We start from the raw sequence: 57,671 nt of genomic DNA on the forward strand, positions 1-57,671 counted from the left end.
GAGCAGCATCTGCTCGCCGATCTGCCCGCTCACTCCGCGGAAGTGATCTGCCTCGACAGCGAAGGAGAGGCGCTGGCGACCGAACCGTCGGCAGCCCCGCAGACGGCGGTCACAGAGAACAACTTAGCTTATGTGATTTACACGTCAGGCTCGACTGGCAATCCGAAGGGCGTCCTCGTCGAGCACAAGACGTTCGTCCCATACGTCTACTCCATCCTCGATGGGTTGAACCTCCGCGCGGACGATCGGGTGTTGCAGTTCGCCCCGATCACATTTGACGCGACGGTGGAAGAGCTGTACCCGGCCTGGATAGTCGGAGCGACTGTCGTGCTGCGCCCCAATCGACTGTTCGCACCCAATCGCGAATTTTCTCGCTATGTGGAAGCACAAGCGTTGACCGTCTTGAGTCTGCCAACCGCCTACTGGCACGAATGGGCGTTCGAGCTGCACCAGTCGGGAACGCGCGTTCCGCCACATCTGCGCATGGTGCTGTTGAACGCGGAAGAGCCCGCGATGGAGCGGTTCCAGATGTGGTGGCAGATCGGCGGCGATCAGGTCGAGACGATCAACACCTACGGTCCTACGGAGACGACTGTCACCGCTTCGCTGTTCACGCCGACTCCAGCAGATCGCAATCGAACACGAATCCCGATCGGGCGCCCGATGGCAGGTGTCCGCATGTATGTGCTCGATCATCATCTACAACCTGTCCCAAGCGGTGTGATCGGGGAGTTGTACATCGGAGGCATCGGCCCTTCTCGGGGCTATCTCAACCTGCCGGAGCTGACTGCCGAATCGTTCGTTCCTGACCATCAGTCCAATCTGCCTGATGCCCGCATGTACAAGACGGGCGATTTGGTGCGCACGCTCCCCGATGGCAATATCGAATATTGCGGCCGTTCCGATCATCAGGTCAAAATCCGCGGCTTCCGCATCGAGTTGGGCGAGATCGAAAGCGTTTTGATCCAGCATCCAAACGTCAAGGAGACGGTCGTGCTCGCCCATGAGCTCCATGCGACAGAGAAACGGCTTGTCGCCTATGTGGTCCCCGTGCAGGCCAGCCAAGCTCAAGAAGCGAGCTGGCGTGAATATCTAGCAGAAAAATTGCCTGCTCACATGGTTCCAGCCGCTTTCGTTTCGATTGCGTCGTTCCCGCTGACCCCAAATGGAAAGGTGGACAAGAAAGCGCTGCCCGTTCCCGTCTTCAGCCGGGAGCGCACCGTCGATTATGTTGCACCGCGCACCCACGATGAAACGCTGCTCGTCGCGATCTATGAACAGGTGCTTCAGACGGCAGGGATCGGCGTAGAGGACAACTTTTTTGAATGGGGCGGACATTCGCTGTTAGCGACACAAGTGATCTCCCGAGTGCGCGACGCGTTCGAAAAAGAGTTGACGCTCGCAGATTTCTTTGCGGCACCTACGATCGCCGAATTGGCAGACGCACTGCGGACGAACGCAGCGCTTTCAGATCGCACGATCAGTTTGGAGCGGGCGGTCGGATTGCGTCAAGCTCCGATGTCCTCCGCGCAGCAGCGGCTGTGGTTCCTCGATCAGATGGAGCCTGGCAGCGCAGTATACAACATCCCGACCGCTATCAAGCTGACGGGGGAACTGGATGCGTCCGTTCTGGAGCGAGCGCTGCAGGAGATCGTGATCCGTCATGAAGCGCTCCGCACAACGTTCGCCGAAGCGGAAGGACAGCCGATCCAGATCGTCCACGACAGCCTGCGAGCCGATTGGCAGGTTGTCGACCTGACCGAATTGCCAGAAGAGGAGCGCGAATCGAAAGCGTTTGAACAGATGAACCGCGATGCTGAGCAACCGTTCGATCTCACGGTCGGGCCGCTGCTGCGCACGCAGCTGATTCGCTTGAGCGAGACCGAGCATCTGCTCTTGCTCAACATTCATCACATCGTATCGGACGGTTGGTCGCTTGGCCTGTTGACCTCCGAACTGAGCGCGCTGTATGCAGCGCTGATAGCCGGCGATCTGTCGCCACTCGCCGAACTTCCTGTGCAGTATGGCGACTATGCCCGTTGGCAGCAGCGCAATCTCCAAGCGGAGCAGGTCGAGCAACAGCTTCTCTATTGGAAGAAACAGATCGGCTCCGATCTGCCAGTCCTGCAGCTTCCTGCCGACAAGCCGCGACCAGCTCGCCCGACAGATCGAGGAAACCTGCAAAAAAGGCGGGTGCCTGCCGATCTGTTGCGGACGCTTGAACAGCTGAGCCTGCGCGAAGGGGCTACGCTCTACATGACGATGCTGTCCGCATTCAAAGCGTTGCTCTATCGCTATACGGGGCAGGAAAACATCTCGGTCGGCACCCCGATCGCGGGGCGTACACGCCGCGAAGTGGAAGATCTGATCGGCTTTTTCGTCAACACGCTGGTGATGCGCACCGATCTGCAGGGGATGATGACCTTCCGCGACCTGTTGCACGATGTTCGCTCCGTTTCGCTCGGCGCGTTCGCGCATCAGGACATTCCGTTTGAAAAAGTGGTCGAGGAGATCGCCCCGGTGCGCGATGGCAGCCAAACGCCGCTGTTCCAGACGATGTTCGTGTTTGAAAACACATCGCTCGTTCAGAGGGATGTGGCCAACCTGACCTGGCAACCGTTCGACATCCACAACGGCACAGCCAAGTTTGACTTGACGATGGAGTTTGTCGAAGAGGCGGACGGGTTACACGTTTCGTTCGAGTACAAGACCGATCTGTTCAGCGATGCGATGATCGAGCGAATGCTGGAACATTTCCTCAACTTGTTGCAGAGCATTGCGCAGGATGCCACACAGCCGATCGCCCAACTGCAAATGCTCGGGGCGGAGGAACAGGAACTGTTGCTGCACGCTTGGAACGACACGGTCACTCCATATCCGAAACGGTCGAGCATCGCGGAGCTGTTTGCGGAGCAGGTGCGCACCAACCCTGACGCGATCGCCCTGGTCGAAGAAGATCTGTGCCTGACTTATCACCAGCTGAACGTGGAAGCGAACCGGCTTGCCAACCGGATGATTCGCGCAGGCGTCGCCCCGCAAGATCTGGTCGGACTGTTGCTTGAGCGCTCTGTTGAAGCGGTCGTCACCATGCTGGCCATTCTGAAAGCGGGAGCCGTCTATGTGCCGCTCGACCCCACCTATCCGCAAGAGCGTCTCAGCAATATGTTGGAAGATGCGGAAGTCAAACTGCTGATCACCAAGCAGAAGTGGCTCTCGCGCTTGCCAGCAGAGTTCGGCCAAGTGCTGTGCCTCGATCTGGAGCGCGAATCGATCTGCGGTGAGAGCGAACAGAACCCAGCCTGTGCCACCACGCCCGATTCGCTCGCCTACGTCATCTTCACCTCTGGCTCGACCGGCCGTCCGAAGGGCGTCTGCGTGCCACAGCGAGGTGTGGTGCGCCTGGTCAAAAATACGAACTACATTCAGTTCGACCGCGAAGATGTGTTCATCCAGTTCGCGCCGATCTCTTTTGACGCGGCCACTTTTGAAATCTGGGGAAGCTTGCTCAACGGTGCAAAGTTGGTGCTGTACAGCGAGCCAGACCTGTCGTTTCACGCGCTGGGGCGCATGATTCGCGAACATCGCGTGTCCACGCTCTGGCTGACGGCCGGACTGTTCCTTCAGATGGTCGAAGAGCATCTGGAAGACATGACCTCGGTGCGCTACCTGCTGGCAGGAGGGGATGTGCTCTCCGTTCCACACGTCAGGAAAGCGCTGCTCGCTCTGCCAAACTGCACGCTGATCAACGGGTACGGACCGACGGAGAACACCACGTTCACCTGTTGCAATCCGATGACCGACGTGGAGCAAATCGGTGCTACCGTCTCGATCGGTCGTCCGATCTCCAACACGCAGGTCTACGTGCTCGACACCGATCTGAACCCAGTGCCGCTCGGCGTGCCTGGCGAGTTGCACATCGGCGGTGACGGGCTGGCGACGAGCTATCTGAAGCGTCCGGATCTGACCGCTGAGAAATTTATCGCACACCCATACGGCGAGTCTGATGAAAAGTTATACAAGACGGGCGACCTCGTGCGCTGGTTGCCAGATGGCAACATCGAGTTCCTCGGCCGCATCGACGGACAGATCAAAATTCGCGGATTCCGCATCGAGCTCGGCGAGATCGAGAGCGTGATCGGCGCACATGAGTCGGTAGAATCCAATGTGGTGATCGCACGCGAGCTGCCGTCTGGGGACAAGCGCCTCTATGCCTATGTGGTGTATAAGCCGGGAGCTGCTGTCCTAAGCAACGGCGAGTGGCGCAAACACTTGGCCGACCTGCTGCCCGATTATATGATGCCCGCCGCATTCTTGACGCTCGACTCGATGCCGATCACGCAGAACGGCAAAGTTGACAAACGCGCACTCCCAGAGCCGGACAACGATGCGTTGTTCGAACAGAACACATATGTCGCACCGCGCATGCCGCTCGAAGCGCAGATCGCGGCGACGTGGGCAGAAGTGCTGTCGGCAGAGCGCGTGGGGATTCACGACAATTTCTTTGCGCTCGGGGGGCACTCGCTGCTGGCGATGCAGGTGATGTCCCGCCTGCGCGACATCCTCGGCAAAGACCTTCCGCTGAGACTGCTGTTCGAAGCGACGACCGTCGCAACGTTTGTCGAGCGGTTGCAAGAAGAGCAGGGGAGCGCTGTCCTGACAGCGAGCATCGCGCGCACCGAGCGGGGCGGTCGACCGCAAGCATCTTTCGCCCAACAGCGCCTGTGGTTTTTGGCGCAGTGGGAACCGAACAGCGCGCTGTACAACATCCCGTTCGCTTGGCGCATCAAAGGTGCGCTCGATGCGGATCTGCTCGAACGAGCTTTGGATGAGATCGTCAAGCGTCATGAAACGCTGCGCACCACGTTTGCTGAAGAGGACGGTCAGCCTGTGCTGATCATCGATGAAACGTCCAACTGGCAGCTCGTCCGCATCGACCTGCGTGCCCATCCGGCTACAGAAGCTGAGCAGGAAGCGATGCGGATCGCCAAAGCGGACGCCTGTCAGCCGTTCAGCTTGACAGACGGCCCCTTGTGGCGGACGACATTGATCAGCCTGGCGGACGATGATCATTTGTTCATCGTCAACCAACATCACATCATCTCAGATGGTTGGTCGCTCGGCGTGTTCACACGCGAGCTGGCAACGCTGTATCGCTCCTTTGCAGCGGGGCAGCCCGAAGCTCTGGAAGAATTGCCCGTCCAATATGCGGACTACGCGATCTGGCAAGCTCAAACTCTGCAAGGTGACAGGCTCGAACATCAGCTATCCTATTGGCGCGAACAGCTCAGCGGTGAGCGTCCGCTGTTGCAGTTGCCGACCGATCGCCCGCGCCAGCCCCAGCAGACTTTTGCTGGCAGCGTTGAGACCGCCTTGCTGTCGCCAGAGATCAGTGCGAAGATCCGCCAAGTTGGGCAGAGCGCAGGCGCGACGCTCTACATGACGCTGTTGACTGCGTTCCAAACTTTGCTCTACCGCTACACGGGACAGGAGGACATCTGGATCGGCACGCCCGTCTCCGGCCGCAATCACCAAGAGATCGAAGGGCTGATCGGCTTCTTCGTCAACACGCTGGTGATTCGCGCCGACCTGTCGGGAGAACTGTCGTTCGGCGACCTGTTGCGCCAGACCAAGCAAAACACGCTCGATGCGCAAGCCCATCAGGATCTGCCGTTTGAGAAGCTGGTCGAACAGTTGGAGACGGAGCGCGACCTTAGCCATTCAGCGCTGTTCCAAGTCATGTTCTCTGTTGAGCCGTCCGACATCCAAACGGTCGAGCTGGACGGGCAGAGCTGGCAAGCGCTCGAACTTGAGAATGACACTGCCAAGTTCGAACTGTCTTTCACAATGCGAGAAGAAGCGGATCGACTGTTCCTCGCCGTAGAATACAATCGCGATCTGTTTGAGCAAGCGACGATCGTGCGGATGATCGAGCACTTCCAATCGCTGCTGCAAGAGATCGCCGCGCGTCCAGGCGACAAGCTGTCCGAACTGTCCCTCTTGCCAGCCAAAGAGCGTGAGCAAGTGCTGAGCGGCTGGAACGACACGGCGACCGAGTACCCGCAGCTGAGCATTCCACAGCTGTTTGAAGCGCAGGCGATGCAAACGCCAACGTCGGTGGCCTTGCAAGATCGACAGGGGGAGATGACTTACCGCGACTTGAATGAGCGTGCCAACCAACTGGCACATGTGCTGCGCAGACAAGGCGTGGGGCCAGATGTGCTGGTCGGCCTTTGCATGGAGCGCTCCTTCGAGATGGTGATCGGGTTGCTCGGGATCTTGAAAGCGGGAGGGGCATATGTGCCGCTCGATCCGAACTACCCGGCAGAGCGCCTCGCCTTCATGTTGGAGGACGCGCAAGTTTCTCTGCTGCTCACCCAAGAGCATCTGCGTCAAACCCTGCCCGCGCATGGGGCGGAGGTGATCTGCCTCGATAGCGAGTGGAGCGCGAAGATCGCAGGGGAGAGCTGTGACAACCTGCCGTGCCGAAACGAGCTGGAAGATCTCGCCTATGTCAACTACACGTCAGGCTCAACCGGACAGCCAAAAGGCGTCTGCGTGCCGCATCGCGGAGTGGTGCGCCTGGTCAAAAACACCAACTACATTCAGTTCGACCGAGAAGATGTGTTCTTGCAGTTCGCGCCGATCTCGTTCGATGCGGCAACCCTCGAAATCTGGGGCAGCTTGCTCAACGGCGCGAAGTTGGTGCTGTACAGCGAGCCAAGCCTGTCGCTCCCCGCACTGGGGCGCACGATTCGCGAACATCGCGTGACCACGCTCTGGCTGACAGCCGGTCTGTTCCATCAGATGGTGGAGGAGCATTTGGACGACCTGAGCTCTGTGCGCTACCTGTTGGCAGGGGGAGATGTGCTCTCCGTTCCACATGTCAAAAAAGCGCTGCAAGCTTTGCCGAACAGCACGCTGATCAACGGATACGGCCCGACGGAGAACACCACGTTTACCTGCTGCTATCAGATGACCGATCCGGAACAGGTCGGCGCTAGCGTTTCCATCGGCCGTCCGATCGCCAACACGCAAGTCTATGTGCTCGACGCGCAGCTAAGCCCAGTTCCGATCGGGGTTCCGGGCGAACTGCACATCGCGGGCGACGGTCTGGCGCGCGGCTACTTGAACCGACCGGAGCTGGACGAAGAGAAATTTATCGCCAATCCGTTTGGGAAGCCAGAGGAGCGGCTCTATAAGACGGGCGACCTCGTGCGCTGGCTCGCAGACGGCAATATCGAGTTCCTCGGCCGCATCGACGGCCAGGTGAAGATTCGCGGCTTCCGCATCGAGCTTGGTGAGATCGAAGCGGTGATCGGAGAGCATCTGTCGGTGCGCGAAAACGTGGTGATCGCGCACGCTGACGATCACGGTCAAAAGCGACTGATCGCCTACATTGTCCCAAGCGAAGCGGGAGAGTTTGACCGTGCGGCTTTGCGCAGCTACCTCAAGGAGAGAATGCCCGAGTATATGGTTCCGGCTGCGATCATCTCGCTGCCAGAACTTCCGCTCAACCCGAACGGGAAAGTGGACAAGCGCGCGCTTCCCGCCCCGAACCTGGCAGAAAGCTTCGCAGATCAGGCGTACTCCGCGCCGCGCAACTGGACGGAAGAGCTGATCGCCGGCATCTGGTCGCAGGTGCTTCAGGTGGAGCAGGTCGGCATTCACGACAATTTCTTTGAGCTGGGTGGCCACTCGCTGTTGGCGACACAGGTGATGTCCCGCCTGCGCAGCGCCCTCCAGACGGAGATGACCTTGCGACAGCTGTTTGAAGCGCCGACCATCGCCGAGTTCGCCAAGCGGGTGGAGGCGAGCTCGCGCCTGATCAACGACCGCGCACCGATTCAACGCGTCGCCCGCGAGCAAGACCTGCCGCTGTCCTTTGCCCAACAGCGCCTGTGGATCATCGACCAGCTGGAGCCGGGTCAGACCACCTACAACGTTCCGATCGCCTTGCAGATTGAGCGAGCGGTGGACATTTCGGTCTTGCAGCGATGCGTCGAGGAGATCCTCAACCGTCATGAAGCGCTGCGCACCACGTTTGCCGTCCGCGCGGGTGAACCTGTGCAGCAGATTCGACCACTGGAAGATTTCGAGCTTCCGATCGTCGATCTGCAAGCGGTGCCCATCGAGCAGCGCCAGCCACAGGCGGAGCGGTTGATCCAGGCGGAAGCGCGCCAACCGTTCGATTTGCAGACAGGGCCGCTGTGCCGCACCCTGCTGATCCTGATGTCTGCAGACGAGTCGATTCTCGTCTGGAACATGCACCACATTGTGGCGGACGGCTGGTCGCTCGGCGTGCTGATGAACGAGCTGTCGGCGCTCTATGCAGCGTTCACACAAGACCTTCCGTCCCCGCTCGCCGAACTGCCGGTGCAGTATGCCGACTATGCGGTTTGGCAACGAGCGTGGTTGGATGGAGAGATGCAAAATCAGCTGGACTACTGGCAACAACAGCTCGCCGGACACCAACCGTTCTTGCAGCTGCCGACCGATCGCCCGCGTCCCGCTCTGCTGACAGAGCACGGCGCCGATCACACGCTGCATCTGCCTGCCGATCTGTCGCACCGTTTGCAACAGATCAGCCGAAACGAAGGCACGACCTTGTTCATGACCTTGTTTGCCGCCTTTAACGTGCTGCTGCACCGCTACAGCGGACAGGATGACATGCTGGTCGGCACCCCGATCGCCGGGCGCAATCACAGCGAGGTGGAAGGGCTGATCGGCTTCTTCGTCAACACGCTGGTGCTGCGCACGCAGATGCAAGAGCAGATGACGTTCCGCGACCTGTTGCAACAGGTTCGGAATACGACGCTGGAAGCGTACGCGCACCAAGATCTGCCGTTTGAAAAGCTGGTCGAGGAGATCAACCCAGATCGCGACCAAAGCCGCACGCCGCTGTTCCAAGTGCTGTTCTCGCTGGAGACTGCCAGCCAGCAAGGTTCGCAGTCCATCCTGCCGATGCGCGCCATTCAGGTGGACAACGACACGTCGAAGTTCGATCTGACGCTCGTGATGAGCGAGGAAGCGGAAGGGTTGACCGCCTCCTTCAACTACAACGTCGACCTGTTCGACGAGGCGACGATCGTGCGGATGACGGAGCACTTCCAATCGCTGCTGCGCGAGATCGTCGCACGTCCGGGCGACAAGCTGTCCGAGCTGTCTTTCTTGCTGGCCGAAGAGCGCGAGCAAGTGCTGAGCGGCTGGAATGACACCGTGACCGAGTACCCGCAGCTGAGCATTCCACAGCTGTTCGAAGCGCAGGCGATGCAAACGCCAGAGTCGGTAGCCTTGCAAGATCAACAGGGGGAGATGACCTACCGCGACTTGAATGAGCGTGCCAACCAACTGGCGCATGTGCTGCGCAGACAAGGCGTGGGGCCAGATGTGCTGGTCGGCCTTTGCATGGAGCGCTCCTTCGAGATGGTGATCGGGTTGCTCGGGATCTTGAAAGCGGGAGGCGCTTATGTGCCGCTCGATCCGAACTACCCGGCAGAGCGCCTCGCCTTCATGTTGGAGGACGCGCAAGTTTCTCTGCTGCTCACCCAAGAGCATCTGCGTCAAACCCTGCCCGCGCATGGGGCGGAGGTGATCTGCCTCGATAGCGAGTGGAGCGCGAAGATCGCAGGGGAGAGCTGTGACAACCTGCCGTGCCGAAACGAGCTGGAAGATCTCGCTTATGTCAACTACACGTCAGGCTCAACCGGACAGCCAAAAGGTGTCTGCGTGCCGCATCGCGGAGTGGTGCGACTGGTCAAAAACACCAACTATATTCAGTTCGACCGCGAAGATGTGTTCTTGCAGTTCGCGCCGATCTCGTTTGACGCAGCAACGTTTGAGATCTGGGGCAGCTTGCTCAACGGTGCCAAGCTGGTCATCTTCCCACCGAACTTGCCAACGCTAGCAGAGTTAGGTCGCACCTTGACCGACTATCAGGTCACCTCGATCTTCTTGACGACCGCGCTGTTCAATCAGATGGTGGAGCATCAGCTCGATGACCTCCAATCGGTGCGGCAGCTGCTGACGGGCGGGGAAGTGATGTCCGTCCCGCATGTCAAGCTCGCACTGGAACGGTTGCCGAACTGCAGACTGTCCAATGTGTACGGGCCGACCGAAAGCACGACATTCACCAGCTTTTATCCGATGCCGACCGCTGAGTATGCCAAGAGCCCCGTACCGATCGGCCGTCCGATCGCCAACACGCAGGTCTATGTGCTCGACGCACAGCTCAATCTTGCGCCGATCGGGGTTCCGGGCGAACTGCACATCGGCGGCGACGGTCTGGCGCGCGGCTACTTGAACCGACCGGAGCTGGACGAAGAGAAATTTATCGCCAATCTGTTTGGGAAGCCGGAGGAGCGGCTCTATAAGACGGGCGACCTCGTGCGCTGGCTCGCAGACGGCAATATCGAGTTCCTCGGCCGCATCGACGGTCAGGTGAAGATTCGCGGCTTCCGCATCGAGCTTGGTGAGATCGAGGCGGTGATCGGAGAACATCTGTCGGTGCGCGAGAACGTGGTGATCGCGCACGCTGACGATCGCGGTCAAAAGCGACTGATCGCCTACATTGTCCCAAGCGAAGCGGGAGAGTTTGACCGTGCGGCTTTGCGCAGCTACCTCAAGGAGAGAATGCCCGAGTATATGGTTCCGGCTGTGATCATCTCGCTGCCAGAACTTCCGCTCAACCCGAACGGGAAAGTGGACAAGCGCGCGCTTCCCGCCCCGAACCTGGCAGAAAGCTTCGCAGATCAGGCGTACTCCGCGCCGCGCAACTGGACGGAAGAGCTGATCGCCGGCATCTGGTCGCAGGTGCTTCAGGTGGAGCAGGTCGGCATTCACGACAATTTCTTTGAGCTGGGTGGCCACTCGCTGTTGGCGACACAGGTGATGTCCCGCCTGCGCAGCGCCCTCCAGACGGAGATGACCTTGCGCCAGCTGTTCGAAGCGCCGACCATCGCCGAGTTCGCCAAGCGGGTGGAGGCGAGCTCGCGCCTGATCAACGACCGCGCGCCGATTCAACGCGTCGCCCGCGAGCAAGACCTGCCGCTGTCCTTTGCCCAACAGCGCCTGTGGATTCTCGACCAGCTGGAGCCGGGTCAGACCACCTACAACGTTCCGATCGCCTTGCAGATTGGACGAGCGGTGGACATTTCGGTCTTGCAGCGATGCGTCGAGGAGATCCTCAACCGTCATGAAGCGCTGCGCACCACGTTTGTCGTCCGCGCGGGTGAACCTGTGCAACAGATTCGACCGCTGGAAGATTTCGAGCTTCCGATCGTCGATCTGCAAGCGATGCCCGTCGAGCAGCGCCAGCCACAGGCGGAGCGGTTGATCCAGGCGGAAGCGCGCCAGCCGTTCGATTTGCAGACAGGGCCGCTGTGCCGCACCCTGCTGATCCTGATGTCTTCAGACGAGTCGATTCTCGTCTGGAACATGCACCACATCGTGGCGGACGGCTGGTCGCTCGGCGTGCTGATGAACGAGCTGTCGGCGCTCTATGCAGCGTTCACACAAGACCTGCCGTCCCCGCTCGCCGAACTGCCGGTGCAGTATGCCGACTATGCGGTTTGGCAACGAGCGTGGTTGGATGGAGAGATGCAAAATCAGCTGGACTACTGGCAACAACAGCTCGCCGGACACCAACCGTTCTTGCAGTTGCCGACCGATCGCCCGCGTCCCGCTCTGCTGACAGAGCACGGCGCCGATCACACGCTGCATCTGCCTGCCGATCTGTCGCACCGCCTGCAACAGATCAGCCGAAACGAAGGCACGACCTTGTTCATGACCTTGTTTGCCGCCTTTAACGTGCTGCTGCACCGCTACAGCGGACAGGATGACATGCTGGTCGGCACCCCGATCGCCGGGCGCAATCACAGCGAGGTGGAAGGGCTGATCGGCTTCTTCGTCAACACGCTGGTGCTGCGCACGCAGATGCAAGAGCAGATGACGTTCCACGACCTGTTGCAACAGGTTCGGAATACGACGCTGGAAGCGTACGCGCACCAAGATCTGCCGTTTGAAAAGCTGATCGAGGAGATCAACCCAGATCGTGACACCAGCCGGACGCCGTTGATCCAGGTGATGTTCTCGCTGGATGCTGCCGACCAGCAAGGTTCGCAGTCCATCCTGCCGATGCGCGCCATTCAGGTGGACAACGATACGTCGAAGTTCGATCTGTCGCTGGCGATGAGCCAAGAGGAAGACGGGTTGAGCGCAACTTTTAACTACAACACCGACCTGTTTGACGAGGCGACGATCGTGCGCATGACCGAGCATTTTCACGTCCTCCTGCGTCAACTTGTCGAAGCGACCGACCGTCAGCTCTCCGAGCTGTCATTGCTCACCGAGCAGGAGCAACACCTGTTGTTGCACACGTGGAACGATACAAACGCCGCGCCTGCGCACGATTTGTGCATCCATCAGCTGATCGAACAGCAGGTTGAACGCACCCCCGAGTCGATCGCGATCGTATTTGAGCAAGAGCGTTTGACCTATCGGGAGCTAAACGAGCGTGCCAATCGATTGGCGCACCATCTGCAGGCGCTTGGCGTCGGACCGGATGTGCTGGTGACGCTTTGCCTCGAACGATCGCTTGAGCTGGTGATCGGCGTGCTCGGAATTCTCAAGGCGGGAGGCGCGTATGTTCCGCTGGATACCGCCTATCCGGAAGAGCGCATGCAATTGATCTTAGAAGACACGCAAGCTCGCGTGCTGGTGACCCAGTCGCACCTGCTGCCAAAGCTTTCAGGGTCTTCAGAGCTGATCGTCTGCCTCGACACAGATTGGGCGGAGATCGCAACGCAGCCTGCCACCATCCCGCAATCGGATGTCAGGCCGCAGCATTTGGCATATATGATCTACACGTCCGGCTCAACCGGACGACCGAAAGCGGTCATGGTCGAACATGGCAACCTGGTCAGCACGTTGCTGGCCAGCCAAGAGCGCTTCCGCTTCTGTGCAGAAGATGTCCTGCCGTGGATCGCCTCGGTGGCGTTTGACATCGCGCTGTTCGAATTGATGAACCCGCTGCTCACCGGCGGCACGTCTGTCGTGCTCGCTCGCGAGCATGTGCTCGATCTGCCTCAGTTGGTCGAAGAGCTGAAAGGGTACACGTCGATTCACACAGTGCCGAGCTTGATGCGTCAGATCGTGCAGACGATCAATGAACAGGACGAGCAGCATCAGGCGTTTGACAAGATCCGCCTGATCTTCATCGGCGGTGACGCGGTTCCGCCGGATCTGCTGGAAGCGATGTATAAAGTGTTCCAGAACGCGGAGATTCACGTTTTGTACGGGCCGACAGAAGGCACGATCATCTGCTCCTCCTACTTCGTTCCGCGCGATGTCCACCTGCACCGCTTGCTGATCGGGACGAGGCTTCCGAACTCAAACTTGCGGGTCTACGATGCGCATCAAAATCTGCTCCCAGCGGGCATTCCCGGTGAGCTTTACATCGGCGGAGCAGGGGTCAGCCGTGGGTATTATCAGCGTGAAGAACTGACCGAGGAGAAATTTGTCACGATCGAGGGACAGCGCTGGTACAGGACGGGCGACTTGACTCGCTATCTGGCAGACGGAACGTTAGAGTTCCTCGGCCGAATCGACAACCAAGTCAAAATTCGCGGCTTCCGGATTGAGATCGGAGAGATCGAGACGGTGCTGACCCAGCATCCGCACGTCCATGAAAGCGTCGTGATCGTGCAGGAGGGCGAGAACGGCGACAAACGCCTCGCCGCCTATGTGGTGCCGACAGAAGGGGAAAGTGTGGACAGCGCCGAGCTGCGAACTTATTTGAAAGAGAAGCTGCCTGAGTATATGGTGCCTTCGTTCTTGGTGCTGCTGGAACAACTGCCGTTAAACCCCAACGGGAAAATCGACCGCCGCGCCTTGCCAGCACCAGATGCTTCGGCGATGGAGGCGGGTGTCTATGTGGCACCGCGAACTGCGGTCGAGGAGATCATTGCGAGCGTTTGGGCAAGCGTCCTCGGCTTGGAGCGAGTCAGCGTCGAGGACAACTTCTTCGCGCTGGGCGGGCACTCGCTGCTGGCGACACAGGTGATGTCCCGACTGCGCAGCGAGCTCCAGTCGGAGATCAGCCTGCGCCAACTGTTCGAGGCGCCGACGATCGCCGAGCTTGCGAAGCGGGTGGAGACCTCCTCGCTTCTGGCGAATGATCGCACACCGATTGAACAGGTGAATCGCGACCAAGACCTGCCGCTCTCCTTTGCGCAGCAGCGCCTCTGGTTCCTCGACCAGCTGGAGCCGGACAGCACCGCATACAACATGACGTTCACCTTGCATTTGCGCGGGCAGCTGAACACAGATGCGATGGAGCAAAGCTTGCGAGAGATCGTCAGACGACATGAGTCGTTGCGCACCACATTTGCAGAGGTGGACGGTCAACCGCGACAGATCATCCATTCGAACCCTCCGTTTGCGGTGCCGGTCTACAGCTTGAGCGAAGCGGAGTTGCAAAATCGAATGAAGCAAGCGGCGGAAATGCAATATGACCTGACGACAGGTCCGCTGTTCGACGCTGAGATCATTCGATTGGCAGACGAGGAGCACGTCCTGCTCGTCTCGATGCACCATATCGTCTCCGACGGTTGGTCGATCGGTGTGTTCACGCAAGAGTTATCCGCTCTCTATGAGGCGTACGATGCAGGATTGCCATCACCGCTGTCCGAGCTGAAGATTCAGTATGCAGATTTTGCCGTGTGGCAACACAGCTGGCTGACAGGCGATGTCTTAGACCGCCAGCTGAGCTATTGGAAGCACCAACTCGGGGGCGAGCTGCCGCCTTTGCAGCTGCCGACCGATCATCCGCGACCCGAACAGCCTACCCACCGTGGTGAAGTGCTGGTCGTCGAGATTCCGGGCGATCTCGCCGAGCAGCTCCACGCCCTCGGCAACGAGATGGGAGCGACGCTGTTCATGACGCTGCTCACCGCCTTTAAAACACTGCTCTACCGCTATACAGGCGAATCGGACCAACGCGTTGGCACTCCGATCGCAGGTCGCAACCGCGAGGAGATCGAAGGGCTGATCGGCTTCTTCGTCAACACGCTGGTCTTGCGCACCGATCTGTCAGCAGCGCCAACGTTCCGCGACCTGCTCTCGCGTGTGCGCGAAGTGACGCTCGGCGCATATGCGCACCAAGACCTGCCGTTTGAACGGCTGGTCGAAGAGTTGCAACCTGGTCGTGATGTCAGCCATTCGCCGCTGTTCGAAGCGATGTTTATCCTGCAGAACGCAGGGGCGGGCACATGGGAATTGCCAGGGCTCGACGTCAAGACGCTCGATCAGGAAGAGCTGTCCGCTCAGTTTGATCTGTTGCTGACCGTCACCGAAAAAGCGGATGGTCTCGACATCTCCATCGTCTATAGCACCGATCTGTACGAAGCGGACTCGATCCAGCGGATGGCCGGACATCTTCACACGCTGCTGGAAGCGATGGTCGCCGATCCAGATCAGGCGATCACGCTGGCGCCGATGCTCACCCAAGCGGAACGGCAACGCCTGCTGATCGACCTGAACCAAACGGAAACAGACTATCCGCGCGAAGCGTGTGCGCACCACCTGTTTGAAGCGCAGGTTGAAAAAACGCCAGACCGCATCGCCCTCGCGTTTGAAGAAGAGCGGATCAGCTACGCGGAGCTGAACGCTCGCGCCAACCGCTTGGCCCGTCACTTGCAGCAGCAGGGCGTACAGCCAGACACGCTGGTCGGCATCTTCCTCGACCGCTCGCCGGAGATGATCGTAAGCGTTCTCGCCGTGCTGAAAGCGGGCGGCGGTTATGTGCCACTCGATCCTGCCTACCCGGCAGATCGCTTGTCCTACATGTTGGAGGATACGCAAGTTCCTCTGATTATCACGCAGAGCGAATTGGCAGACCGGTTGCCGCAACATGATCACACAGTGACGTTGATCTGCCTCGATCAGAACGCGCGTTCGATCGAAGCGGAGTCGGCTGACAATGTGAGGAGCTCGACAGGTCCTGAACACCTCGCCTACGTGATCTATACGTCCGGCTCGACCGGACGACCGAAAGGCGTTCTGTTGGAACACCGTGGTCTCTGTAACCTCGCCGGGGAGCAGATCGCCAACTTTGCAATCGAGGAGACGAGCCGCGTCTTGCAGTTTGCATCGTTCAACTTTGACGTGTCTGTCTCCGAGATCTTCGCAGCGCTGTTCAGCGGCGCCATGCTAGTGCTGGCTCCGCGCGAGAAGCTGTTGCCAGGGCCGGAGCTCGCGCAGCTGATGCGCGATATGGAGATCACCGTGATCATGCTGACCGCCTCCGTGCTCGGCGTGCTCTTCGATGAAGAGTTCCCCGCATTGCGGACGGTGGTAACCGGCGGGGAGGCGGCGTCTGCCGAAGTTGTCACCCGCTGGTCGAAAGGTCGCCGTTTCGTCAACGTGTATGGGGCGACAGAAGCGACTGTGTACTCCACCTATGCGGCCTACACAGATGCGAGCCACGCCTTGGATATCGGAGTGCCGATCGCCAACACGACGCTCTACCTGCTGGATGCGAACATGCAGCCGGTGCCTGTCGGGGTACCGGGGGAGTGCTACATCGGTGGGGAAGCGTTGGCGCGGGGCTACCTGAACCGTCCGGAGCTGAACGCCGAAAAGTTCCTGTCCGACCCGTTCTCCGAACAGCCTGGCGCTCGCCTGTACAAGACGGGAGACCTGCTCGTCCACACGGCGGATGGCAAGATGGAATTTGTCGGGCGCATCGACAACCAAGTGAAGATCCGCGGATTCCGCGTCGAGCTCGGGGAGATCGAAACCGCCCTCGGCCAGCATGTGATCGTGCGCGAGTCTGTCGTCCTCGTCCGGGAAGACACGCCTGGCTTCAAGCGCCTCGCCGCCTATGTGGTGCCGAAGGTCGTAGGGGATGAGCAGGAGATCGTCGCGCAGCTTCGCACAGCGCTGAAGAGCCGCTTCCCAGACTACATGGTTCCGTCGGCGATCGTGCTGCTCGATCGCTTCCCGATGACGCCGAACGGCAAAGTGGACAAAGCGGCCCTGCCGATCCCGGCGGAGCGCCTCGGCTTGGAGCAAGCGTATGTCGCACCGCGCGGAGAGACGGAAGCGAACGTCGCCGACATCTGGTCACAACTGCTCGGCGTCGAACAGGTCGGCATCTATGATAACTTCTTCGAGCTTGGCGGACACTCGTTGCTCGCCACCCAGGTGATCTCTCGCCTGCGCAAATCGTTCCAAGCGGATGTGCCGCTGCGCTTGCTCTTCGAAGGGCCAACTGTCGCTCAGCTGGCAGATGCGCTCGATCGACTGCGCGGCGGTGCGCCGAGCCTGCTCGACCATCCGATGCTGCCGGTCGAGCGCGATCGAAAACTCCCGCTGTCCTATGCGCAGCAGCGGCTCTGGTTCCTCGACAAGTTGGAGCCGGGCAGCACCGCGTACAACTCGCCATCTGCGCTGCGCATGCAAGGAAAAATCGACCTCGCTGCGCTCGAAGATAGCCTGCAGCTGATCGTCGATCGTCATGAATCATTGAGAACCACCTTTGAAGAGATCGACGGTCATCCGGTGCAAGTGATCGCACCGACCGCCAAGTTTGCAGTGGAAATGATCGATCTGAGCGATCTTGCGCCGTCTGAGCGCCAAGCGCAGACGAGAAGATTGCTGCAAGAAGACGATCGATGGCAGTTCGACCTGAGCGCCGGACCGCTGTTCCGCGCCCGCATCGTGCGCGTGGAGGCGGAAGAGCATCTGCTCTTGCTCAACATGCATCACATCATCTCCGACGGCTGGTCGATGGGCGTGTTCGGTCAAGAGTTGGCCGCCTGCTATGAAGCGTTCTGCAACGGCGATCTCGTCCAACTGCCCGAATTGCCGATTCAATATGCGGACTTTGCCAGCTGGCAACAGGAGCTGTTGCAAGGTGATCTGCTCGATGCACAGCTCAGCTATTGGCAAGAGCGGTTGTCCGGTCACCTGCCAGTCCTGCAGTTGCCAACCGACGCACCGCGTCCGGCCAAGCAGACGTTCCACGGGTCTTCTGTCAGCCTCACGCTCCCCAAAGCGCTGTCGGAGCGCTTGGCGCAGATCGGCCAAGAGGAGGCGACCACTCTGTACATGACGCTGCTCGCCGCCTTCAAAGTGCTGCTCTATCGCTACACCGGACAGGAGGATGTGCTGGTCGGTACGCCGGTAGCTGGACGCAATCGGGAGGAGATCGAAGGGCTGATCGGCTTCTTTGTCAACACGCTCGTCTTGCGTTCCGCGCTGTCTGACGATCTGACATTCCGCCAGCTGTTGGCACAGGTGCGCGAAGTCGCGCTCGGGGCGTACGCCTATCAGGATGTACCGTTTGAAAAATTGGTCGAGGTGCTCGCACCGGATCGTGACATGAGCTATACGCCGCTGTTCCAAGTGATGTTCACGTTCCAAAATGCGGAGGATTATGAAATGCGTCTGCCGGGGCTTGCGGTCAGCTACATCGAGCCTGAGCATCAGTCGGCAAAATTTGATCTGACGCTGGCGATGGCCAGCGACGCGGACGGCCTGAGCGCCTCGATGGAGTACAACACAGACCTGTTCCAGCGCGAGACGATCGAGCGGATGATGCAACATTTCCAAAACTTGCTCGCGGCGATCGCCGAAGATGCGGATCGGACGCTGTCCGCTTTGCCACTGCTGCAAGCGGAAGAGCGCAGCCGACTGCTCTCGATGTGGCAGGAGCATTCGATCGATGCGTCGATCGAGAGCACGATCCACCAGCGCTTCGAAGAACAGGTGAAGCGGACGCCAGACCGAATCGCGCTGACCGATCAAGATCGACACTTTACCTACCGCGAAGTGAACGAGCAGGCAAACCGCATCGCCCATCGACTCCAACAGCTCGGTGTCAAAAACGAGACGCTGGTCGGGCTGATGGTCGAGCGATCTGCCGAAGTGGTCATCGGCATCCTCGCGATCTTGAAGGCAGGCGGCGCCTACGTGCCGTTTGACCCAACGTATCCTGCGGAGCGCTTGGCGTTCATGTTGGAAGACTCGCAAGTATCGGCGCTGTTGACAGAGGAGCGATATGCTGCAGACCTGCCTCCACACGATGCGCATGTGATCTGCTTCGATCGCGATCAGGAGGAGATCGAGCGTCAATCGAGCGAGAACCTGACGAGCGGAGCGACCGCAGAAAGTCTTGCCTATGTGATCTACACGTCAGGATCGACAGGCAAACCGAAGGGCGTTCTGATCGAGCATGCGAACGTCACCCGGCTGTTCGCATCCACAGATGCGTGGTATCAGTTTGGCGAGGCGGACGTCTGGACGCTGTTCCACTCTTACGCGTTCGACTTCTCCGTCTGGGAGATCTGGGGAGCCTTGCTGTATGGCGGGCGACTGGTGGTCGTACCCTATCTGGTCAGCCGTTCGCCAGAGGCGTTCCACCGCCTGCTGTGCGAGGAGGGCGTCACCGTGCTCAACCAGACGCCGTCCGCTTTCTACCAGCTGATGCAAGCGGATGAACTGGCCAGCTCGACCGATCGACTGTCGCTGCGCTATGTGGTCTTCGGCGGGGAAGCGCTCGAACTGCAAAGTCTGAAATCATGGTTTGCCCGTCACGGCGACCAACAGCCACAGCTGGTCAACATGTATGGCATCACCGAAACGACTGTCCATGTCACCTATCGCCCGATCCGACTTGTCGATCTGGAAAAAGGGGCTGGCAGCGTGATCGGCCTGCCGATCCCTGACCTCCAACTGTACGTGCTCGACTCGAATCTCCAGCCAGTTCCATTTGGCGTGACAGGGGAGATGTACGTCGGTGGGGCCGGGGTGGCGCGCGGCTATCTGCAGCGACCCGAATTGACGGCGGAGCGCTTCATCGACAACCCGTTCCGCGCGAATGGAGAGAAGCTGTATCGAACGGGAGACCTTGCCCGCTTGCTATCGAATGGTGAGCTTGAATATCAAGGCAGAATCGACCATCAGGTGAAAATCCGCGGCTTCCGCATCGAGCTCGGCGAGATCGAAGCGGTATTGAGCGGGCATCCGGCGGTCAAGACAAGCGTGGTCATCGCGCGTGAAGATACGCCGAGCAACAAGCGTCTCGTCGCCTACTTCGTCCAGCAGGCCGAACAGGAAGTGCTGACGAGCGGTGATTTGCGCCGCTATCTGCAGGATCAACTGCCCGACTATATGGTGCCTTCCGCTTTTGTTCCGCTGGACACCTTGCCGCTCACCGCGAACGGCAAAGTCGACAAGCGAGCACTGCCAGCTCCAGAAGCTGCCGGAGCTGCCAGCGAAACCGAATATGTGGCGCCACGCAGCTACAAGGAACAGCAGATGGCAGACATCTGGGCAGACGTGTTGGGCGTCGAGCGAGTCGGCGTGAAGGACAACTTCTTCGCACTCGGCGGGCATTCTTTGCTGGCCGTCCGCCTGATGGCGGAGATTCGCAAACATCTGCATGCAGACTTGCCGCTGTCCCTGCTGTTCCAAGAAGGGACGGTCGAGCAGATGACCACTCATCTCAGCGATGAAAAGGGCACAGGCCATTCGCTGGTGCCGATGAAGCCGTCCGGCTCCAAACTGCCGTACTTCTTCGTTCACCCAGGTGGAGGTGCAGTTTTCGGTTACCTCGATCTGGTGCGCGCGCTCGACCCCGAGCAGCCGTTCTACGCCTTCCAAGCAAAAGGGCTTGAGGACGACCAAGAGCCGCTCGAACATGTGGAGGCGATGGCTGAGCGCTACATCGAGGAGATGCGGATGGTCCAAGCACAAGGTCCGTATCACCTCGGCGGCTGGTCGTTCGGCGGGATCGTCGCCCATGAGATGGCGAAACAGCTGCGCGAACAAGGCGAAGAAGTAGCGATGCTCACCCTGCTGGACAGCCATGCGCCAGGTTGGACAAATGAGGAAGATCTTGACGAGGAGACGATCTTCTACTCGTTTGCACTCGATTTGACCAGTCAATTCGGAATCGAGATGCCTGATGCTGTGGAGGACGACAACTGGGAGCTCTCGTCAGCTCTCGATCAGCTGTACCAAGCGGTGATGGCAGCACAAGCGTTGCCGTTCGATCAAGGATCGGAAGTGTTCGCCCGCATGTATCGCGTCTTCCGCGCCAACCTGCTCGCCTACGCACGATATATTCCAGCTCGGCCGTACAGCGGACACTGGATGCTCTTGAAAGCGCAGGAGCAAGATCCACTGCTTGACAGAGGCGAGCTGCTCGGCTGGACCGATCTTGAAGTTGAACAGATCGCGGTCGCCACAGTGCCAGGGAACCACTTCTCGATGATGAAGCAACCTCAAGTTCTAGCGCTTGTCGATCAGCTAGCGCAGCAGGTTGAAGAACAGATCAAAATTTAAGTGTGGGGGAATTGAGAGATGAGTATGATCACGAAACAACAGGTCGAGTCGATGCAACCGGTGCAGATGTTCAACGGATATGTGGGAGCGCACATGGCATATGCGCTGCATCAGATCGGATTGTTTCCCATCCTGGAGCCGAAGCAGAGACTGGGAGTGCGGGAGCTCGCCGAAAAAGCGAAATGCGACCTGCCGCGTTTAAAGGCATTGCTCCGCACTGGCAGCTTGCTCGGGTTTTTTGAACTGCACGAAGGCGACACGGTAAGCGTCACCGAGATGGGCGAAGAGCTGCGCCGCGACCTTGGATATTTCGTCTGGAGCGTCGGAGGATACGGCAAGATGTTCCAGGACATGGGTCAGTTGTCTACCGCTTCAAAAGCTTGGAGCCACCTGCGCGATAACGGGTTGGTCGCGCTCGGTGCTGACATGTGCAACCGCAGCCTGATGTCCGAACTGCTCTACGGGGTGTTGGACGAACTGGATTTCACCCATATTGCAGACCTCGGTTGCGGAAACGGAGGGCGCTTGGTGCAATTTTGCCAGCGCTATCCGTACATCAAAGGGGTAGGCGTCGACATCGCGCCAGCAGCGATCGAACTGGCCAACCAAAACGTTGCACAAAACGGGCTGGAAGATCGGCTCAGCATGATCTGCGCCAACGCGCTCGACACTTTCCAGAGCGATCAGTACAAGGATGTGATGGAAACGGTCGAAGTTCTCACTTGCTTCATGATGTTCCACGACTTGTACAACATCGAGAGCATTCGCGATACGATCTTCGATCGATTGCGAAATGCATTCCCGAACATCAAGTACTTCCTGATCGCCGACACTTTGAAAATGCCGCCGAAAGATTCTCTGGAACAACTCCCGATCTTCAACGTCGGATACGAGTTGGTGCACGACTTTATGGAAGTGCAGATCCCGAGCCAGGATGATTACGAGCGACTGTTCACAGCCTCAGGGCTGACGATCGAGAAGTGCATCGATTTCGGTGTGCCGAACACGTACCTCTACCTGTTGCGCGCCTAAGCGAGCAGATAATCAAGAAGAGGGTGCTGTCATCAGCTGATGACAGCACCCTCTTTGTTTTACAAGTGCGATCGATGATTGCAGTTTCTCGATCGCCTGCCTATTATCGATTCGCAGGCAGCGCGCTGCGATAGCGATCGGAGAGGAATTTCAAATAGATCCGCAGGTATTTTCGACTGTAATAAGCGATCGCGCCGATCATGCCACCAACTAGCAATGCGAACACCATGCTCCACTCTGTGGGGACCGAGTAGCCGGGTCCGAGATTCATCTGAATCCAACTGACGCCGAACGTGCGCAGGATGCCAGCGAGGAATATAAGAATCGCAGTAAAGCCAAACCCATAGGCGATCGTCGCCAAGATCGGAACGACGATAACGCTCGCCAACCCTGTCGTGCAATAAAATCCGACCATCGCCAACAGATCGAAAGCGGAACGATTGGAGCGATGCGACAGATGCTCGCTACGGAAAGCTCTTGCCAGTTGGCGCGGATCTCCTAACTTCTCCAGCAGCACCGCCTCCGACTGACCGTTGCGTATCCCCTCCTCAATATGGCTCTCGATTTCACGCACCGCATCGAGCCGTTCTTCCTCCGGCAATTTTCGCAGGTGATCGGATAAAGTGTTCAAATAGTCTTGCCGTTTTGAGCTCATGTGCGTTCCTCTTCTCTGTAAGTTTGGATGTCGTCAACTGCTTGGGCAAGGTTTTTCCATTCGACTGAGATCGTCTCCAAAAAGAGTTGACCTGCAACTGTCAAACTGTAATATTTCCGCGGGGGACCCGATTCAGATTCTTGCCAGTAGGATTCGATATAGTTTTCTTTCAACAGTCGGCGCAAGAGGGGATAGAGCGTACCCTCTGTAATCGCGAGCGGCTCCCACTTGTCTAACAAAGTGACGAGCTCATATCCATAGCGAGGTTGCTTGCTGATCAGCAGGAGGATACAGTACTCCAAAATGCCTCGGCGCACCTGAGACGTCCATTCGTAAATCGCCATAAGCACGCTCCTTTCACTACTATGTTATCACCACCTATTGTGCAACGCAAGGTACTGGGTAGAAAATAATAGGTCGTGAAAACCGATCACTTGAAAATGCGGTCGAACGATTCTCGCGAACAGCTCGGATCATTAAAGTCAGCTACGAGTTGGTGTATAGCTTTATGGAAGTGCGGTTTCAAATTAAGAGGACGAAGAGTGGCTATTTATATAGGTGAGAGTCATAGTAAATATATGGTTATTATTTTAAACAATATTTAGAATATTTATTATTGAGTGATTTCTTTCGGATCACTGTATATTGAGCGGAGGAATTCGGTTATACAAGAAAGAAATTACTAGATAAATGATTATTGATTTTGTAACAGCTATTTACCGTAATTATATTTCTATAACACTAAATTACATTAAGCGAAATGTATATTACCTATATGTACAATATTCCTAGCAACTACTCTGCCATTAAATCGCGATTACTTTTTGCTGAAGAACTTATGATTTTTACACCTTATCGTTGTGGAGGTCTATCTATGCGAAAAACAACTTCCTGGGACAGCATCGTGCAACTGCTGCGCTTTCGTGCGTCAACTGAGCCTTTGCGGATCGCCTACACGTACCTGCTGGAAGATGGCACCGAACTTTCACTTACTTATGCGGAGTTAGATCGCAAGGCGCGCGCCACCGCTGTGACCTTGCGCGAACAGCACGCCGCTGGCGAGCGTGCCTTGCTCTTGTATCCGCCAGGCATCGAGTACATCATCTCCTTTTTTGGCTGTCTCTACGCAGGTCTGATCGCAGTGCCAGCCTATCCACCGCGTGCCAATGGACATTTGGGACGCTTGCAGGCGATCGTCTCCGATGCGGAGGCGACGCTCGCGCTGACCACCGCACCGATCTTCGAGAGCGTGCAAAATCGCTTTGCCGATTCGGATGGTTTGCAAGCTCTGACCTGGCTCGTGCCAGATACCGATTCGACCGACAGCGCAGAACGGTGGGAGATGCCCGATCTGAGCCGCGATTCACTCGCTTTCTTGCAGTACACTTCGGGCTCGACCTCGCTGCCAAAAGGCGTCATCCTCACACACGGCAACCTGCTGCACAATCTTGAATTGATTCAAAACAGCTTCGGTACGCATGCCGATTCGAAATGTGTGATCTGGCTGCCACCCTACCATGACATGGGCTTGATCGGCGGGATTTTACAGCCTTTGTTCACCGGCTATCCGGTGACGTTGATGGCTCCTGTCCAGTTTATCCAGCGGCCGCTGCTCTGGCTGGAAACGATCTCGCGACTCGGTGCCACCGTCAGCGGAGGCCCGAACTTCGCCTACGATCTGTGCGTGGAAAAAATCACGCCCGAGCAACGAGATCAGCTTGATCTGAGCCACTGGGAGATCGCGTTCACCGGCGCGGAGCCGATTCGGCAAGAGACATTGGAACGATTTGCCGAATACTTTGGCCCTTGCGGATTTAAACGCGAATCATTCTACCCTTGCTACGGATTGGCAGAAGGCACACTTTTTGTGTCGGGCGGGCGGAAAGAGGAAGCTCCTGTCGTCCGGATGTTCGACCATCAAGCTCTGCAGGAAAACTGTGCGATCGAAGCTGAGCGAGCAGAGGATACGGTGATGCTCGTATCCTCCGGTCGTCTTGCTCATGTTCCCCAGCGTGTCATCATCGCAGATCCCGAGACGGCGCGAGAGGTAACAGCCGGTCAGGTCGGCGAGATCTGGGTGAAAGGACCGAGTGTCGCACAGGGGTATTGGAACCGTCCTGAGCAGACGAAGGAAACGTTCCACGCTCAGCTGACCGACTCGGGCGAAGGGCCATTTTTGCGCACAGGCGATCTCGGGTTTGTCCAAAGCGGAGAGCTGTATATCACAGGGCGAATGAAGGACCTGATCATCATCCGCGGGCGTAACTACTATCCGCAGGATCTTGAATTTTCGGCGCAGGAAAGCCATGTCGCCGTGAAAAACGGCAACGGTGCGGCGTTCTCCGTCGAGGTGGACGGGGAAGAACGGCTGATCATCGTGCAGGAGATCGAGCGCAAACACCGCAAATCCGACCTGGGGGAAGTGGTGACAGCCATTCGGCAACAGATCGCCGAGGATCATCAGCTGCAGGCGTACGGCGTGGTGTTGATCAAGCCGGTCAGCATTCCGAAAACATCATCGGGAAAAGTCCAGCGCCATGCTTGCAAAAACGCTTTCTTGCACGACGAGCTTGAGGTGCTCTACGCTGAACTGCTCGGCGAATCATCCGAAGCGGCAGCGCAGGTTGCCAGCACCACTGAAGAGCTGGTCGCAATCGATCGGCAAGCGCTGCTCAGCATGTCAGCAGAAGAGCGGCAATCCGTGCTGACCTCTTACTTGCATCAACGGGCGGCACGGGTGCTTGCGATCTCCAAAGAGCAGTTGCACTTGGAGCGATCGTTGACAGGGATGGGACTGGATTCGATCATGGCGGTCGAGTTGCAATATCTGCTGGAAGAGCAGTTGGCGGTCGAGCTGCCACTTCGCGAGCTTTTGTCAGGTACGAGCGTGACAGAATTGGCAAAAGCGGTCTGTCAGCAGTTCGATGCGAGCGGTCCCCAGTTGCCAGAGGAGAGCACTGCGATGTCGGTCGATCAGTTTCCCCTGTCACAGGGGCAGCGCGCCTTGTGGTTTTTGCAGCGTTTGGCGCCCGATTCGACGGCGTACAACATTTCACGCGCGGTGAAGATCACCTCGCCACTCCAGGCAGCGGCGCTGGAAAGCGCTTTTTCCGCTTTGGTCGCCCGTCATGACCTGCTGCGCTCGCGCTTTGTGGAAGTCGAGGGTGAGCCGTTGCAGAAGGTGGAGGCGATCGGCCCGCGCTTGCGCTTGACCGAGGCGGCAGAACTCTCAGCGGACGAGCTGATCGAACAGGTGAGCTCCGCGGCAAACGCTCCGTTCGATCTGACAGCAGAGCCGCCGCTGCGTGCACATCTGTTTCTCGTGCGGGAGGGGGAGCACCTGCTCCTGTTAGCTCTGCACCATATCGTCTCCGATTTTTGGTCGCTCGGCGTGCTCCTCGCCGAATTGCAGGAGTTATATGAAGCGACTCTGCGCGGAACTCAAGCGATGCTCCCGTCGATCAACCGCTCCTTTGCTGATGCGGTGCGCGACGAAGAGCGACGGCTGTCCGGGCCGCGCCGCCAAGAGTTGGAATCTTATTGGAACGGTCAGCTCGACGGCGAGATTCCCGTTTTGAATCTGCCGCTCGACCATCCGCGTCCCCCTGTGCAGACATACAGCGGGGCAGCTCAGGTGTTCCACCTTTCAGATCGGCTGTCCGACCGCTTAAAGCGGTTGGCGAACGAGCAGGACGTGACGCTGTACACGCTCTTGCTCGCAGCGTATCAAGTTCTGCTACACCGCCACACAGGTCAAGAAGAAGTGCTGGTCGGCTCGCCGTCGACCGGGCGTTTTTCGTCCCGCGATGCGGGCGTGATCGGCTATTTTGTCAACCCAGTGTTGCAAAAAGCGGAGTTTCGCGATGGATTGACGTTTGCCGCGCTGCTGCAACAGGTGCGGGAGACGGTGCTGCGCGGGTTGGAGCACGGCGACTATCCATTTCCTTTGCTGGTCGAGCTGTTGCAACCGGAGCGGGATCTCAGCTACCCGCCGCTGTTCCAAACTCTCTTCACCTTCCAACAATCGCATTTGAACGGCATGAACAGCCTAGGTGGGATCGCCCTTGGCCTGGAGGGCGCAGAGCTTCATTCGGAAGCGCTGACCTTGCGCTGCGTGCCGCTGCCCCAGCAAGATGTGCAATTCGATCTGGTGCTGACGATGGCCGAAACGGGAAGTGGGCTGAGCGGGAAGTGGGAGTACAATCGCGATCTGTTTGACGCGATCACGATCGATCACTTGGCGGAGCGCTTTGCCGTGCTGCTCGAAGGGCTCGCCGACCTGGTCGATCGGCCGATCGCAACTCTTCCGCTGCTCTCCGATCGTGAGCGGGCGATTCTGCTCGTGCAACAAAATGGCAGAGAAGTCTCCCTGTCTCAGCCGCTGTGCATCCATCAGCTGTTTGCTGAACAGGCTGCTAAAACACCTGCTGCGGTCGCGATCGTGGACGGAGCGGTGCGGCTGACCTATGCCGAGCTGGACGAGCAGGCCAATCGGATCGCCCATCATTTGCGTCGGCGCGGAGTCGGAACAGAGTCGCTGGTCGGCATCTTCCTGGAGCGGTCTGCGCTGATGATTTCGAGCCTGCTCGGGGTGCTGAAAGCGGGCGCCGCCTATGTGCCGCTCGACCCCACCTATCCGGTGGAGCGCGTGGCGTTCACGATGGAAGACGCCAAGTTGACCGCCCTGCTCACCGAATCGAAGCTGATCGACTCGCTGCCTGAACACGATTCGATCGCGATCTGTCTGGACGCGGAGGCAGCAGAGATCAACAGGGAACTCACGACAGCTCCACCTTGCGCGACGACCGCACATCACCTCAGCTACGTGATCTACACCTCCGGTTCCACCGGCCGCCCAAAAGGCGTGGCGATCGAACACCGCTCGGCAGCGGCGCTGATTCACTGGGCAAGCGAGGAATACGCGCCGGAAGAGCTGGCAGGGGTTTTGTTCTCCACCTCGATCTGCTTTGACTTATCGGTGTTTGAGCTGTTTGTGACGCTTGCATGCGGTGGCAAGGTGATCGTGGCCGACAATGCGCTGGCTCTGCCGACCCTACCGGCAAAAGAGGAAATCACGCTGATCAACACCGTCCCGTCCGCGATGTCAGAACTGCTCCGCATGCGAGCGCTCCCGCCTTCGGTGCGCACCGTCAACTTGGCGGGTGAAGCGTTGCCGCTCCTGCTGGTGCAGAACTTGTATCAGACGGGGACGATCGAAAAGGTCTACAACTTGTACGGCCCTTCGGAGGACACGACCTATTCGACGTTTGCCAAGCTCGACCGTCAGCTGACCGAAGCGCCGACCATCGGACGGCCGTTGCCGAATACGAGCGCTTACCTGCTCGACAAACAGCTGCAACCGGTTCCAATCGGAGTGCCAGGCGAGCTCTATCTCGCGGGAGCCGGGCTTGCACGCGAGTATTTAGGCCGACCGGAGCTGACCGGAGAGAAATTTGTGGTGAATCCCTTTTCTGACCAGCCGGGTGCGCGCATGTACGCGACTGGCGACTTGGTGCGCTGGTTGTGGGATGGGAGATTGGAATATATGGGTCGCCTCGACCATCAGGTCAAGCTGCGCGGCTTCCGGATTGAACTGGGCGAGATCGAGAACAGCCTGACTGAGCATCCTGCCGTGCAAGCGGCACTGGTCATGCTGCGCGAAGATGTGCCGGGTGACAAGCGAATCGTCGCGTACGCGGCTGGAGACCTCAACGCCCTCGACGAAGAGGAACTTCGTCGCTCGCTGAAGCGAAAGCTGCCCGAGTATATGCTGCCATCCGCGTTTGTTCTGCTCGATGCTTTGCCGCTCACACCGAACGGCAAAGTGGATCGCAAACGGTTGCCTGCACCTGCGCTTGCGACCGCAAAAGGGGAGTTTGTGGCCCCGCGAACGCCGCTCGAAGAGCAGGTGACCACGATCTGGGCTGACGTGTTGAAGGTCGAGCAGGTCGGTGTTCACGACAACTTCTTTGCGCTCGGCGGACACTCGCTCTTGGCGACAAGAGTTGTGACGCGGATCGGGGAAGCGTGCGGCGTGCAACTACAGCTGCAGGTGTTGTTCGAAGCGCCGACCCCCGCTGAACTGACGGAGCGAATTGTCGAAGCGAGGGGAGCTGGCGAGGACGCCGGTTCCGTATCGATTCGCCATGTGCAGCGCACAGAAACGCTGCCGTTGTCGTTTGCCCAACAGCGACTGTGGGTCGTGGAGCAGCTGTTGACAGAAAAAGCGGTGTACAACATGCCCTATGCGGTGCGCCTCACAGGGGAACTGAACCGCCAAGCGCTTGAACAGGCATTCACATGGATCGTGGAACGACATGAGACGCTGCGCACTTCGTTTGCTGTGGTCGATGGACAGCCGGCGCAGGTGATCGCCGCGGCAAAGGCGGTCGAGGTGCCGCTGCTCGACCTCAGCGATGTAGGGGAGAGCGAACGACAGGAAGAAGCGGCACGCCTGATCCGTGCGGAGGCAATCAGTGCGTTTGTGCTGTCCATTGGCCCGCTGATTCGGTTTACCTTGCTGAAACTTCGACCGGACGAGCATGTGCTGCTGGTCAATCTGCACCACATCATCGCGGACGGCTGGTCGCTCGAAATTTTGACTGCCGAGTTTGCGCAGGCCTACGAGCGGGCATGCTCAGGTCTGGCCTCGCCGCTCTCCGCATTGCCCGTGCAATATGCTGACTTTGCCATCTGGCAGCGCGATTGGCTGCGAGGGGAGCGGTTGAGCGGGCAACTCGACTACTGGAAAAAACAGCTGGGTGGCGAACTGCCCGTCCTGCAATTGCCGACCGACCACCCGCGTCCGGCGGTGCAAACCTATCGCGGCGATACGCTGCGCTTCGATCTGAGACCGGAGTTGAAAGAGCGCCTGTTGTCTGTCGCACATGCGCATGGCGCGACCTTATTCATGACGCTGCTCGCGGCGTTCCAAGCTCTTTTGGCGAGGTACAGCGGTCAGGAGGACATCTGTGTCGGCACCCCGATCGCCGGGCGCGGACACAGTGAGACGGAGCGGATGATCGGCTTTTTTGTCAACACGTTGGTCATGCGCACCGACCTGTCTGGGGCGCCGAGTTTCTCCACCTTGCTCTCCCGCGTGAAAAAAACAGCTTTGGAAGCGTATCAGCATCAGGATCTGCCGTTTGAAAGGCTGGTCGAAGAGCTGGTCGGCGAGCGGGATGAAAGCCGCACACCGCTGTTCCAAGTGTTATTCGACCTACAGAAAAATCCGCTTGCTAAGTTGGAAATGACCGGACTGCTGCTCGAACCGATCCCCGTTGAGACGGGCACTGCCAAATTTGACCTGATGCTGTCGATGATCGAGGAGGAGGATCGGTTGCGCGGAGCGTTCGAGTACAATGCCGATCTGTTTGAACGCCCGACGATCGAGCGGATGGTCGGCCATCTGGAAACGCTACTGGTCGCGCTCTGCGCGGGACAGGAGACAGACGTTCACACGTTGCCGCTGTTGACCGAGGATGAGCTTGATCTGCTGAGCAATTGGAATGAGACGAAAACCGATTACCCGCAAGAGCAGACGATCGAAAAACTGTTTGCTGAGCAGGCTCGGCAGACGCCTGAGCGCATCGCCTTGGAAGAGGCGGGAACGACTTACACCTACCGCGAGTTGAACGAGCGAGCTAACGCACTCGCCCATTATTTGCAAAAGCGTGGTGTGAGGAGCGAGGAAATGGTCGGCCTGTGCATGGATCGTTCCGCAGCGCTTGTTATCTCCCTGCTGGCGATCTTAAAAGCGGGTGCAGCATATGTGCCGTTTGATGCTGCCTATCCGCAGGAGCGCCTCGCACAGCTGTTTGCAGACGCGCAAGTTCAGGTGTTGCTGACCCAGGCTGATCTTTTGCCGATCTTGCCGGCAGGAGACCGAACCACGATCTGTGTGGATGCTGTACAGGAGGAGATCTTGCGGGAGCCCACCTTCGATCTGGAAGTTGGGACACGACCGGATCAGGTAGCCTACGTGAACTACACGTCCGGCTCGACGGGCAAGCCGAAGGGGGTCTTGGTGCCGCATCGAGCGGTCGTGCGGCTTGTTTGCGGTACAGATTATGTGTCGTTCGGGCCGGAGGAAGTGTTCTTGCAATTTGCTTCGATCTCGTTCGATGCGGCGACGTTCGAAATCTGGGGGGCGCTGTTGCATGGTGCGAAGCTGGTCATTTTCCCCGCGCATCTGCCGTCGTTAGAAGAGCTCGGCCAGCTGGTGCGGGAACGCGGGGTCACAACCTTGTGGTTAACAGCCGGACTGTTCCACCAGATGGTCGATGAGCGACTGCAGGATCTGATCGGCGTGCGCCATCTGCTCGCCGGAGGCGACGCTCTGCAGCCAGAACATGTGCGCAAGGCGATCCTCGGTCTTTCAAACACGCTTTTGATCAACGGGTATGGGCCGACCGAATCCACAACGTTTGCCACCACGCATGCGATGACAGACGCTTCTTTGATCGGACATCACGTGCCGATCGGGCGGCCGATTGCCAACACCACCGTCTATGTGCTGGATGCCAACAGACAGCAATTGCCGATCGGCGTGCCGGGCGAACTGTACATCGGGGGCGACGGCCTTGCACACGGGTACTTGGGCCAACCGGAGCTTACGGCAGATCGCTTTGTTCCACATCCTTTTGCAAATCGAGCAGAGGATCGCCTGTATCGGACTGGCGACTTGGTTCGCCGACTGCCGGATGGAACGCTTGAGTTCCTCGGTCGCCTCGACAACCAAGTCAAGCTGCGTGGCTTCCGCATTGAACTCGGCGAGATCGAAGCGGTTCTCGGCGCCCATCCTGCCATTCAGGAAGCGATCGTCATCGCCCGTGAAGATCTGCCCGGCGATAAGCGCTTGGTCGCGTATGTCGTGCCGGTCGACAAGGTCGAATTTGATCAAACTCCTGTGGTTCAGCACGCGAAGGCGCTCCTGCCAGGCTATATGGTGCCGGCAGCGTTTGTCACGCTCGACGCTCTGCCGCTCACCTCAAACGGCAAAGTGAACCGCCGCCTGCTGCCAATGCCTGTCTACAGCAAGGTCGAGGAGCATGTAGCACCGCGAAACGAACAAGAATCGCGCATCGCTGCTATTTTTTCCGAAGTGTTGGGACTGGAGACGATCAGCGTAGTTGACAATTTCTTCGAGCTGGGCGGACATTCGCTGCTGGCGACCCAGGTGATCGCCCGCCTCAACGCGGCGTTTCACATCTCCTTGCCCCTGCGAAGTCTGTTTGAAGCCGGCACGGTGGAAGGGATTGCCGCGAAGATCGCTTGCGAACAGCAAACGATGCAACCGCCTGCGATCGCCAAAGCGGAGCGCACCGAACCGCTGCGCCTGTCCTTTTCCCAACAGCGCCTGTGGTTGCTCGAACAGCTTTTGTCCGGCTCAGCCGTGTACAACATTCCGCATGCGCTTCGCTTTGATGGCGCACTGGATGTGACAGCGCTGGAAAGAGCGCTGCAGGAGGTTCTCTCCCGCCATGAAGCGTTGCGCACCACGTTTGTCAAAGTGGACGATCTGCCTGTGCAGGTCATCGCCCCCGCCCAAACTGTCCGCTTGGCACGGACGACCGCGGCGAGCGAAGCGGAGTTGCTCGAACTGCTGGAAGCGGAAGCGGTGCGTCCGTTCGATCTGAGCACCGCACCGTTGGTACGCTTCCTCCTGGTATCGCTAGGGAGCTCGGAGCAGGTGTTGATGGTGAACATGCATCACATCATCGCGGACGGATGGTCGATCGGCGTGTTCATTCGTGAGTTTGCCGCACTGTATGAAATGTTCGTGCGCGAAGAGCAGTCCGACTTGCCACCGCTTGCGGTGCAATATGCAGACTTTGCTGCTTGGCAGCAGGACTGGCTGACCGATGAAGTGCTCGAACCTCATTTGGCGTATTGGCGAGAGCAGCTCGGCGGCGAATTGCCACTGCTGCAGCTGCCGAGCGACCGTCCGCGCCCGGCGATGCAAACCTATGCGGGCGCAGAGTTGCGGGTGGCGCTGCCGGAAGCTCTGCGAACAGAGCTGCACCGCCTCGCTCGCGATCAGGGCACCACTCTGTTTATGACCCTGTTGGCCGCCTATCAGGTACTTTTGTTCCGCTACAGCGGGCAGGAGGACATTTTGATCGGCACCCCGATCGCTGGGCGTACACAGGAAGCGCTGGAGGGGCTGATCGGCTTTTTTGTCAACACGCTGGTGATGCGTGCCGATCTTTCCGCTGAGCCGAACTTTGCCGAACTGCTCGAACGGGTGAAAGAGACTGCGCTCCGCGCCTACGCGCACCAGGATCTGCCTTTCGAAAGGCTGGTCGAGGAACTGGCACCGGAGCGCGACCTGAGCCGCTCGCCGCTGTTCCAGACTCTGTTCATTCTGCAAAATGCACCTTCGTCAGCGCTCGATCTGCCGGGCGTAAAGGTCACGCCGCTTCCGTTGCACAGCAAGACGGCCAAATTCGACCTGACGCTGACGATCACCGAGGATGTCGAAGGGCTGAGCGGAGCGTGGGAGTACAACTCACAGCTGTTTGACCGTGCGACCATCGAGCGCATGGCCGGACATTTTACAGCATTGCTGTCCGCCGTGGTGCAAAATCCAACACAACCTGTGTCCGCAGTTCCGCTCGTGAGCGAAGCAGAGCGGGAACACCTGCTCAGGTCGTTGAACGACACAGCTGTTGCCTTTCCGCAGGAGCATTGCATGCACCACCTGTTCGAATCGCAAGTGGAACGATCGCCCGCTGCTGTCGCGCTGGTGGTGGGGGAGACGCGCCTGACCTATCGCGAGCTGAACGAGCGCGCGAATGCAGTCGCGCATCGCTTGCATGCGCTGGGTGTTGGCAAAGAGTCGCGAGTCGGCATCTACATGGAGCGCTCGGCCGAGATGGTCGTCGCCATGCTCGGCGTGTTAAAAGCGGGCGGTGCCTATGTGCCGCTCGACCCTGCCTATCCGCAGGAGCGCGTTTTGTACACGATGGAAGATGCCAGCCTGACGGTGCTTCTGACCGAATCGCACCTGCTCGACTCGCTGCCTGCGCACAAAGCGACCGCGTTGTGCCTCCCGCTGCACGAGACAGGGGAGATGAGCAACCTGCAGACGGCTGTCACCGCTGACAACCTCGCCTATGTGATCTACACGTCCGGCTCGACCGGGCGGCCAAAAGGTGTCGCCATCGAGCATCACAGCGCGGCGACCCTGATCCATTGGGCGAAGCGAGAATACAGCTCAGATGATCTGGCGGGCGTCCTGTTCTCGACCTCGATCTGTTTCGACCTGTCTGTGTTCGAGCTGTTCGTCACGCTCGCCTCAGGTGGGAAGGTCATTCTGGCGGAGAACGCGCTGGCGCTGCCACAGCTGGCAGCGCGAGGCGAAGTGACTCTGATCAACACAGTCCCCTCGGCGATCGCCGAGCTGTTGCGTCTGAGCGCGATCCCCGCCACTGTGCGCACCGTCAACTTGGCGGGGGAGGCGCTGCCGCTCGATCTGGTGCACAAGCTCTATGCGCTGGGCAACGTGGCGAAAGTCTACAACCTGTACGGACCGTCTGAAGACACGACCTACTCGACCTGCGCCCTGATCGACCGGACAGCGAACGCTGTGACGATCGGCAAACCGATTGCCAACACGCAGGTATACCTGCTCGATGCGCACTTGCAGCCGGTGCCGATCGGCGTGCCGGGCGAACTGTACGTGGCGGGAGGCGGCTTGGCGCGCGGATACTTTGGCCGTGACGACCTGACGCGCGAAAAGTTTGTGCCCAACCCGTTCGCAGCAGATCCGCAGTCGCGGATGTATGCCACCGGCGATCTGGCCCGCTGGCTGCCAAACGGAGAGCTGGAATACATGGGCCGGCTCGACCACCAAGTGAAAGTCCGCGGGTTCCGCATCGAGCTCGGGGAGATCGAAGCGGTGCTGCGTAAGCATCCGGCCGTTCAGAACACGGTCGTCCTCGTGCGCGAGGACATGCCGGGCGACAAGCGAATCACCGCCTATGTGGCGAGCGAGCAAGAGCTGACCGGGCAGGAACTCCGGCAGTTGGTCAAAGCGCACGTGCCCGAGTACATGGTTCCCGCCGCTTTTGTCGTGCTGGAGGCACTGCCGCTCACGCCGAACGGCAAGGTGGATCGCAAAGCGCTGCCGCAACCTGAATTCACCGCATCGGAGCGAGAATATGTGGCACCGCGCACCGAACTGGAGCGCACGATCACCGCGGTCTTCGCAGATGTGCTTCACATCCAGCAAGTCGGGGTGCTCGATGATTTCTTCGCTCTCGGCGGCCACTCGCTGCTGGCGACGCAAGCGATCACGCGAATCGATGCGCAAACGGGGCTGACGCTGCCTCTGCGCCTGCTCTTCGAAGCGCCGACCGCAGCCAGCCTCGCCGAACAGATTCAGCAGATGCTCGCCTCGGCGGCGCCATCGGAGTTCATCCCGATTCGGCAAGTCGATCGCCCTGCGTCGCTGCCCTTGTCGTTTGCACAACAGCGACTCTGGGTGCTCGACAAACTGCTGACGAACCAAGCGGTCTACAACATGCCGCTTCTGGTGCAGCTGAGCGGCAACCTCAATCTGGAAGCGGTGGAAAGCAGCCTGCGCGCGATCGTAGCCCGTCATGAGACGCTGCGAACGACGTTTTCTGAAGCGCGAGACGTTCCGGTGCAACAGATCGCAGCGACGAATTCGTTTGCGGTGACCATCACCGACCTGCGCGACCTTGCGGAGGAAACGCGCGATCTCGCTTGGCGTCGGCTGATCACCGAGGAGGCATCCCGCCCGTTTGACTTGAGCGAAGGGCCGCTGATTCGGGCGAACTTGATGCGGTTGTCGCACACAGAATCGCTGTTGCTCGTCAACCTGCACCACATCATCTCCGACGGTTGGTCGCTCGGCGTGTTGACGCGCGAGTTCTCCACGCTTTACGAAGCGCATGTGCTGGGCAGAGCGGCCGATTTGCCAGCGCTTGCCATCCAGTATGCCGATTATGCTGTCTGGCAACAGCAATGGCTGACCGGAGCGGCGATGGAGGAGCAGCTGTCCTACTGGAAACAACAGCTTGGCGGTGAACTGCCCGCCTTGCAATTGTTGACCGACCGGCCGCGTCCAGCGGTGCGATCGTATCGTGGCAGGACGGAGACTTTCACGCTGCCCGCAGAGTTGACCGAACGGCTTCACGCTTTGAGCCGCCGTGAAGGGGCGACCTTGTTCATGACGCTGCTCGCCACGTTCAACACGCTGCTCTACCGCTACACCGGACAGGAAGATCTGCTCGTCGGGACACCGATCGCCGGGCGGACGCGTCAAGAGTTGGAAGGGCTGATCGGCTTCTTTGTCAACACGTTGGTCTTGCGCATCGACCTATCAGAAGCGCCCGCTTTCCGCGACCTTCTGCAGCAGGTCAAACAGAGGAGCTTAGAAGCGTTCGCCCATCAGGATGTCCCGTTTGAGCGGTTGGTCGAAGCGTTGCAGCCGGAGCGCGACCTGAGCCGAACCCCGTTGTTCCAAGCGATGTTCGGGCTGCAGAACATGCCCGTGCAAGCGGTAACCCTGCCTGATGTGCAGCTGCTTCAGTTGGAGCTTGACACGGCGACTGCCAAGTTTGACCTCAACCTGTTGATGTTCGAAAGTGAGACAGGCCTGACTGGTGCGCTCGAATACAGCACCGATCTGTTTGAGGCGAGCACGATCATCCGGATGATTCAACATTTCACAACGCTGCTGGCAAGCATCACCGATCAACCGCAGTTGAAGATCACCGAACTGCCGATGCTGCTCGAACGCGAGCGAAACGAACTGCTCACAGCGCTTGGCGCAGGGGATCGAGCAGAGCTGTCACACAAAGCGGTGCATCAGATGGTGGCTGAGCAAGCACAGCGCACGCCAGATGCGATCGCGCTGCTGTTCGGCGAACAGGAGCTGTCCTACCGCGAGATGAATCTGCGCGCGAATCGGTTGGCGCATTTCCTGCGCGCGCAGGGAGTTGGGCCGAATGTGCTCGTCGGTCTCTCGATGGAGCGATCGCCTGAGCTGATCGTCGCGCTGCTAGGCATCTTGAAGGCTGGTGGCGCCTATGTTCCGCTCGACCCTTCCTATCCTGATGAGCGGCTTGCTCAGATCATCGAGGAAGCGCAGCTGTCGATCCTGCTCACCCAAGCGGGGCTCTGGTCGGCAAAACGACCGTCTGGTGTCACGGTGATCGAGCTTGAGAATGCGGCAGATCTGAAGAGCGCCGTGAGCGCGGAAGAGCCGAGCGCAGTTTCCACGCCGGATGACCTGCTCTATGTGCTGTACACCTCCGGGTCGACCGGGCGCCCCAAAGGCGTGGCGATGCCACACCGTGCCGGGGTCAACCTGTTGGCTTGGCAGATGCGCGAAGGAAAGCGGGCGGACGCGCGCACGTTGCAGTTTACCTCGCTGAACTTTGACGTGTCCTTTCAAGAGATCTTCACTACGCTTGCGGCAGGCGGCACGCTCGTGCTGATCGGCGAACAGGTGCGTCAAGACTTGGCCTTGCTGCCAGATGTGCTGGAAACGTACCGCATCGAGCGCCTGTTCTTGCCGTTTATCGCGCTTCAGCATTTTGCTGAGGTCGCGAAAGAGCAGCGCTATCCGGCGGCGCTGTCCGAAGTGATCACCGCAGGGGAGCAACTGCAAATTACGCCTGCGATCCGCCAGCTGTTTGAACGCTTGCCGGACGCTCTGCTCGACAACCAATACGGCCCGACCGAAAGCCATGTTGTCAGCAGTTACAAGCTGCAGGGCGATCCGAGCGATTGGCCCCTGCTGCCACCGATCGGCCGCCCGATCACCAACAGTGAGCTCTATCTGCTCGATGCGCAGATGCAGTCGGTGCCGGTCGGCGTGCGGGGGGAACTGTACATCGGCGGAGACGTGCTGGCACGCGGGTATCTCCATCGAGATGAGTTGACGGCAGAACGATTTGTCGCCCATCCGCTGAAAGCGGGAGCGCGGCTGTATCGCACGGGAGATGTCGCACGCTTCCTTGCGAATGGGCAGGTCGAGTACCTCGGCCGCACCGATTTCCAAGTCAAAATTCGCGGCTACCGCATCGAGCTTGGCGAGGTGGAGGCGGTGCTCAATCAGCATCCGCAAATCGGTGAAGCAGCCTTGATCACACACGAGGCGGGAAGCGGCAACAAGCGTCTGATCGCCTACGTCGTACCAGCAGCGCAGAAAGCGGTCGATACATCCGATCTGCGCAGCTTCTTGAAAGCAAAGCTGCCCGAGTATATGGTGCCTTCCGCCTTCGTCACCTTGGAGCGGTTGCCGCTTACCCCGAGCGGCAAAGTGGATCGCCGCGCTCTGCCCCTGCCCGATCTGTCGACGCTCGAACGCGTGGCCTTTGTGGAGCCGCGCACCGAGTTTGAAATTCGGGTGGCTGCTCTGTGGTCGGAAGTGCTGTCGATCGATGCGATCAGCATCTATGACAATTTCTTCGAGCTAGGCGGGCATTCGCTGCTCGCCACCCAAGTGTTGTCCCGGATTCGTGCGCTCTGGAACTTGCAGGTGTCTTTGCATACGCTGTTCGAATCGCCGACCGTGGCCGATTTTGCTGCAAAATTGGAGCGGTTGCCACAGGAGATCGATCGCTCCACCAGCGAGATTCGATCGATCTCCCGCGACGGTCTGCTGCCGTTGTCCCACGCCCAGCAACGGCTGTGGCTGTTGGATCAACTGCTGCCCGACGCCACCGCCTATCACATGCCGTTCGCGCTGCGCCTGTGCGGGACTTTGGACACCGATGCTGTCGAACGAAGCCTCGCTGCGATTATCGCTCGCCACGAGGTGCTGCGAACCTGCTTCACCCGCCATGAGGGGCAGCCTGTGCAGACGATCTCCGATCCTGCTCCGTTTGAACTCGTGCCGATCGATCTGTCCGACCTGGCTCGTGAACCGAGGGAGACTCGCTTGGAGCAGCTGATGCAAAGCGATGCGCAGCGCCCGTTCGACCTGAGCCGAGGCCCGCTGCTTCGCCTCGCGCTGGTGCGGATGGACGAGTCGGAGCATGTGCTGCTCGTCACGATGCACCATATCATCGCAGACGGTTGGTCGCTCGGCCTGTTTACGAAAGAGTTTGCCGCACTGTACGCAGAGCGGGTGCTCAACCGCCCAGCCAAGCTTCCTCTGCTGCATCTGCAGTATGCAGACTTTGCGGACTGGCAAAATCGCATGTTGCAAGGGGACGCGCTCGCTCACCTGCTGTCCTACTGGCAGCAGAAGCTAGGCGGGGAACTCCCAGTGCTCCAATTGCCGACCGATCGACCGCGCCCTGCTGTGCAGACATCGCGCGGCTCCACCGAAGCGTTTGTGCTTTCGTCAGAGTTGAGCAGGAAACTGCAGCAGCTGAGCAATCGCCACGGCGCCACCTTGTTCATGACCCTGCTCGCCGCCTTCCAAACGCTGCTCTATCGGTATAGCGGACAGGAGGACATCTTGGTCGGCACTCCGGTCGCAGGTCGCACGCGGCGCGAGACGGAAGACCTGATCGGCTGTTTTATCAACACGGTGGTCGTGCGCGGCGATCTTTCGGGAGCTCCGCGCTTCAGCGAATTGCTCCATCAGGTGAAAGCTACCGTGCTGGAAGCGTTCGCCCATCAGGACGCTCCGTTTGAAAAGTTGGTCGAAGTGTTGCAACCAGAGCGCGACCTGAGCCGTTCACCGCTGTTTCAGACCTTGTTCATTTTGCAAAATGCGCCGATGCAGCCGCTCGAACTGCCTGGCTTGTCTGTGCACCCGATCGAACTGTCGAACGGCAGATCGAAGTTCGATCTGACCGTGACTTTCACCGAGGAGCAGACGAGGCTGCACGGAGTATTCGAGTACAGCACCGACCTGTTCGATGCGGCGACGATTCGCCGCATGGCTCAACATTTCACCACGCTCTTGACCGCGCTGGCAGACGATCCGACGATGTCGATCGTCAAACTGCCGCTGTTAGATGCGCAGGAGAGGGAACAGCTGCTGACGATCCACAACAACGAGTGGGTAGATGATCTGCAAAGTCAACCGATCCATCAGCTGTTCGAATCGCAAGTGGAAATATCGCCAGCTGCCACCGCGTTGGTGGTGGGGGAGACGCGCTTGACCTATCGCGAGCTGAACGAGCGCGCGAACGCCGTGGCGCATCGCTTGCATGCGCTGGGTGTTGGCACAGAGTCGCGAGTCGGCATCTACATGGAGCGCTCGGCCGAGATGGTCGTCGCCATGCTCGGCGTGTTAAAAGCGGGCGGTGCCTATGTGCCGCTCGACCCTGCCTATCCGCAGGAGCGCGTTTTGTACACGATGGAAGATGCCAGCCTGACGGTGCTTCTGACCGAATCGCACCTGCTTGACTCGCTGCCTGCGCACCAGACGACCACTTTGTGCCTCCCGCTGGGCGAGACAGGAGAGACGAGCAATCTGCAGACGGCTGTCACCGTTCACAACCTCGCCTATGTGATCTACACGTCCGGCTCGACCGGGCGACCAAAAGGTGTCGCCATCGAACATCACAGCGCGGCGACCTTGATCCACTGGGCGAAGCGAGCATACAGCCCAGACGATCTGGCGGGCGTTCTGTTCTCGACCTCGATCTGTTTCGACCTGTCTGTGTTCGAGCTGTTCGTCACGCTCGCCTCAGGCGGAAAGGTGATTCTGGCGGAGAACGCGCTGGCGTTGCCGCAGCTGGTAGCGCGAGGCGAAGTGACCCTGATCAACACCGTCCCCTCGGCGATCGCCGAGCTGTTGCGCCTGAATGCGATCCCCGCTTCTGTAAGCACGGTCAACTTGGCAGGGGAGGCGCTGCCGCTCGATCTGGTGCACAAGCTCTATGGGTTGGGCAGCGTGGGGAAAGTTTACAACCTGTACGGGCCGTCTGAAGACACGACCTACTCGACCTGCGCCCTGATCGATCCGACAGCGACCGCTGTGACGATCGGCAAACCGATTGCCAACACGCAGGTATACCTGCTCGATGCGCACTTGCAGCCGGTGCCGATCGGCGTGCCGGGCGAACTGTTCGTGGCGGGAGGCGGCTTGGCGCGCGGATACTTTGGCCGTGACGACCTGACGCGCGAAAAGTTTGTGCCCAACCCGTTCGCAGCAGACCTGCAGTCGCGGATGTACGCCACCGGCGATCTGGCCCGCTGGCTGCCAAACGGAGAGCTGGAATACATGGGCCGGCTCGACCACCAAGTGAAAGTCCGCGGGTTCCGCATCGAGCTCGGGGAGATCGAAGCGGTTCTGCGTACGCATCCGGCCGTTCAAAACACGGTCGTCCTCGTGCGCGAGGACGCGCCGGGCGACAAGCGAATCACCGCCTATGTGGCGAGCGAGCAAGAGCTGACCGGGCAGGAACTCCGGCAGTTGGTCAAAGCGCACGTGCCTGAGTACATGGTTCCCGCCGCTTTTGTCGTGCTGGAGGCACTTCCGCTCACGCCGAACGGCAAGGTGGATCGCAAAGCGCTGCCGCTTCCTGAATTCGCCGCATCGGAGCGAGAATATGTGGCACCGCGCACCGAGACGGAACGCGCGATCGCCGCGATCTTTGCTGAAGTGCTCCGCGTCGACAGCATCTCCGCCACCGATGATTTCTTCGATCTTGGCGGTCACTCGCTGCTGGCAACACAGGTGATCGCGCGGATTCATTCAGCATTTGCGGTCGATCTGCCGCTGCGCGCGCTGTTTGAAGCATCGACTGTCACGAGGTTGGCTGTCGAGGTGGAACGGGCGAGCGGCGCTCGAACAGCATTGCCGGCTCCACCGCTCGTCAAAGCGAACGTTGAGCGAAACAGAGCACCGCTTTCCTTTGCCCAAGAGCGGATGTGGTTCCTCGAACAACTTGAGCAGGAAAGCAGTGCCCAGAACATTCCGATCACGATTCGACTGAGTGGCGACCTGCGCGTTGCGGCCTTGCAAGACAGCTTTCAGCAGATCATCGCTCGACACGAAGCGCTGCGCACCAGATTCGCGCTCGATGGAGATCGCCCGGTGCAAATCGTCGCGGACAGTCTTGATTTGCAGATCCGGTTGATCGACTTGACCGCCTCTGACGATCTGGAAGCGGAAGTCGATCGCCTCACCAAAGCGGATGCGCAGCTGCCATTCAACCTCACCGCAGGTCCGCTGCTCCGGGTGACCCTGCTGAAAACGGCAGATCAGCAGCACCTGCTGTTGATCAACCTGCACCATATCATCGCCGACGGCTGGTCGATCGGCGTGCTCCTCCGCGAGTTGGCCGCCCACTACGAGGCGCAGCTGCACGGCGCTGCAGCGCGGTTGCCGGAGCTGCCGGTGCAGTTGGCCGACTATGCGATCTGGCAGCGCGAGTGGTTGCAAGGCGAACTGTTGGAGCAGGAGATGGCCTACTGGCGCGAGCAGCTCGGCGGCACCTTGCCTCAGCTTGAACTGCCGACCGATTTGCCGTCCGGGGTGCGAGCATCGAACAGAAGCGGCAAAGAGGAGCTCTCCTTGAGCACGAGCCTGACCGAGCGGTTACAAACGCTGAGCCACGAGACTGGCGCTACGCTGTTCATGACATTGCTCGCCGCGTTCAAACTGCTCTTGTCCCGCTGGGCTGATCAAGAGAACATCGTCATCGGCACACCGATCGCCGGGCGCACCCAGGTGGAGACAGAGCCGCTAGTCGGGCTGTTCTTGAACACTTTAGCGTTGCGCACAGACCTCTCCGGCGCTCCGACCTTCCGCGAACTGATCGCTCGCGTGCGCGATGTGGCCCTCGGAGCATACGCTCATCAGAACTTGCCGTTCGAAAAAGTGGTCGAAGAGCTCCAGCCGGAGCGCAGCCTGCACCGCAGCCCGATCTTTGACATCATGATCAACTTCCAAAACACGCCGCTCGATGTGATCGAGCTGCCTGGCCTGACCATCGAGCCGCTGGCAAGCGTTGACAACGATGCGAAGTTTTTGCTCAACCTCTACATCCGCGAAGAGGGTGGCAAGGTGAAGATGATGCTGGTCTATCGTGCGGACGCCTTCGCCAAAGGCCGTGTCCAGCACATGATGTATCAGTTCGACCACTTGCTTGAACAGGTCGTCTTCGATGCGGATCGGCCGATCGGCACTTACTCGCTGGTGACAAAAGAAGCGAAAGCGCTGCTGTCCGACCCGGCACAGCCGATCGACGAGCCTGTGCAACCGCCTGTGCAAGACCTCTTCACCGCCTGGGCATCTCAAGCTCCCGAACTGATCGCGGTCACGCAGGGCGAACAGGCATGGAGCTATCGAACGCTGTTGGAACGAAGCGATGCTATCGCGCTCAACCTTGTGGCCAAAGGGGTAGCAAAAGGGGAGACGGTCGCCGTCATCGGCTCGCGCAGCTTTGGATTTATCGCGGCGATGATCGGGGTCTTCCGCTCCGGCGGCATCCTGCTCGCTGTGGATGACCACCTGCCGGAGCAGCGCCAAGCGGTGATGATCGAACAGGCTGCCGTCCGCCACTTCCTGCGCGTCGGCACCGACCTCGACCCGCAGACCGGCAGGCTCCAGCAGCAGTTCTCTTCAGCGCAGAGCTCGGAGATCGCATTCCCAGAAGTGAGCGGGGACGATGCTGCCTACATTTTCTTCACCTCGGGTACGACTGGCGTTCCGAAAGGGGTGCTGGGCACACATAAAGGCCTCAGCCATTTCTTGAGCTGGCAACGCCAAGAGTTTTCGGTCGGCGCGGGGGATCGCGTGGCACAGTTGATCCACCTTTCTTTTGACGCTGTGCTCCGCGACGTGTTCTTGCCACTGACCTCGGGCGGCACGATCTGCCTGCCCGATTCGCTCGACGATCTGAGCGGAGACACCGTGCTGACATGGCTGGAACGAGAGCGCATCAACATCGTGCACACCGTTCCGTCGATCGCGCAATCGTGGGTGGCCAACGCTCCGCAAGGTGTTACGCTGCAAGCGCTTCGCTATCTGTTCCTCGCCGGGGAGCCGTTGACCGATGTGCTCGTTTCGCGATACAGAGCCGCTTTCCCGCGGATGGGCAACATCGTCAACCTGTACGGCCCGACGGAGACGACGATGATCCGCTGTTTCCACATCGTGCCGGACACGCCAAAAGCGGGTCTGCAGGTGGCAGGATTTCCGCTGCCCAACTCACAGGCGCTGATCTTCACACCGCAGGGCGACCTTTGCGGGATCGGGGAGCCGGGAGAAGTGGTGTTGCGCACGCCGTTCCGAACGCGCGGGTATCTCAATGCGCCAGATGAGCAAGCGAAGCGCTTTGTCAAAAATCCGCACACCGAACAGCCAGATGACCTGCTCTACTACACGGGTGACTCCGGTCGTCTGCATCCTGACGGTCAGTTGGAGATCATCGGCCGCGTCGACGATCAAGTCAAAGTGCGGGGCGTTCGCATCCAGCTCAACGAAGTCTCGGCCACGCTCTTGCATCATCAAGCGGTTGACCGCTGTGTCGTGCTGGACTGGAAGGATGAGCAGGGGCAAACCTATCTGGCCGCCTACGTGGTCGCCAAAGCGCAGCGGCAGGTCAGCGCACACGAATTGCAACAGCACCTCGGCGCGCGGCTGCCGCAAGCGATGGTGCCATCCGCCTTCATGTTGCTCGACACTCTGCCGCTGCTGCCAAACGGCAAGGTTAACCGCAAAGCGCTGCCCAAGCCGGAAACTGTCCCCAGCGGTGAATCCTATGCTGCGCCGCGCAATCGACAGGAAGAGCTGTTAGCTAGCATTTTCCAAGCGGTCTTGCAAACGGAGCGGGTGGGCATCTACGACAATTTCTTTGCGATCGGTGGACACTCGCTGTTGGCGATGCAGGTGTTGACCCGTCTGCGCGAGACGTTCCAGATCGACTTGCCGCTGCGCACGCTGTTCGAGGCGCCGACGATCGCAACATTGGTCGAGCGACTCGGTGCAGCCGCTTCGACTTTGCAGCCGTCGATTCTGCCAGTTCCGCGCACAGGCGACCTGCCGTTGTCCTTCTCGCAGCAACGCCTGTGGGTGATCGATCAACTGCTGCCAGGCAGCCCGGTTTACAACATGCCGTTTGCGTTCCGCCTGCAAGGGCGGTTGCACACAGCGGCGCTCGAATCTGCACTGCTTGAGATCATCGAGCGCCATGAGTCGCTGCGCACCACCTTTGCCGAAACGTCAGGACGTGCGGTGCAACAGATTCATGCTGTGCCGCAGACGACTTTGCCAGTATTGGAACTCACCTCCGAAGCGGAAGCGATGCGCTTGGTTCGCGAGGAGGCGGAGCTCGGTTTCGACCTATCCCGTGGTCCGCTGGTGCGCTTCCGGCTGCTCAAGCTGGATGCAGAAGATCACATGCTGTTGCTGACGATGCATCACATCGTCTCCGATGCTTGGTCGGTCGATCTGTTCGTCCAAGAGTTTGCAGCGCTGTACACCTCGTTCAGCCGAGAGGAACCTTCTCCGCTGACCGACCTGCCCGTGCAATATGCAGACTTTGCAGCTTGGCAGCACAGCTATCTGAAAGGCGAGGTGCTGGATACACAGCTGTCCTACTGGAAACAACAGTTGCACAACCTGCCCGTGTTGCAGTTGCCGACCGACCGCCCGCGCCCGAGCGTGCAGACGCACGCAGGCGACGTGCATCGCTTTGCTCTCGATCAAAAATTGACCGCGTCTTTGCAGGAACTGTCTGCCGATTGCGAAGCGACTTTGTACATGATCTTGCTCAGCGGGTTCCAATCGCTCTTGTCGCGCTTGAGCGGGCAGGAGGAGATCGTGGTCGGCACGCCGATCGCCGGGCGCACCCGCGCAGAGACGGAAGCGATGATCGGCTTCTTCGTCAACACGCTGGTCATGCGCGCCGACCTCTCGGAAGACCCGACCTTCCGCGAACTGATCGAGCAGGTGAAGGAGACCGCGTTGGCCGCATATGCGAACCAAGATCTCCCGTTCGAAAAATTGGTCGAAGAGCTGCAGCCAAAACGCGACTTGAGCCGCACTCCGCTGTTCCAGGCGATGTTCGTGTTGCAAAACACGCCGACGAGCACGATCAGCCTGCCTGGACTTACCATCCACGCGGTCGAACAGAACAGCACGGTCGCAAAATTTGATCTGACCTTGACGATGGATGTGCGGGACGACACCCTTTGCGGCTCGTTCTCCTACAACACCGACCTGTTTGATCGCGAGACGATCGTCCGTCTGGCCAGACAGTTTGGCAATCTGCTGGAAGCGGCTGTCCACACGCCAGATCGGGCGGTTTCCCGCCTTGCGCTGATGACGAGCGAAGAGCAACAACGCCTGCTGGCTCAATGGTCAAAACCTGCGCTCGAAGCGCAGCAGCAGACGCTCACATTGCACGAGCAGTTTGAGCAGCAGGCGGCCCGCACCCCCGACGCGGTGGCGGTGGTCTACGAAGCGGAGCGTCTGACCTACCGGGAACTAAACGAGCGGGCCAACCGATTGGCCCATCGCCTGCAAGCGGTCGGCGTGGTGCCAGACATGCTGGTCGGCCTGTGCGTGGAGCGCTCGCTGCAGACGATCATCGGACTGCTCGGCATCTTAAAAGCGGGCGGTGCCTACCTGCCACTCGACCCGACCTATCCGCAAGATCGCCTCGCCTTTATGATCGAGGATTCGGGCGTGCAGGTGCTGGTCACCGAAGCGAAGCATCTGGACACCCTGCCCTCGCATGCAGCCATCGCTGTCGTCCTCGACGCGGAGGAGTTGCTTACGGCGGAGAGCACCGCCAACCTGTTGAGCGGGGCCACGCCGTCCAGTCTGGCCTATGTGATCTACACGTCCGGTTCGACCGGCCGACCGAAAGGCGTTTTGATCTCGCACCGTCATGTCGGTCGTCTGTTTGCAGCGACGGAGCACTGGTTCCAATTTGATGCATCCGATGTGTGGACGCTGTTTCACTCGTACGCGTTCGATTTCTCAGTCTGGGAAATCTGGGGCGCGCTGCTCTACGGCGGCCGTCTGGTCGTCGTACCGTACTGGATCAGCAGACAGCCGGAACAGTTTTGCGAGCTGTTGCTCAAGGAGCGGGTGACCGTGTTGAACCAGACGCCGTCCGCCTTCCGCCAGCTGATGCACGCCCAGATCGAGCGCGATGGATCTGAACCATTCCCCCTGCGCTATGTGATCTTCGGCGGCGAAGCGTTAGAACTGCAGGCGCTCCAACCCTGGTTTGACCAGCACGGCGATCGTCAACCGTCGCTGATCAACATGTACGGCATCACGGAGACCACCGTGCATGTCACCTACCGACCGATCCGAATCGAAGATGTCACACGAGCGGCCGGCAGTGTGATCGGCGTGCCGATCCCCGACCTGGAGGTCTATGTGCTCGACCGCCATCTCAGCCCGGTGCCACCCGGCGTGGTCGGCGAGATGTACGTCGGCGGGGCAGGGGTGGCGCTCGGCTATCTCAACCGTGCTGAACTGACCGAGGAACGGTTTATCGACCATCCGTTTGCCGAGCGAGGACGACTGTACAAGACGGGCGACCTCGCGCGCCTGCTCCCGAGCGGTGAGCTGGAGTATTATGGCCGGATTGACCAGCAGGTCAAAATCCGCGGCTTCCGCATCGAGCTGGGTGAGATCGAAAGCGCCTTGCAAAAACATCCGGCGGTGCTCGCATCCGTCGTGACCGCTCGCGAAGATCTGCCAGGGGACAAGCGACTTGTCGCCTATCTGGTCAGCAGGGAAGGCGAGGAGATCGACGGCGCAACACTGCGGGCGCATCTGCAGGAGATGCTGCCCGACTATATGATCCCTGCCGCGTTTGTCTCGCTGGAAGCGATTCCGCTGACTGCAAACGGCAAAACGGACCTGCGCGCCCTGCCTGCACCGCAAGCCTACGCGGTGAGCGAAGCGGGCTACATCGCACCGCGCACTCCAGAGGAAGCTGTGGTCACCCGCATCTTTGCCGAGGTGCTCGGTGTCGAGCAGGTCGGAATTTACGACAACTTCTTCGAAATGGGTGGTCATTCGCTCTTGGCGACGCAGGCTGTCTCCCGAATGCGCGAACAGTTCGGGGAGGGGGTTATGCTGCGCATCCTGTTCGAAGCGCCGACTGCAGCCGCCCTCGCTGCGCTGCTTGGTGCCCAAGCTGAAGGAAGGCTCGCGGCGCAGCCGATCGAACGAGCGTCGCGCGAGGACAGGTTGCCGCTCTCCTTCGCGCAACAGCGGCTTTGGCTGCTCGACCGGCTGATGCCGGGCAGCGCCGTGTACAACATTCCGGTTGCACTGCGCATTCAAGGTCGCTTTGACACCCGCTCGTTTGCGCAGAGCGTGCAAGCGCTGGTCAGACGACATGAGGCACTGCGCACCACGTTTGCGGAGATCGACGGTCAGCCTGTGCAAGTGATCTGCGACCACCTCACGCTCGACATGCCGCTTACCGATCTGACCGGACTGGCAGCGGAAGAGCTGGAGCGGACAGTGCTGCAACAGATCGAGCGAGAGGCGCAAACGCCGTTCGATCTGGCGCAAGGTCCGCTCTTGCGCACCGCCTTGCTGCAGACAGCGCCTGACGAACATGTGCTCTTGCTGACGATGCATCACATCATCTCCGACGGCTGGTCGATCGATGTGTTCGTCCGCGAGCTGACCGAGCTCTATTCGGCGATATCGGCCGACCGCCCGGCGCAGCTTGCCGACTTGCCGCTGCAATATGCGGACGTGGCCGTCTGGCAGCGCCGTACCCTGCAAGGAACGGCGCTTGCAGAGCAGATGTCCTATTGGACGAAGCAACTCGGCGGTGAACTGCCTGTGTTGCAACTGCCCACCGACAAGCTGCGCCCGCCCGTGCAGACGCACAGCGGCGCGATCGTCCAATTCGAACTGCCTGCTCCGCTTTTGCAAGCGTTGCAGTCGCTGTCAACAGAGAACGGGGTTACGCTGTTCATGACCTTGTTCAGCGCCTTCGTCACTCTGCTCGCACGCTATACGGGACAAGACGACCTGCCGATCGGCACGCCGATCGCCGGACGCTCTCGCCGCGAGACGGAGGGACTGATCGGGTTCTTCGTCAACACGTTGGTGTTGCGCGCCGACCTGTCGGGCAACCCGCCGTTCACCGAACTGCTCGGTCGGGTGCGCGAGACAGCGCTCGGCGCCTACGCGCATCAAGATGTGCCGTTTGAAAAATTGGTCGAGGAGTTGGAGCCGAAGCGCGATGTGTCCCGCACGCCGTTGTTCCAAGTGCTGTTCGCGCTGCAAAATGCGCCGTTCCACTCGATTGAACTGCCCGAGCTGTCCTTTGTCAGCATCGAGACGCCCAACCGCTTCAGCAAGTTTGACCTTGAACTCAACCTCCAAGAGACGGCAGACGGACTGCAAGGCAACTTGAAATACAACATCGACCTGTTTGAAGCGGCGACCATCGCCAGAATGGCCGAACATTACCACACGTTGCTGTGCGGAATCGTTGGCGATGCACAGGCGACGATCGCCACGCTGCCGATCCTCACCGAGCGAGAACTGCAGACGCTGCAGGGGGAAAACTTGGCGCTTCCGGCACCGGCAGGACTGGTGCACCAGCTGTTTGAACAGCAGGTCCTCCGCACGCCTGCGCACACGGCAGCCAGCTTTGCCGAGCAGCAACTGACCTACCGCGAGCTGAACGAGCGGGCCAATCGGCTTGCCCACCACCTGCGGGCGAGCGGGGTGGGGCCAGAAGTTCGCGTCATCCTGTACGTCGAACGGTCTCTCGAACTGGTGATCGGTCTGCTGGCGATTCTCAAGGCGGGAGGAGCGTATGTGCCGCTCGACACCGCACATCCGGATGACCGCATTCAACTGATCCTTGAGGATGCGGAAGCTCCGGTGATCGTCACGCAGTCGCACTTGCGAGACCGACTGCCACAGATGAATGCTGCTGTCGTCTGCCTCGACTCGGAGCAGACAGAAATCGACGCCCAGCCGGCAGACAACCTCTCGCTGCAAAACACGGCAGATCATCTGGCATATATGATCTACACCTCGGGCTCGACCGGCCGTCCGAAAGCGGTGATGGTCGAACATGGCAACCTGATCGCCACGCTGAGCGCAAGCGGTGAGCAATTTGCCTTCCGCGAAGGTGAGATCATGCCGTGGATCGCGTCGGCCGCGTTTGACATCGCGCTGTTCGAGCTGATGAACCCGTTGCTGCACGGCGGCACCTCGGTCATCCTGACCCGAGAGCACACGCTCGACCTGCCGCGGCTCGCCCGCGACTTGAGCGGGTACACGGCGATCCATGCCGTTCCGAGCCTGATGCGGCAACTTGCCGAGACGGTGCGGGAACAAGCGGGCGATGCGGCTCTCTACAGCAAATTGCGCAAAATTTTCACCGGGGGCGATGCGGTGCCGCCCGATCTGCTCTCCATGCTGCAAGAGGTGTTCCCGCACAGCGAGATCCATGTGCTCTACGGTCCGACCGAAGGGACGATCATCTGTGCGCAACACCCGGTGGCAAACGCGGAGCTGTCCGGCAGATTCCTGATCGGCAGGCGGATGAACCATGCGCGCTTGCAGGTCTGTGACCGATATGGACAGCTGGTGCCAAACGGTGTGCCTGGCGAGCTGTACATCGGCGGCCCTGGGGTCACGCGCGGCTATTTCAACCAACCTGCTCTGACCGAGGAGAAATTTGTCCAGCGCGACGGCAGCCGCTGGTATCGCACCGGCGACCTCGTGCGCCGACTGGCTGACGGCACGCTGGAATTCCTCGGCCGCATCGACAACCAAGTGAAGATTCGCGGCTTCCGCATCGAGCTTGGGGAGATCGAAACGGCGTTGATCGAACATGACCAGGTACAACAAGCGGTCGTCATCGTCGACGAGGACGGTGCGGACAGACGATTGATCGCCTATGCGGTGCTCGCAGAAGGGCAGTCGGTCGATGTCGGTTCGCTCCGCGAGCATCTGAAGAGCAAGCTGCCCGCCTACATGGTGCCATCTGGCTTTATGCTGCTCGATCGCTTGCCGCTCAACGCGAATGGCAAAGTGGATCGCCGCCAGCTGCCGGCCTGGACACCTTCCGCAGCGGAGAGCCAAGCGTATTTGGCACCGCGCACCCCGGTGGAAGAAAAGCTGGCTGCGATCTGGACGGATGTGCTCGATCTTGAACAGGTCGGGGCGGAAGACAACTTCTTTGAGCTCGGCGGTCACTCGTTGCTCGCCACGCAGATCATTTCGCGCATCCGTCAAGAGTTCAGCGTGGAGTTGCCTTTGCTCTCCTTGCTGCAAGCGCCGGTGATCAGCCAACTGGCAGCGGTGATCGAGCAGAAGCAGCAAGCCGGGCAGATCGCCCAGCGTCCGCAGATCAAAGGAAGATCTCGTGATGCCCATCGCCGCAAGCGATGATCGCTAGAGATCGTCAGCGAAAGAGAAAGAGGAGGTGTTCACATGTCAGAATTTACAAGCGAAGCGGCCGCTGCTGACGTCGACATGACAGAAGAGGGGGCAGGCGAGGAGGTGTTCGTTTTCCCAGCCTCCTTCGCCCAGCAACGGTTGTGGTTTTTAGACAGGCTGTTAGAAACAAACGCGCTGTACAACATCCCGTTTGCTGTGCGCTTTCAGGGCCGACTTCATTCGACCGCGCTGGAAGCGGCCATTCGCGAGATCGTAGCAAGGCACGAAGTGTTGCGCACCACCTTCGAGCTGGAGGAGGAAGAACTGATTCAAGTCGTGGCAACCGACACAGACTTCACGTTGCCGATCCTCACCGTGTCGGAAGGGCAAGTGCAGGAGCTGGCCAGCGCCGAAGCTGCGGCTCCGTTCGATCTGGAAAAAGGCCCGCTGCTGCGCGCTAAGCTGTTGCGCCTTGCTGAAGAAGAACATGTCTTGCTCTTCACCATGCACCACATCATCTCGGACGGCTGGTCGTTCGGTGTGCTGATGCGCGAACTGACCGCCCTGTATGATGCATTTTCCAAAAATCTGCCGTCACCGCTGCCAGAACTGCCGATTCAATATGGCGATTATGCCTGTTGGCAGCGTGAATATTTGGCAGGGGAGGTGTGGGACGAGCAGCTGTCCTACTGGACCGAACAGCTGGGCAGCTCGCCGCCGATGTTGCAATTGCCGTTTGATCGCCCGCGACCGCCCGTTCAGAGCAACCGGGGAACCACAGAGAGCTTTCAGCTCTCTGTGGAGCTCACTCAGGCTTTAAAAACGTACGGTCACCAGCAGTCGGCCACCCTGTTTATGACGATGCTGGCTGCGTTTCAAGCGCTGCTCTCCCGCATTTGCGGTCAGGACGACATTGCGGTCGGCACCCCGATCGCTGGCAGGAGCGGCGAAGAGACAGAGTCGTTGATCGGCTTTTTTGTCAACACGCTGGTCATTCGTACCGACCTGTCAGATCAACCGAGTTTTGAGCGGTTGCTCGCCCGCGTGGCGGAGCGGACGAACGATGCGTATGCGCATCAAGACATTCCGTTCGAGCAGTTGGTTAAAGAGCTGCAGGTGGAGCGCGACCGCAGCAGTTCCCCGCTGTTTCAGGTGATGTTTGCTCTGCAGAGCGAATCTAATCGGTCGATCGACCTGCCCGGCTTGACCGCAAGCCCGGTCGAGTTCGAGCACAGCCTTGTCAAATTTGACCTATCTGTCACCTTTCAGGACCTCGGCGACCACATCTGCGGCCATTTTTCCTATAACACAGACCTGTTTGACCGCCGGACGATCCAACAGATCATCAGGTATACGCAAACGCTGTTACAAGGGGTGGTAGAAGACCCACACCGTCCGGTTGCAGAGCTCGCCCTGATGTCCGACTGGGAGCTCGATCAGCTGCTTCATACATGGAATGATACGGCTATTTCTTATCCGTCTTGCTCAGTATCCGAATTGTTCGAACGACAGGTGGAGAGCGCGCCGCAGCGAGTGGCGATCTCCTTTGAAGAGGTCGAACTGACCTACGGCGAATTGAACCGAAGAGCGAACCGCTTGGCCCGTTCGTTGCAAAAGCATGGCGTGGTGCCAGAACAGTTTGTCGGGCTGTGCATGCAGCGATCCCCCGAGATGGTGGTGGCGTTGCTCGCCATCTTAAAAGCTGGAGCTGCTTATGTTCCGATCGATCCGGACTACCCTGCGGAGCGCGTCTCCTATCTGCTCGACGACGCACAGGTCAGCCTGTTGCTCACACAAACCCACCTGCTCGATCGTCTGCAGGGCACCCAGGCTCGACCGCTCTGCATCGAAACGGAAGAGGCGGCGGCAGCAGAGGAGAGCGGGGAAGACCTGCAGATCGAGATCGATCCACACCAACGAGCGTATGCGATCTACACATCGGGCTCGACCGGTCAGCCAAAAGGGGTGGTCGTCTCTCATCGGTCGATCGTCAACCTGGTGCGAGCGAGCGACTATGTGCGCTTTGGGCCTGATGAAGTCTTTCTGCAGGTGGCATCCATCTCGTTTGATGCCGCGACCTTCGAGCTATGGGGAAGCCTGTTGAACGGTGCACGCCTCGTGATCTTTCCGCCGCATCGGCCATCGCTGCAAGAACTTGGCCAAACGGTGCGCACGGCTGGTGTCACCACCTTATGGTTGACAGCCGGGCTGTTCCACCAGATGGTCGACGAACAGCTCGCAGACCTTGCCGGCGTGCGACAATTGCTCGCTGGGGGAGATGCTTTATCAACCGCGCATGTCAAAAAGCTTTTGAATGCGCTTCCGAACACAGCGTTGATCAACGGATATGGGCCGACAGAATGTACCACCTTTGCCTGCACCCACACGGTGACCTCCGCAGCACAGCTCGCTGCTACCGTTCCGATCGGTCGCCCGATCGCCAACACGCGCGCCTATGTGCTCGATGCTCGGCAGCAGCCATCACCAACTCTCGTGCCGGGGGAGCTGTACATCGGCGGTGACGGTCTCGCCCTCGGCTACCATAACCGCATCGAGTTGACCGCTGCGCAATTTGTCGAGATCGAACTGAATAGCGGCAAAAAGGAGCGCCTGTATCGCACCGGCGACCTCGTGCGCTGGTTGCCAGATGGAACGCTTGAGTTCAAAGGCCGCCTCGACCACCAGATCAAACTGCGCGGCTTCCGCATCGAGCTAGAGGAGATTGAAGCGGTGCTGATGGAACAGGCGGGGCTGCAGACGGCGATGGTCATCGCGCGCGATGATGCGTCGGGCGACAAGTGTCTCGTCGCCTATCTCGTGCCGGAAGCGGATCGCGAAGTGGATCTCGGCGAGATCCGCCACAATCTGCGAGAACGGCTTCCCGACTATATGATTCCGTCCGCTTTTCTCACGCTGGAAACGCTTCCGCTCACCGCGAACGGCAAGGTGGATCGCAAGTTGCTCCCAGAGCCTGATCTGGCCGACATGACGCCAAGCTACACGGCGCCGCGCACGCCGGAGGAGGAGATCGTCGTCGCAGTTTTTGCCCATGTGCTGCGCAAAGAGCAAGTCGGCATCCATGACGACTTCTTTGCGCTCGGCGGTCATTCACTGCTGGCCACATTGGCAGTGTCCCGCTTGAGCACCGCCTTTGACAGGCAGTTGCCCCTGCGCTGCTTGTTTGAAGCGTCGACAGCATCTGAGCTGGCCATCTGGATCGACCGGGCGAACAGCCAGGTCGAAACAGAAGTTCTGCCGCCGCTGCTCGCCTTCGATCGCGGCGACTCACTACCGCTTTCCTTTGCTCAGCATCGCCTGTGGGTCCTCGACCAGATAGCGCCAGGTTCGTCCGCCTACAACATTCCGTACGCGGTGCGGCTGCGCGGACAACTTGACAAAAGCATCCTGGCGCAGAGCATCGGTGAGATCGTCAGGCGCCACGAAGCGTTGCGCACCACCTTTGCGGAGGAGTACGGCGAACCGTACACGATCATCGGCGAGCCTGCCAGCCTCGACATCGAGCTGACCGACTTGACCGCTTGGGGGGATGAGGAGCGAACAGCCGAACAGATGCGGTTGATTCTTTCGCACAGCGAGCGCCCCTTCGATCTGCAGGCAGGGCCGCTCGTCCGCTTCGCTTTGCTGAAGGTGGATACAGATGAACATGTGCTCCTGCTGAACATGCACCACATCATTTCGGACGGCTGGTCGATGGGCGTGTTTACACGCGAGCTGTGCGAGCTTTATCAAGCTTTTGCCCAAGGGGAACGGTCACCGCTGCCGGAACTCCCGATCCAGTATGCGGACTTCGCCTGCTGGCAACGCCAGTGGATGCAAGGCTCCGTCTTAGACCGACAGCTCTCCTATTGGAAAACACAGCTCGGAGGAGAACTCTCGCCGTTGGAATTGCCGACCGATCGCCCGCGAAAGGCGGTGCAAACACATGTCGGTGCCAATGAACGCTTCAGCTTGTCGCCGGAGCTGTCTGAGCGATTGCAATTTTTTTCCCGCGAGCAGGGCGCTACGCTGTTCATGACGCTGTTGACCGCCTTTCAATCGCTGCTCGCTCGTTACAGCGGCCAACTGGACATCGCGGTCGGCACGCCGGTCGCCGGTCGTGGACGAGAGGAGACGGAAGGCTTAATCGGCTTTTTCGTCAACACGCTGGTCATGCGCACCGACCTGTCAGGACAGCCTAGCTTCCGCGAATTGCTTCAGCGCGTCAAAAAGGTTGCGCTCGGCGCTTACGAGCATCAGCACGTCCCCTTTGAAAAACTGGTTCAGGAGTTGCAGCCGGAACGAGATCGGAGCCGCTCGCCCTTGTTTCAAGTGATGTTTCTGTTGCAGAACACCCCGCGCCAATCGATCTCGCTCCAGGGGTTGACGGTGACAGACATCGAGTTTGAGCGCCCCGTATCCAAGTTTGACATGTCGCTCGGCCTGACCGAGACGGCAGAAGGGATCAGCGGCACCTGGACCTACAATACCGACCTGTTCGATCGACAAACGGTGAAGCGGATGATCGCACACTTTGAGCGCCTGCTGCAGGCGATGGTCGATCAGCCAGATCAGCCTTTCACCTCCTTGCAGCTCCTTTCGGCAGCTGAGCAGCACCAACTGCTGATCGAGTGGAACGACACCGACGTGGAATATCGGTCGCCCGCCTCTCTGCACGAGCTGTTCGAGCGACAAGCGGCACAGACCCCCGACGCACCTGCTGCAACGTTTGGCGACCAGACACTCACCTACGCAGAATTGAACCGCGAGGCAAACCGCATCGCTCACACGCTGCGTGAGGCGGGCGTCGGCCCCGAGGTATTGGTCGGCATCTGCACCGAACGCTCACTGGCGATGCTGACCGCCACCTTGGGCGTGCTCAAGGCGGGCGGTGCCTATCTGCCGCTCGATCCAACCTATCCGCGCGATCGTCTGAGCTTCATGATCGCAGATGCCAAGCCGCTTCTGTTGCTCGCCCAGCAGACGCTGGCGGACCGACTGCCAGACTTCGACGGAACAATCGTTCCGCTCGATGCGCAGAACAGTCCGTTCAGCCAAAACGATGACAATCCAGAACTGCGAACGAGCGAAGATCAATTAGCCTATGTGACCTATACATCTGGCTCGACCGGCACGCCCAAAGGTGTGATGAGCGTGCATCGCGGCGCGGTGAACTACTTGCAGTACATCGCCAACACGTATCGCCTCGACGCTGAGGATCGGGTGTTGCAGATCGCCTCGTACTCTTTCGATGCTTCTGTCCGCGACATGCTGGGGCCGCTGATCACCGGCGCGCATGTCATCTTGGTGCCAGACGAGGTGATCAAGCATCCACCAGCTTTGCTCACAGCGTTGCAAGAACATCGTGTGACGGCGCTCTTGAGCATCGTGCCCACCTTGCTGCAGGCGCTGACCCAAGCGACCGAGAGCGCAGCCGTTCGCGCGGAGAGTGTTCGCCTGGTGCTGACCAGCGGCGAAGTGCTGTACCGCTCGGTGGTGGAGCAAGCGCGCGCCGCCTTTCATCGGGACGTTGTGATCGTCAACCAGTACGGTCCGACCGAATGTACGATGACATCGACCTACCGTCAGCTCGAACCGACCGACCTCGTCCGTACTGAGATGCTGGCTGGCCGTCCGATTCCGAACAATCGGTTGTACGTGCTGGACGAAGCAAAGCATCCCGTTCCGATCGGCGTGGCTGGGGAAGTCTACCTCGGCGGTGCGGGGGTGACCCGCGGCTATCTCAACCGCCCGGAACTGACGGCAGACTCCTTTCTGGCGAATCCATTCCGCCCGGAGGAGCGCCTCTACAAGACGGGTGACAGAGCGCGATTGCTCGCTGACGGCACGCTGGAATTTCTCGGCCGCCTGGACAATCAGGTCAAACTGCGCGGATTGCGCATCGAGCTGGGAGAGGTGCAGGCAGCGCTGACTCGCCATCCTCTGGTGCAGGATGCTGTGGTGATCGTCCGCACCGATGCAGGCATCGAAAGGTTGGTCGCCTACTTTATCACGGAGCAGGGAAGCGGGGAAGTGGAAAGCGGTCAGCTGCGTCAGTTCCTCCACGAGAGTTTACCCGAGTACATGTTGCCTTCTGTGTTCGTGCGGATGGAGCGTTTCCCGCTTTCGGCAAATGGCAAGCTTGACCGCCGAGCGCTGCCCACGCCGCAGGAGGGGATCGCCAAGCGCGAATATGTGGCACCGCGCACCCCTGTGGAAGAGGTGGTCGCAAGCGTTTGGGAAGAGGTGCTCGGCGTGGAAAAAGTGGGCGCCCGCGACGACTTTTTCGAACTTGGCGGTCACTCGCTGCTCGCCACACAGATCGTCTCGCGGCTCAATGCGGCCTTCCAGCTCCAGATC

At 59.5% G+C, this 57,671-nt stretch carries 4 protein-coding genes and 5 pseudogenes (2 of these 9 running past the window's edge); 7 read left to right on the forward strand and 2 right to left on the reverse strand.

Annotated features, from left to right (window positions below):
- From ACFSOY_RS00810 to ACFSOY_RS00815, 4 genes and pseudogenes are all read left to right on the forward strand, one after another.
- A pseudogene (locus ACFSOY_RS00810) lies at window positions 1-17,025 on the forward strand (non-ribosomal peptide synthase/polyketide synthase); its annotated part reaches 624 nt to the left of the window's first position; the annotation flags it as partial.
- 54 nt (window positions 17,026-17,079) lie between these two features.
- A pseudogene (locus tag ACFSOY_RS21230) lies at window positions 17,080-20,523 on the forward strand (amino acid adenylation domain-containing protein); the annotation flags it as partial.
- 63 nt (window positions 20,524-20,586) lie between these two features.
- Window positions 20,587-21,348: pseudogene (locus ACFSOY_RS21235) on the forward strand (thioesterase domain-containing protein); the annotation flags it as partial.
- An 18-nt stretch (window positions 21,349-21,366) separates the two neighbouring features.
- A complete protein-coding gene (locus ACFSOY_RS00815) occupies window positions 21,367-22,380 on the forward strand; it encodes a methyltransferase domain-containing protein (protein WP_386043381.1) in 1,014 nt (337 codons plus the stop codon).
- A gap of 103 nt (window positions 22,381-22,483) precedes the next feature.
- Here the strand turns inward: ACFSOY_RS00815 and ACFSOY_RS00820 are convergent, their stop codons facing one another.
- Both ACFSOY_RS00820 and ACFSOY_RS00825 read right to left on the reverse strand, forming a co-directional pair.
- Entirely contained in the window at window positions 22,484-23,035 is a 552-nt protein-coding gene (locus ACFSOY_RS00820) for a DUF1700 domain-containing protein (RefSeq protein WP_386043383.1), read from the reverse strand.
- Entirely contained in the window at window positions 23,032-23,379 is a 348-nt protein-coding gene (locus ACFSOY_RS00825; RefSeq protein ID WP_386043385.1) for a PadR family transcriptional regulator, read from the reverse strand. The genes ACFSOY_RS00820 and ACFSOY_RS00825 overlap by 4 nt, the downstream gene beginning before the upstream one ends.
- 530 nt (window positions 23,380-23,909) lie before the next feature.
- On the opposite strand from ACFSOY_RS00825, the pseudogene ACFSOY_RS00830 reads away from it, so the two are divergent.
- From ACFSOY_RS00830 to ACFSOY_RS00835, 3 genes and pseudogenes are all read left to right on the forward strand, one after another.
- Window positions 23,910-46,265: pseudogene (locus tag ACFSOY_RS00830) on the forward strand (non-ribosomal peptide synthase/polyketide synthase); the annotation flags it as partial.
- Between the two features lie 72 nt (window positions 46,266-46,337).
- A pseudogene (locus tag ACFSOY_RS21240) lies at window positions 46,338-51,326 on the forward strand (amino acid adenylation domain-containing protein); the annotation flags it as partial.
- A 42-nt stretch (window positions 51,327-51,368) separates the two neighbouring features.
- Window positions 51,369-57,671 carry the 5' portion of an amino acid adenylation domain-containing protein gene (locus tag ACFSOY_RS00835; protein WP_386043389.1) on the forward strand. Its footprint extends 108 nt past the window's final position, so the window shows 6,303 of its 6,411 coding nt (coding positions 1-6,303); its start codon is at window positions 51,369-51,371; its stop codon lies off the right edge, out of view.

The organism is Tumebacillus lipolyticus, assembly GCF_042682745.1.
GTDB classification, from domain to species: domain Bacteria; phylum Bacillota; class Bacilli; order Tumebacillales; family Tumebacillaceae; genus Tumebacillus_A; species Tumebacillus_A lipolyticus.

Coding starts and splice junctions, on each gene's coding strand:
- ACFSOY_RS00820 (WP_386043383.1), bottom strand. CDS start 23,035: ATGAGCTCAAAACGGCAAGACTATTTGAACACTTTATCCGATCACCTG.
- ACFSOY_RS00815 (WP_386043381.1), top strand. CDS start 21,367: ATGAGTATGATCACGAAACAACAGGTCGAGTCGATGCAACCGGTGCAG.
- ACFSOY_RS00825 (WP_386043385.1), bottom strand. CDS start 23,379: ATGGCGATTTACGAATGGACGTCTCAGGTGCGCCGAGGCATTTTGGAG.